General features: G+C 66.9%; 54 protein-coding genes and 2 pseudogenes. 36 read left to right on the top strand and 20 right to left on the bottom strand.

From position 1 onward, the window contains the following. Positions 1-278 (top strand): SgcJ/EcaC family oxidoreductase (locus A9W96_RS07790; protein WP_156765148.1); only part of this gene is annotated, 278 nt, incomplete at its 5' end. Between the two features lie 43 nt (positions 279-321). Further along, a complete protein-coding gene (locus tag A9W96_RS07785; RefSeq protein ID WP_067138771.1) occupies positions 322-912 on the top strand; it encodes an arsinothricin resistance N-acetyltransferase ArsN1 family B in 591 nt (196 codons plus the stop codon). 88 nt (positions 913-1000) lie between these two features. Here the strand turns inward: A9W96_RS07785 and A9W96_RS07780 are convergent, their stop codons facing one another. Both A9W96_RS07780 and A9W96_RS07775 read right to left on the bottom strand, forming a co-directional pair. Continuing rightward, a complete protein-coding gene (locus A9W96_RS07780; RefSeq protein WP_067138769.1) occupies positions 1001-1753 on the bottom strand; it encodes an Mce protein in 753 nt (250 codons plus the stop codon). Next, complete coding sequence (locus A9W96_RS07775) at positions 1744-2352, bottom strand: hypothetical protein (protein ID WP_067022461.1); 609 nt, start codon at positions 2350-2352, stop codon at positions 1744-1746. The genes A9W96_RS07780 and A9W96_RS07775 overlap by 10 nt, the downstream gene beginning before the upstream one ends. Before the next feature lie 262 nt (positions 2353-2614). Here A9W96_RS07775 and A9W96_RS07770 point away from each other — a divergent pair, with 262 nt between their 5' ends. From A9W96_RS07770 to A9W96_RS07710, 13 genes are all read left to right on the top strand, one after another. After that, on the top strand, positions 2615-3478 hold the full coding sequence (locus tag A9W96_RS07770; protein ID WP_066861140.1) for an ABC transporter permease: 864 nt from the start codon (positions 2615-2617) through the stop codon (positions 3476-3478). Between the two features lies 1 nt (position 3479). Next, a complete protein-coding gene (locus tag A9W96_RS07765) occupies positions 3480-4337 on the top strand; it encodes an ABC transporter permease (RefSeq protein ID WP_066861142.1) in 858 nt (285 codons plus the stop codon). After that, a complete protein-coding gene (locus tag A9W96_RS07760) occupies positions 4338-5891 on the top strand; it encodes an MlaD family protein (RefSeq protein WP_067138767.1) in 1554 nt (517 codons plus the stop codon). Beyond that, positions 5888-6967 (top strand): MlaD family protein, encoded by a 1080-nt coding sequence (locus tag A9W96_RS07755; protein ID WP_066861148.1) that lies wholly within the window; start codon positions 5888-5890, stop codon positions 6965-6967. Before A9W96_RS07760 ends, A9W96_RS07755 begins: the two co-directional genes overlap by 4 nt. Beyond that, complete coding sequence (locus tag A9W96_RS07750; RefSeq protein WP_067138765.1) at positions 6960-8006, top strand: MCE family protein; 1047 nt, start codon at positions 6960-6962, stop codon at positions 8004-8006. The genes A9W96_RS07755 and A9W96_RS07750 overlap by 8 nt, the downstream gene beginning before the upstream one ends. Further along, entirely contained in the window at positions 8003-9118 is a 1116-nt protein-coding gene (locus A9W96_RS07745) for an MCE family protein (protein ID WP_066861154.1), read from the top strand. Before A9W96_RS07750 ends, A9W96_RS07745 begins: the two co-directional genes overlap by 4 nt. 2 nt (positions 9119-9120) lie before the next feature. Then, the gene (locus A9W96_RS07740; RefSeq protein WP_067138763.1) at positions 9121-10350 is read left to right on the top strand and encodes an MlaD family protein; all 1230 of its coding nucleotides are present in this window, start codon (positions 9121-9123) and stop codon (positions 10348-10350) included. After that, positions 10347-11597 carry an MlaD family protein gene (locus tag A9W96_RS07735; protein WP_067138775.1) on the top strand — a complete coding sequence of 417 codons (1251 nt, stop codon included), beginning with the start codon at positions 10347-10349 and terminating at the stop codon, positions 11595-11597. Before A9W96_RS07740 ends, A9W96_RS07735 begins: the two co-directional genes overlap by 4 nt. Positions 11598-11634: 37 nt before the next feature. Continuing rightward, positions 11635-12231: an Mce protein gene (locus A9W96_RS07730; RefSeq protein ID WP_067138761.1), complete on the top strand. Its 597-nt coding sequence runs from the start codon at positions 11635-11637 to the stop codon at positions 12229-12231. Between the two features lie 12 nt (positions 12232-12243). Further along, positions 12244-13029: a mannan-binding family protein gene (locus tag A9W96_RS07725; protein ID WP_066861164.1), complete on the top strand. Its 786-nt coding sequence runs from the start codon at positions 12244-12246 to the stop codon at positions 13027-13029. 129 nt (positions 13030-13158) lie between these two features. Beyond that, positions 13159-14421, top strand: a complete 1263-nt coding sequence (locus A9W96_RS07720) for a TetR/AcrR family transcriptional regulator (protein WP_066876490.1) — start codon at positions 13159-13161, stop codon at positions 14419-14421. A 283-nt stretch (positions 14422-14704) separates the two neighbouring features. Further along, entirely contained in the window at positions 14705-14929 is a 225-nt protein-coding gene (locus A9W96_RS07715; protein ID WP_066861264.1) for a hypothetical protein, read from the top strand. A gap of 9 nt (positions 14930-14938) precedes the next feature. Further along, positions 14939-15286: a hypothetical protein gene (locus tag A9W96_RS07710; protein ID WP_067138759.1), complete on the top strand. Its 348-nt coding sequence runs from the start codon at positions 14939-14941 to the stop codon at positions 15284-15286. Between the two features lie 30 nt (positions 15287-15316). On the opposite strand, the gene A9W96_RS32100 is transcribed toward A9W96_RS07710, so the two are convergent. The 3 genes from A9W96_RS32100 to A9W96_RS07700 all read right to left on the bottom strand — a co-directional run bounded on the left by A9W96_RS32100 (position 15317) and on the right by A9W96_RS07700 (position 16785). Then, the gene (locus tag A9W96_RS32100; protein ID WP_197499442.1) at positions 15317-15484 is read right to left on the bottom strand and encodes a hypothetical protein; all 168 of its coding nucleotides are present in this window, start codon (positions 15482-15484) and stop codon (positions 15317-15319) included. 123 nt (positions 15485-15607) lie between these two features. Beyond that, on the bottom strand, positions 15608-16396 hold the full coding sequence (locus tag A9W96_RS07705; RefSeq protein ID WP_067138757.1) for a hypothetical protein: 789 nt from the start codon (positions 16394-16396) through the stop codon (positions 15608-15610). After that, positions 16393-16785 (bottom strand): hypothetical protein, encoded by a 393-nt coding sequence (locus A9W96_RS07700; protein ID WP_197499441.1) that lies wholly within the window; start codon positions 16783-16785, stop codon positions 16393-16395. Before A9W96_RS07700 ends, A9W96_RS07705 begins: the two co-directional genes overlap by 4 nt. A 98-nt stretch (positions 16786-16883) precedes the next feature. On the opposite strand from A9W96_RS07700, the gene A9W96_RS07695 reads away from it, so the two are divergent. From A9W96_RS07695 to A9W96_RS07685, 3 genes are read left to right on the top strand one after another with little or no spacing between them, the layout of a single operon-like run. Continuing rightward, positions 16884-17459, top strand: a complete 576-nt coding sequence (locus tag A9W96_RS07695; protein WP_067138753.1) for a hypothetical protein — start codon at positions 16884-16886, stop codon at positions 17457-17459. Continuing rightward, a complete protein-coding gene (locus A9W96_RS07690; protein WP_067138751.1) occupies positions 17456-17761 on the top strand; it encodes a PE family protein in 306 nt (101 codons plus the stop codon). The genes A9W96_RS07695 and A9W96_RS07690 overlap by 4 nt, the downstream gene beginning before the upstream one ends. 2 nt (positions 17762-17763) lie before the next feature. Then, positions 17764-19386, top strand: a complete 1623-nt coding sequence (locus tag A9W96_RS07685; protein WP_231999627.1) for a PPE family protein — start codon at positions 17764-17766, stop codon at positions 19384-19386. Positions 19387-19406: 20 nt separating this feature from the next. Here the strand turns inward: A9W96_RS07685 and A9W96_RS07680 are convergent, their stop codons facing one another. After that, positions 19407-20093 (bottom strand): class I SAM-dependent methyltransferase, encoded by a 687-nt coding sequence (locus tag A9W96_RS07680; protein WP_067022440.1) that lies wholly within the window; start codon positions 20091-20093, stop codon positions 19407-19409. A 146-nt stretch (positions 20094-20239) separates the two neighbouring features. Continuing rightward, positions 20240-21139 (bottom strand): class I SAM-dependent methyltransferase, encoded by a 900-nt coding sequence (locus A9W96_RS07675; protein WP_066861270.1) that lies wholly within the window; start codon positions 21137-21139, stop codon positions 20240-20242. A gap of 120 nt (positions 21140-21259) precedes the next feature. On the opposite strand from A9W96_RS07675, the gene A9W96_RS07670 reads away from it, so the two are divergent. Then, positions 21260-21682 (top strand): nitroreductase family deazaflavin-dependent oxidoreductase, encoded by a 423-nt coding sequence (locus A9W96_RS07670; RefSeq protein ID WP_067138749.1) that lies wholly within the window; start codon positions 21260-21262, stop codon positions 21680-21682. Between the two features lie 323 nt (positions 21683-22005). Beyond that, positions 22006-23514: a SulP family inorganic anion transporter gene (locus A9W96_RS07665; protein ID WP_067138747.1), complete on the top strand. Its 1509-nt coding sequence runs from the start codon at positions 22006-22008 to the stop codon at positions 23512-23514. Between the two features lie 10 nt (positions 23515-23524). Here A9W96_RS07665 and A9W96_RS07660 read toward each other — a convergent pair whose 3' ends face one another. Then, positions 23525-24382, bottom strand: a complete 858-nt coding sequence (locus A9W96_RS07660) for an LLM class F420-dependent oxidoreductase (protein ID WP_067138745.1) — start codon at positions 24380-24382, stop codon at positions 23525-23527. A gap of 285 nt (positions 24383-24667) precedes the next feature. Here A9W96_RS07660 and A9W96_RS07655 point away from each other — a divergent pair, with 285 nt between their 5' ends. Further along, positions 24668-25591 (top strand): 2-hydroxyacid dehydrogenase, encoded by a 924-nt coding sequence (locus A9W96_RS07655; RefSeq protein WP_369806948.1) that lies wholly within the window; start codon positions 24668-24670, stop codon positions 25589-25591. Between the two features lie 142 nt (positions 25592-25733). After that, positions 25734-26156, top strand: a complete 423-nt coding sequence (locus tag A9W96_RS07650) for an ATP-binding protein (protein ID WP_197499440.1) — start codon at positions 25734-25736, stop codon at positions 26154-26156. Positions 26157-26177: 21 nt separating this feature from the next. On the opposite strand, the pseudogene A9W96_RS07645 reads toward A9W96_RS07650, so the two are convergent. Then, positions 26178-27411, bottom strand: a pseudogene (locus tag A9W96_RS07645) (cytochrome P450). A gap of 214 nt (positions 27412-27625) precedes the next feature. On the opposite strand from A9W96_RS07645, the gene A9W96_RS07640 reads away from it, so the two are divergent. Further along, positions 27626-28453, top strand: coding sequence for a formate/nitrite transporter family protein (locus A9W96_RS07640; protein WP_067138741.1), 828 nt, complete (start codon positions 27626-27628; stop codon positions 28451-28453). A gap of 35 nt (positions 28454-28488) precedes the next feature. On the opposite strand, the gene A9W96_RS07635 is transcribed toward A9W96_RS07640, so the two are convergent. Beyond that, positions 28489-29847, bottom strand: coding sequence for a wax ester/triacylglycerol synthase family O-acyltransferase (locus A9W96_RS07635; protein WP_066861203.1), 1359 nt, complete (start codon positions 29845-29847; stop codon positions 28489-28491). A gap of 162 nt (positions 29848-30009) precedes the next feature. On the opposite strand from A9W96_RS07635, the gene A9W96_RS07630 reads away from it, so the two are divergent. Continuing rightward, positions 30010-30996 (top strand): methylenetetrahydrofolate reductase, encoded by a 987-nt coding sequence (locus tag A9W96_RS07630; protein WP_066861281.1) that lies wholly within the window; start codon positions 30010-30012, stop codon positions 30994-30996. Then, entirely contained in the window at positions 30993-31748 is a 756-nt protein-coding gene (locus tag A9W96_RS07625) for a class I SAM-dependent methyltransferase (protein WP_066861206.1), read from the top strand. The genes A9W96_RS07630 and A9W96_RS07625 overlap by 4 nt, the downstream gene beginning before the upstream one ends. A gap of 52 nt (positions 31749-31800) precedes the next feature. Here A9W96_RS07625 and phoU read toward each other — a convergent pair whose 3' ends face one another. The 3 genes from phoU to A9W96_RS07610 all read right to left on the bottom strand — a co-directional run bounded on the left by phoU (position 31801) and on the right by A9W96_RS07610 (position 34700). Further along, positions 31801-32436 carry a phosphate signaling complex protein PhoU gene (phoU, locus tag A9W96_RS07620; protein ID WP_067022517.1) on the bottom strand — a complete coding sequence of 212 codons (636 nt, stop codon included), beginning with the start codon at positions 32434-32436 and terminating at the stop codon, positions 31801-31803. Positions 32437-32509: 73 nt separating this feature from the next. Further along, a complete protein-coding gene (locus A9W96_RS07615; RefSeq protein ID WP_067138739.1) occupies positions 32510-33841 on the bottom strand; it encodes an MFS transporter in 1332 nt (443 codons plus the stop codon). 283 nt (positions 33842-34124) lie between these two features. Further along, positions 34125-34700, bottom strand: coding sequence for a hemerythrin domain-containing protein (locus A9W96_RS07610; RefSeq protein ID WP_066861212.1), 576 nt, complete (start codon positions 34698-34700; stop codon positions 34125-34127). A gap of 347 nt (positions 34701-35047) precedes the next feature. Between A9W96_RS07610 and A9W96_RS07605 the strand changes: the two genes are divergently transcribed. Further along, positions 35048-35932 carry a cyclopropane mycolic acid synthase family methyltransferase gene (locus A9W96_RS07605; RefSeq protein WP_066861215.1) on the top strand — a complete coding sequence of 295 codons (885 nt, stop codon included), beginning with the start codon at positions 35048-35050 and terminating at the stop codon, positions 35930-35932. A 15-nt stretch (positions 35933-35947) separates the two neighbouring features. Here the strand turns inward: A9W96_RS07605 and A9W96_RS07600 are convergent, their stop codons facing one another. Then, positions 35948-37402, bottom strand: a complete 1455-nt coding sequence (locus A9W96_RS07600) for an MFS transporter (RefSeq protein ID WP_067138737.1) — start codon at positions 37400-37402, stop codon at positions 35948-35950. A gap of 140 nt (positions 37403-37542) precedes the next feature. Here A9W96_RS07600 and A9W96_RS07595 point away from each other — a divergent pair, with 140 nt between their 5' ends. From A9W96_RS07595 to A9W96_RS07575, 5 genes are all read left to right on the top strand, one after another. Then, positions 37543-38307, top strand: coding sequence for a GntR family transcriptional regulator (locus tag A9W96_RS07595; protein ID WP_067022427.1), 765 nt, complete (start codon positions 37543-37545; stop codon positions 38305-38307). Then, complete coding sequence (locus tag A9W96_RS07590) at positions 38304-39011, top strand: phosphonatase-like hydrolase (protein WP_066861224.1); 708 nt, start codon at positions 38304-38306, stop codon at positions 39009-39011. Before A9W96_RS07595 ends, A9W96_RS07590 begins: the two co-directional genes overlap by 4 nt. A gap of 8 nt (positions 39012-39019) precedes the next feature. After that, entirely contained in the window at positions 39020-40066 is a 1047-nt protein-coding gene (locus tag A9W96_RS07585) for a zinc-binding dehydrogenase (RefSeq protein ID WP_067022515.1), read from the top strand. 120 nt (positions 40067-40186) lie between these two features. Beyond that, a complete protein-coding gene (locus A9W96_RS07580; protein ID WP_231999626.1) occupies positions 40187-40702 on the top strand; it encodes a hypothetical protein in 516 nt (171 codons plus the stop codon). A gap of 47 nt (positions 40703-40749) precedes the next feature. Further along, positions 40750-41103: a VOC family protein gene (locus tag A9W96_RS07575; RefSeq protein ID WP_066861230.1), complete on the top strand. Its 354-nt coding sequence runs from the start codon at positions 40750-40752 to the stop codon at positions 41101-41103. A 31-nt stretch (positions 41104-41134) separates the two neighbouring features. On the opposite strand, the gene A9W96_RS07570 is transcribed toward A9W96_RS07575, so the two are convergent. Next, the gene (locus A9W96_RS07570; RefSeq protein ID WP_066861233.1) at positions 41135-41401 is read right to left on the bottom strand and encodes a YdeI/OmpD-associated family protein; all 267 of its coding nucleotides are present in this window, start codon (positions 41399-41401) and stop codon (positions 41135-41137) included. Next, complete coding sequence (locus A9W96_RS07565) at positions 41398-42291, bottom strand: hypothetical protein (protein WP_067138735.1); 894 nt, start codon at positions 42289-42291, stop codon at positions 41398-41400. Before A9W96_RS07565 ends, A9W96_RS07570 begins: the two co-directional genes overlap by 4 nt. An 81-nt stretch (positions 42292-42372) precedes the next feature. Between A9W96_RS07565 and A9W96_RS07560 the strand changes: the two genes are divergently transcribed. Next, positions 42373-43092 (top strand): CoA pyrophosphatase, encoded by a 720-nt coding sequence (locus A9W96_RS07560; protein WP_067138734.1) that lies wholly within the window; start codon positions 42373-42375, stop codon positions 43090-43092. Here A9W96_RS07560 and A9W96_RS07555 read toward each other — a convergent pair whose 3' ends face one another. Beyond that, positions 43093-44163, bottom strand: coding sequence for an LLM class flavin-dependent oxidoreductase (locus A9W96_RS07555; RefSeq protein WP_066876512.1), 1071 nt, complete (start codon positions 44161-44163; stop codon positions 43093-43095). 234 nt (positions 44164-44397) lie between these two features. Continuing rightward, positions 44398-45153 (bottom strand): haloacid dehalogenase type II, encoded by a 756-nt coding sequence (locus A9W96_RS07550; protein ID WP_067138733.1) that lies wholly within the window; start codon positions 45151-45153, stop codon positions 44398-44400. 91 nt (positions 45154-45244) lie between these two features. Here A9W96_RS07550 and A9W96_RS07545 point away from each other — a divergent pair, with 91 nt between their 5' ends. Both A9W96_RS07545 and A9W96_RS07540 read left to right on the top strand, forming a co-directional pair. After that, positions 45245-46291 carry a ketopantoate reductase family protein gene (locus A9W96_RS07545; protein WP_067138732.1) on the top strand — a complete coding sequence of 349 codons (1047 nt, stop codon included), beginning with the start codon at positions 45245-45247 and terminating at the stop codon, positions 46289-46291. A gap of 95 nt (positions 46292-46386) precedes the next feature. Further along, complete coding sequence (locus A9W96_RS07540; protein ID WP_066876455.1) at positions 46387-47277, top strand: SAM-dependent methyltransferase; 891 nt, start codon at positions 46387-46389, stop codon at positions 47275-47277. A 6-nt stretch (positions 47278-47283) separates the two neighbouring features. Here the strand turns inward: A9W96_RS07540 and A9W96_RS07535 are convergent, their stop codons facing one another. Beyond that, complete coding sequence (locus A9W96_RS07535; protein WP_067022415.1) at positions 47284-47850, bottom strand: PadR family transcriptional regulator; 567 nt, start codon at positions 47848-47850, stop codon at positions 47284-47286. Between the two features lie 123 nt (positions 47851-47973). On the opposite strand from A9W96_RS07535, the gene A9W96_RS07530 reads away from it, so the two are divergent. Continuing rightward, a complete protein-coding gene (locus A9W96_RS07530; RefSeq protein WP_067138731.1) occupies positions 47974-48396 on the top strand; it encodes a nuclear transport factor 2 family protein in 423 nt (140 codons plus the stop codon). A gap of 10 nt (positions 48397-48406) precedes the next feature. After that, complete coding sequence (locus A9W96_RS07525; protein WP_066861294.1) at positions 48407-49444, top strand: LLM class F420-dependent oxidoreductase; 1038 nt, start codon at positions 48407-48409, stop codon at positions 49442-49444. A 23-nt stretch (positions 49445-49467) separates the two neighbouring features. Here the strand turns inward: A9W96_RS07525 and A9W96_RS07520 are convergent. Further along, a pseudogene (locus A9W96_RS07520) lies at positions 49468-50147 on the bottom strand (MFS transporter); the annotation flags it as partial.

Below are 50147 nucleotides of genomic sequence, written 5' to 3'. Positions count from 1 at the left end.
ACGCCATCGCGGCATCGTATGTTCCGCTCTTCAGGAAGCTGCTCAACCGAACACAGCTGCGAGTAGACATCGTCGGGGTCCGATTTCTCACACCCGACGTTGCGCTGATCCACGCGAACGCGTCGGTGGTCAGAGCGGGACGACGGCGCAGTCGCCGCAACGCCCGCGTGAACACCAGCGTGGCCGTGCGGGCGGACGGTCGCTGGCAACTCGTCGCCTCGCAGAACACCGCACACCGGTGGATCGCCGAAAAGCTCATGGCTAAATTCTTTTCCTGAAGCATCGCCGCCCGACTAGCGTTGTGTGGTCATGAGGGTGCGAATGGCCACGGCGCAGGACGCAAATGCGGTCGCGCAGATCTATCTGCCCTACGTGCGCGACACGGCGATCTCCTTCGAGGCGACGCCCCCAGGCGCCGACGAGATGCGCTCCCGGATGACGAGGACGCTCGCGCGGCTGCCCTGGCTGGTCGTGGCCGACGGTGATCGAGTCAAGGGGTACGCCTACGCGAGTCCGCACCGCGCGCGTGAGGCCTACCGCTGGTCGGTCGACGTCTCGTTGTACCTGGACGAATCGATTCACCGCCGAGGCCACGGCCGCCGGCTTTACGTAGCGCTATTCAATGTGCTTGTCGCGCAAGGCTATGTCAACGCGTATGCGGGCATTGCGTTACCCAACTCCGCCAGCGTCGGCTTGCACGAAGCGCTGGGTTTCACCCCGGTTGGCACCTTCCGCAGCGTCGGTTTCAAACACGAAACGTGGTGGGACGTCGGCTGGTGGCATCGCCGGCTGGCCGAACCGCCCCCCGCACCGCCGGAGCCGATGGCCTGGTTCCAACTGCCCGATCACGCCCTCGACACCGCCCTCGCCGCACCCACGGACAGCGGTTTCACCGGAGGATGCGCTCGATGACCCCGCTGCTGTGGGACCAGCACACGTGTCCACCGCTCAAGGCGTCGCCCGACCACCACGGCCTCGAGTCGACTCTAGGGCAACAGCTTCAAGGCAGATCAACCTTGCTGGCCAGCCAGCGGCCGTCCACCTTCTCCATGGTCACCTTGACGCGGCTGCGATCCAGCTGAGGGGCCGGGGCGGCCCCATTGCTCACCGACTGGTCGACGAACAGCACCACGTCCACCTTGTCTTCGGTGGCGGACTGGACCGCGGCCTCGATCACACTCCCATGCGCCGCCGCCTTGTTGTCGATGAGCGTCTGGCGCAGCTGGGCGCTGGATTTGGTGTACATGTCCTTGAATTCACCGGTCGACCCGTCGAGGACGTCGGTGAAGTTCTTGTCGATTGCATTGGTGTCCACACTGGTGAGCGTGAGAACGTACTTCTTGGCCGCAGCCAATGCCTGGGCGGCCGCGACCTCCCGCTGGTGGTGCTGAAACAACAGCCAGCCCTCATAACCCGAACCCGCGATCAAGACGGCCAGCACGGCCGCGGCGGTCCAGCGAACGGCGTTGAACCGGCGAGGCTTTCGGGCATCCGGGCGCACCTCGTCCGCGAGCTCCTCGTTGTCGCCCGCCGTGTCGGGCTCGGCGGTCTCCTCGGCGTCGTCGCTCGTGTCGGGTGATACGTCGGCCGGCGTCACATCGCCGCCGGACTCGTCGGCATCGGCGCCCGTGGGCGCCGGTGGATGCGTCGCGTCATTGCCGATATCCGCTACGGCGAGGCGAAAGCGGCTTACCAACCACGTTCCCGGGTTGCCGACTGGTCGTAGTGCTGGGCGGTGATTCATCAGTTGCATGCGCCGGAGTCGCGAAGCGCGTTCGCCCAGCCGGTGGCCGAGACGATGTTCGCGTGGGTGACTCCTGACGGATCCTTTCTCTTGATGCTGTCGCTGATGCGCGACAGTTGAAATGCCAAGTGCGTCATCGATTCACCGCCGTAAACCGGCGAGTACGGTCCGAAGTTGTCGGGCTGGTTGGTAATGATCAGTGGCTTGACTCGAGGCGCCAGGAACGCCGTCGACTGGTCGATGTTGGCGACCACGGCGCGGGCGTATCCCTGCACGCGGCCGACCGAGTAATCGTCATGCCGGTCGCCGAGGTAGCGGTTGAAGTCGTTGATCTGGTCCATCAGCGGTTCGAACTGCGCCTTGAACCACTGGCACGAGTCCGACATTCCGCCGATCATCTCCGGTGTCACCCGTGCGGTGAACGTGTTGTACGGCCAGATGTCGAAGTTCGGCGACCATTCACTGGGCGCGGGCGTGAAAACCGGCAATGGCGGCGGGGGCTGGCCGGCATCGGCGGCGGCATATCCGGACAGCGAGATGGCAACGGCCAGTGCTGGACCGGCGCACGATAGGCCGCCACCTGCTCGTCGCAACCTCGTCAGATTCATCCGCTCTTCCCCAGGAATACGATATCCCGCGCTCACCGAATACCGAACCACTATCTCATTGCCAAACGATCATTAACATCAGCGCCATGGTAGGGGATCTTCTCGCGAAGCCCGCGATGCGTCAAGGGGCCATTACCAGGCGAAGCAGCGGGATGACCACGGGTCACCGTGGGAGAACGCGTCCCGACGTGGCGGCGAAGGCGACGCAGTCGACGGAGTCGGATCTTTCGCAGAAGCCGAGCAGTGGTTAACATAGCCGCCCGTGGGGGCACAGCGACCGTTCACCGATGACCGAGCGTCCGAGGGCGTGGCCACTATCCAGGAGTGGTCCGCGGGGTACGTTGTGCGGCACCCCCTGGCCTCACTCAACACCCTCGGCGAGCAGTACATCCTCGCGCTGCGCACCATCGAGTACTGCATGGTCGACCTGTTCACCGGGCGCTTCCAATGGGCCGAGTTCATCCGCCAAGGCGCGTTCATGGCCGCCACGGCGGTGCTGCCGACGGTGCTGGTGGCGCTGCCGATCGGGGTGACTCTCTCCATCCAGTTCGCCCTGCTGGCCAACCAGGTCGGGGCGACGTCACTCGCCGGAGCGGCCAGTGGGCTCGCGGTGATTCGCCAGGCCGCCTCGCTGGTGGCCGCGGTCCTCATGGCGTCCGCCGTCGGGTCCGCGATCACCGCCGATCTCGGTTCCCGCACCATGCGCGAGGAGACCGACGCCATGGAGGTGATGGGTGTTTCGGTTATTCGCCGCCTGGTGGTGCCGCGCTTCGCCGCGGCCATCATGGTCGGCGTTGCCCTGACCGGAATCACTTGCTTCGTCGGGTTTTTGGCCAGCTACCTGTTCAACGTCTACTTCCAGCGCGGCGCGCCCGGGAGCTTCGTGGCGACCTTCTCGTCGTTCGCCACCACCGAAGACATGGTCGTAGCGTTGCTCAAAGCCGTCATCTACGGCGCCATCGTGGCGGTAATCGCCTGTCAGAAAGGGCTTTTCACCAAGGGCGGTCCGGCGGGCGTCGCGAATTCGGTCAACGCCGCCGTGGTGGAATCGATTCTGGTGCTGATGATCGTCAACGTCGGGATCAGCGAGCTGTACAACGCGTTGTATCCCAGGACCGGGTTGTGACATGACGGCGTCCGCCTACGTCCCCACCTTGGCCCGCCCCTTTGTCGGCGCCTATCGGGCCGCGGCCGCCCCGACAATGCGGCTGGGGCACATGCTGGTGTTCTTCGTGCGGGCCGTGCTCGCCGTGCCGTCCGTGCTGCGGCAGTACCGCACGGAATTCCTGCAACTGCTGTCCAACATCGCCTGGGGCAACGGCTCGATCGTGGTCGGCGGCGGCACGGCCGGCGTCGCGGTGGTGCTCGGCTTCACCGCTGGCGCTCTGGTCGCCGTGGAGGGATACAACTTCCTCAATCTGCTCGGCTTAGGCCCCGCGACCGGCATCATCTCATCGCTGGTCAACACCCGCGAGCTGGCGCCGATCATGGCTTCGCTGGCCTTCGCGATGCAGGCCGGCTGTCGCTTCACCGCGCAGCTGGGTGCCATGCGCATCGCCGAAGAGATCGACGCCCTGGAATCGTTGGCCATCCGCCCCATCCCGTTCCTGGTCACGACGCGGCTGATGGCCTCTGTCATCGCGGTCATCCCGCTTTACATCGCGTGCCTGGCGGTGACGTACCTGACGTGTCAGGTGGTCGCCGAGGTGATCAGCGGTGGCTCCATCGGTCCGTACCTGCACTACTTCACGATGATGCTGAATGCCAAGGACATTGCCTATTCCGTGCTCAAATGCGTTGTCTTCGTGTGGCTGTCCTCCACCGTGCAGTGCTACTACGGCTTCTATGCCGCGGGCGGGCCCGAGGGCGTGGGAGTGGCCGCCGGGCACGCCATGCGGGCCAGCATCACCGTCGTGATCATGGTCAACATGTTGCTCACCATGGCGCTGTGGAGCATCGACGCCGGCGCGAGATTCGGTGGCTGAATGCCGAATTCGCTAGATTTCGACGGCCGGGGACCCTCCGATCACCAGCTGCTGGCCATGGGCGCCACGGTGCTGCTGATCGCGGGACTCATCACGGGCGCCCTCTTGTTGAAATCCACCGGAAAACTCAATGACTACGTCCGCGTGGTCGCCGAGCTGACGAACGTGGGCGACGGCCTGCCCGCCCGCTCGGACGTGAAGTATCACGGGCTGCTCGTCGGCGCCGTCGACAACGTCGTCCCGGCGGCATACGGCAAACCCAACTATGTGCAGATCAACCTCAAACCCGAATACGCCAAGGACATTCCGGGCGCGGTGACCGCGCGCGTGGTGCCCAGCAATGTGTTCGCGGTGTCGTCGGTGCAACTCGTCGACGGCGGACCAGGTTCGAGCATCCGCAGCGGGGCGCGAATCCCCGAAGACCAGCAGCTTTCGACGGTGATCTTCCAGACGACGATCAGCAAGCTGCGTGACATCCTCGCCGCAACCGGCCGGGGCCGCGAGGACCACAGCGTGGGGCTTCTGGCCGCCGTGGCGGCCGCCACCAACAACCGCCGGAGTGCGCTACTCACCGCCGGCGCGCAATTGACTCGCGTGCTCGACGAGCTCAACTCCATCGTCGCCACCGATCCCGGGCCGACCACGGTCTCCGCGCTGTTGGATGCCACCCGGGGTCTGCAGTCCACGGCACCCGAGCTTGTCGATGTGCTGCATGATGCGGTCAAACCGATGCAGACGCTGGCCGAAAAGCGGGAGCAATTTCGCTCGCTGGTCACCGGTTCACATCACACCATCGGGGTCAACCGCCAAGCGTTCGACAACCACACCGATCAGCTGATCGAGATGACACAGAACCTCACACCGGTCCTGGGCGTATTCGCCTTGCACAGCGACAAGTTCGTGCCCATCTTCACTCGATTGAACCGGTTGTCCGACAAGTTCTTCGAAGAGGTATGGGATCCCGAACTCGACACCGGAAACATGCGGGTCAATCTGGCGCTGACACCGAGCTACACCTACACCCGCGCCGACTGCCCGCGGTACGGCCAGTTGCTGGGGCCCAGCTGTTATACCGCCCCGACCATCGCGGTCCGGCCCGACCTGCCCGAGGTTCTGCTACCGCAGAACTATCACCCGCCAGCGGATCTGGCGCCGCCCCCGGGCACCCAGGTTGGGCCCGACGGCAACCTCGTTCCGGTCGGACCGCCCCTGTACAACCCGAACCCCAGCCTGCAAGACCCCAACCCGCCCTTACCGTGGTGGCCGTGGCCCATCGGTCCGGCGCCCAGGGTCCCGGGAACCGCCGATCCCGATGACGCGCCGCCGCCTCCGCCGGGGCCGAACCCCGGCCCACCCGGCGCGGTCGCGCCGTCGGGATTCGGCGGCAACGTCGGACCCGTTGGCAGCCAACACGAACGCGACCAGCTGGGCTTGATCACCGGGCAGGGACGCTCGGCGTCGGTGGCGACCCAACTGCTGCTCGGCCCGGTGGCGCGCGGTACGTCCGTCTCGTTGAAACCCGCGCAACCACAACCGGTAGGCGGGCCGAAGTGAAGGTACGGGGGCCGTTGATCGGGCTGTCGATCTTCATGGCGATCGCCATCGCCGTGACGTGGATGGTGTACGCCACCCTCCGGCGTGACGTGGCCGGTCCGACCACGCCGTACGCGGCGATGTTCACCGACGTCTACGGATTGCGCATCGGTGACGACGTCCGAATGGCCGGCGTGCGTGTCGGGCGCGTCGAAAACATCGAGCTCACCGGCAAACTGGCGAAGGTCTCGTTCATCGTCGAAAACGATCAGCATCTCTACGAGAACACCGTGGCATCGGTGACCTACCAGAACATCATCGGCCAGCGGTACCTGGGCCTGTCGCTGGGCGAGATCGGCAACAGGGCAACACTTTCCGCAGGAAGCGTGATACCGGTGCAGCAGACGGACCCCTCGTTTGACGTCGGCAAGCTGCTCAACGGTTTCGAGCCGCTGTTCACCCTGCTCAACGCCAAGGACGCCGACGACCTCACCAAGGGCGTCCTGCAGTCGCTGCAAGGCGATCAGGCATCGATCCCGCTACTGGTGCAGCAGACCTCGACGATCACCCGAACGCTGTCCGCCCGCGATCAATCCCTGGGCGATCTGATCAGCAACCTCACGAAGGTCACCGACACCGTCGCCCGCGAGAACGACGACCTCGACCGTGCACTCGACCAAACCCGCGATGCGGTGGCCAATTTTGACAACCGCCGCGCGGGGCTACAGGACTCGGTGGGTTCGATCGCTCGGGTGACCCGTCGGCTCTCGGCGATCGCCGACGACGTTGACCCGTCGTTGAACGAACTGATCACCCGAGAGCCCGGGTTCAGCAAGCACATGGTCGGCATCGAACCCCAGCTGGCCTTCACCGGAGACAACCTGCCGCTGCTGCTCAAGGGTTTCGCGCGCGCCGTCAGCGAGGGCTCCTACGGCAACGCCTACGCGTGCGACCTGAACGCGACCGGCTTCTTCCCGGGGCTCAACGACATCACGACATTCATCGTCAACGCGGCCACCCCCGGCAACGCCTACCCGATCACCACAAAGAACATGGGGTGGCATACCCCGCGATGCAGGAACATGGCCAATGGCTGACTCGCTCAGGGCCCCGTGGTCGCGGCGTCGTCCGCTCGAGTCATACAACAGGACCTGGCTGGGGCTGGCGGGATTGGCGCTGGTCGCCGTCCTCGTCGCGGTGTCGCTGGGAATCAAGCTGCTCGGCATCGGCTACACCCACTACACCGCCGAATTCCTGCAGGCCGCCACGCTTCGACCCGGCAACCCGATCACCGTGGCCGGCATCGAGGTCGGACACGTCACCAGCATGAAGCTCGACGGCGATCACGTCGAAGCCGGACTGAGCGTGCGCGACAACATCACCCTCGGCAAGAACACCCGCGCGGTGATCAAGGTGATGACCATCCTGGGTTCGCGCTACCTCGAGCTGGTTCCCGACGGCCCGGGCTCGCTGCCGGCCAGGACGATCAGCCTGAGCCACACCGAGGTGCCCTACGACCTGCAGTCACTACTCGAGGACGCCACCACCACGTTCGAGCAGGTCGATTCCGACCAGTTCGCGCAGTCGCTCGCGGTGCTGGGCAAGCAGCTTGGCGGCGTACCGCCACTGATACCGCAGGCCGTCGCGAATCTGCAGACCCTGTCGACCATCACCGCGGACCGTCGGGGCCAACTCGGCACGCTACTGAAAAGCACTCAGCGAGTGGTCAATACCCTGCGGCGCCAGCAGACCAACATCGGCCATCTGATGGATCAGGGCCAGGATCTGCTTGGGCACCTGGTGGCCCGGGAGGCCACCTTTCACGCCATGTTCGCCGGACTGACGGACCTCGTCGACCAGCTCGACAAGATCGTCGTCAACAACCGGCCGCTGCTCGACGAGCTGTTCGCAAACCTGCACCAGCTGACGAACATGGTCGGCCAGCACGACGACTTGCTGCGAAACCTGTTGCAAGTCGCCCCCGTGGCCCTGCGCGGTCTGACCAACGCGACCGGCTATGGGCCGGTCGTCGAGTTCAACCTTCCCAATGGTCTCGCCATCGATTCATGGATGTGTGCCATCAGCGGTCGCGCCAAAGAGTTCAAGATGATCCAGTACTTCAAGGACTGCAAATGACCACCGGCAGGCGCAAACTCATCGCCGTAAGTGTCGCGGTCGCGGCGCTGGCCGCCATCGCCGTAGGGCTGGTCGGCCACTACGTGAAGTCGCGCCTGGACACCATGACGGTGATCGCGCAATTCGACAGCGCCGCTGGGCTTTACGAGGGGAACGTGGTGGCGGTGCTGGGCATGCCGGTGGGTAAGGTCAGCAAGGTCACGTCCAAGGGCAGCTACGTCGAGGCCGAGTTGACGGTGGACAAGAAGGTCAAGATCCCGGCGGCCGCCCGCGCCGTCACCATCACGACCTCCATCCTCACCGACCGGCAGGTGGAACTCACTCCGCCCTACCGAGGCGGCCCGGTGCTGAAGAACCACGACACGATCGGACTCACCCGAACCAAGACGCCGGTGGCTTTCGACCGCGTGCTGGACATGCTCGACAAGGTGTCCAAATCGCTGAAGGGCGACGGAAGGGGTGGGGGCCCCGTCGCCGACCTCAGTGACTCCGCGGTCGCCATCACCGACGGCAACGGCAAGAAGATCCTGTCCGCTCTCGACCAACTCTCCAATGCCCTGCGGCTCAGCTCCGAGCGGGGCGGGACCACCCGCGAGCAGTTGACCACGATTATCACCGACCTCAGCTCGATCACCGAGGCCGCCGCCCGCAACGACACCAAAGTGCGTCAATTCGGCTCGACCACACGCCAACTCAGCCAGATGCTCGCCGACGAGAAGTTCGGCACCGGCGCCACCGGACGGACCATCAACCGCATCCTCGAGGAAGTCACCACGCTGATCGAGCAGAACCGGGACAACCTCAAGCAGGCGGTCCGCAACGGCGACACCGTCGCCAAGACGATCGTCGAGGACCAGCGCGGAGTGTCCGAGATGCTCGACGTGCTCCCGATGACACTGGAAAACCTCTACAACACCGTCGATCGGAACAACGGCGCGATCCGCGTGCACGGGCTGCTGGACAAAGCCCTCACCGACAGCCAGTCCGCCAAGGAGCTCTGCAATCTCATGCACTTGCGTCAACTCGGTTGCAGCACAGGCACACTGCAAGACTACGGACCCGATTTCGGCCTGACCTACATTCTCGACGGCCTCTCGGCGATGGGGCAGTAGCGATGAACGTCGTCAAGCACAAATTGGTAGTGGCGCTCAGCGCAGCCATGGTCAGTTCCGGGTGCGCCACCAACGGGCTATCCAGCCTGCCGCTGCCCGCGCCGGGGATCGGCAATGGCGGATACCTGCTCAACGCGGTCTTCTCCAACGCGCTGAACCTTCCAGCCCATGCGAAAGTCAAACTCGCCGGCGCCGACGTCGGGCAACTCGAATCGATGGTCGCGCGCAACTACACCGCGGTCACCACCATGCGCATCATGGACGGCGTGCGGGTGCCGGCCGGCAGCACCGCAGAACTGCGATCGGCGACACCGCTCGGCGACGTGTTCGTCGCGATCAAGCCACCGACCCCGATGGATCCCCGCGCGCCGCTGCTGAAAAGCGGCGACACCATCGGGCTGCCTGCGACCCGTGCCGCCGCCACCGTGGAAAGCGTGCTGAGCTCGGCCGCGCTGCTGGTCAACGGCGGCGCGGTCCGCAACTTCACCAACATCGTCAACGGCGCGGGCAAGGCGACCGGTGATCAGGGACGCGCGTTCGGCGACTTGATCAACCGGACCAATCTGCTGTTGAGCAAGCTCAATTCGCGCTCCGAGCAGATCGATGCGGCGGTGACCGAAACGGCCGAACTCGCCGACCGGCTGGATCAGAAGAACCAGGCGCTCTCCGAAATCCTGCAAGCCGTCGGCCCGGCAACCAACGTGTTGTCCAGCAACGCCGACGAAATCGCCGACGTGGTAGACGAACTCGGCGCCACGACCCATCAGCTGTCCAAATTCCCGTCGATCGCGGGCACCGACAAGACGGGCCGCAGCGTAATAAAGGACGCCAACACGATCGCCGCCGCATGGAACGACGTCGTGTTGAGCCCCGATACCAGCCTCGCCGGCCTCAACAGGCTGATCCCGCCGTTCGTGAAAGCCACGCCCAGCGACGCGATTTCGGTGCGCGGCAGCTTCGACCGGCTGGTGATGGGCTCGCGGCCGGGCACCGGGGCGGAGACGGGGGGATTCAAGGGTGATCCCGTGTTCCACGGACCGATGCGCCGCGACTGGAACTACATGATCGGGTCCATCAAATACGTCCTGTGGCGCCTACAGGAACGGGTCGTCGGCCGCGGCCCGCAGACACCGATGGGCCAAAGCCCTTGGACGCCGGTCGGTCCGCCGCTTCCACCGGCACCCGCCGGTCAAGCGCCGCCGGATCCCATGATTCCGGAACCACCGCGGTGATCGACACCCTCGGCCGGTTCATCGTCGCCGCGGTCAAAGCGGGACACCGGCGGCGCGCGTGGCTGTCCGGCCTTGCCCTGGCTCTGACCCTCGTCGTCGGCGTGACCTACCTGGCGATCGGGGCGCTGCGGATCGACCCCTTCGAGTCGACCTACCGGGTCACCATCCGGCTGCCCGAATCCGGTGGGCTGCTGGCCAATCAAGACGTAGCGGTCCGGGGGATCCGGGTCGGGCGCATCCAATCGCTGCGGCCCGTACCCACCGGCGTCGAGGTGATCGCGAATATCAATGCGAATACCAGGATCCCCGCCGCCAGCCCGGTCCGGGTTTCCGGATTGTCCCCTGCGGGCGAGCAGTACATCGATTTCGAGCCCGCATCCAACGCCGGCCCGTTCCTGTCGAACGGCAGCGTGATCGGCCCACAGCACACGACCACGCCGATTCCGCTGTCGCAAGTGCTCGCCGACGCCGACGGCCTGCTGGCCCAAACCGACCCGAAGAAGCTCGAAATCGTCAAGCGCGAACTGAGTTTGAGCAAGGATGGGCCGCAGAAGCTCACCGACATCATCGACGGTGCCACCTTCCTGCTGTCGACGATGGACCCGGTGCTGCCGCAGACCGTGACCATGCTCAAGACCAGCCGGGTGGTCCTGACGACACTGTCGGACAAGAACGCCGGGTTGGGTGCGACGTCCCGCAATATCGGGGACCTCATGACCGGCGTGAACAAGATGGACGGCGGCTACCGCAGATTCGTCGATCGAACCCCGCACGCCCTGTCCTCGGTGGACAACCTGTTCGACGACAACTCCGACACCATGGTCGGGTTACTGGCCAATCTGGTCACCACCGCGCGGATCGTCTATCTCCGCGTGCCGGCGCTGAACGCGGTCTTCCCCGACTATCGCGGCTCGACACTCGAGGCCCTGATGACGACCATGCACGAGCATGGGCTGTGGGCGACCGCCGACATCTACCCGCGTTACACCTGCGATTACGGCACCCCGCGGCGGCCGTCGTCATCGGCGGACTACCCCGAGCCCTTCCTGTACACCTACTGCCGAGACGACGACCCCCAGGTATTGATCCGGGGCGCCAAGAATGCGCCCCGACCGGGCGGCGACGACACCGCGGGGCCGCCCCCCGGCGCCGACCTCGGCCAGACCGCCGATCCAACACCCAAGGGACGCTTCACCATTCCCACGCCCTACGGCGGACCGACCCTGCCGATCGAACCGCCCCACTAAGCCCACGAGCCCTTCACCACCGCAAGGAGACACCGCCGTGACACTAACCGCCGACCACGACTGCAGTACGAGCGAAGAGACCGAGACCCCGCCTGACGACCAGCCGGAAGCCTCCGCGAACGCCGACGGGCAGGACGCGAAAGGCCGCACCTGGCGATGGAAACGTCGGGGCCGCATCGCGGTTGTCGCCGCCGTCTACGCCGGGGCGTTCGTCCTCGCCGGTGGGTTGGGCTGGAAGCTGTGGGACGAGCACGCGGCGGACCAGGCCGGGCAGGCGGCCCAGCGGACCGCGATCGACTACGCCCAGGTGCTCACCAGTATCGACTCCGGCCAGGTCGACCAGAACTTCTCGGCCGTACTCAACGGGGCCACAGGCGATTTCAAGGAGACGTACACCAAAGCCAGCGCCCAGCTTCGGCAACTGCTCATCGACAACAAGGCCGCAGCCCATGGCACCGTCGTGGATTCGGCGATTCAATCGGAGAGCAAAACCAAGGTGGTGGTGTTGTTGATGGTCGACCAAACCGTCAGCAACGCCGTGCGGCCCGACGGTCGGGTTGACCGAAGTCGGATGAAGATGACGATGGAAAACGTCGGCGGCCGCTGGCTGGCCAGCAAAGTCGAACTACCCTAGGGCGTTTCGGTCATGCGGTTGATTCGAGTCTCGGCCGGTGCGGCGCTGGTGGCCGCCGCGGTGTTGAGCGCACCGGCGGCATCGGCCTCGGCGCAGTCGTTTTGCGGCGAGCTCGGCGGCGATTGGGACGGGCAGTACTGCCACACGTCGGTGTTGTCCGAGCGAAAGGCGGTCCGCGACATCAAGATGGCGTTGCCCGGCGACCTGGTCGAGAACCCCACCAGTGGTCCACCCATCCGTGAATACCTGCGGAATTTGATGAACAACTGGCGCACCAAGGGCGCATCAATGGTCCAAGACAGCTGGGGCGAGGAGAACTATCAGGTGTTCACCCATGGACGCGCGCTCAGCGTGGCCTTCCACGAGGACTACCACGCCGACGGCCCGGCATTCAACAACGCCTATCGCACGTTCACCTTCGACATGGCCGGCGGTAGGCGGTTGCAGCTGGCCGACATCACCAAGCCGGGCCTCGACCCGCTGACCGCAATTCCACCGTTGGCCGAGCCGTCCATCCAGGACGCGCTCGACCATGCCGCATGGCAACACAATCCGGGAACGTATCCGTTCACCCTCGATCGGTGGACACCGGACAAGGTCTTCTCGGGCGGCTACAAAGCCTGGGCGCTCACGCCCGACGAGCTGGTGCTGTACATGCCGGACTACCCGGTGGGACACGACTCGCCTATCCAGTACGGCCAATCGGAGCAATGGTCCATGGACGGAGGGGCCGTCGAGCCACACATTCCGCTCAGCGCACTGAGCTCGGTCCTGCGCCCGGAATTCGGCGGGGCGTAGCGGGGATAGACGTCTGATGACCTCGGGTAGGACGCCGCGCCCAGCGGCGCGCGGGAGGCTTGCCGGCTCCGCGATACCGCTTGTCGACCGATCGCCCCGACGGCCGCTGCTGCGGCTACGGTGATCTATATGCCATCGGCTAGCCGCTCCTCCGCAGATCAAGTAAAGCGGCGCCCGAAGGACCGCAAGATCCAAATCGCCCGCGCCGCCACCGATGCATTCAGCGAGTTGGGCTATCACGCGGTCAGCATGGAAAACATCGCGGCGCGGGTCGGGATCTCCGCGGCCGCGCTGTACCGCCACTCGCAGGGCAAGTACGACCTGTTCCGCGAAGTCTTCTTGGCGCTGGGACAGCAACTGGTCGACGCCACTGCGTTCGCTGATGACCTGCCCGCCGATGGCGATCCCGAAGAGCAGCTCAGCGCGCTGGTCAGTGCGTTGATCGACTCCACGATCGTCAACCGCACCGCCGGCGGACTGTATCGCTGGGAGGGCCGCTACTTACGTGGTGACGATCAACACGCCCTGGCCGAACAGATCAAACTGATCAACCGGCGCCTGCAGCGTCCACTGATGAGGCTTCGCCCGAAACTCACGTCGCGGCAACGCTGGATCCTGTCGGCGGCCACCCTGAGCGTGATCGGCAGCATCACCGACCATCGGTCGCGGCTGGGCAATTCCGAGATCCGCGCGGCGCTGGCGGACATCTCGGCCGCGGTGTTGCGGGCCGACTTGCCAACCCAGCGCGGTCGCGGATCCGAGCAGCCGCGCACGGCGACGCTGACCAGCGCAGCCGGAACCTATGAACGTCTGTTGCACGAATCGATGCGCCTGTTCAACGAACGCGGCTATCGCGAGACCGGGATGGAAGACATCGCGGCGGCGGTGGGCATCCCGGTTGCCAGCATCTATCAGTACTTTCCGGGCAAGGCCAACATTCTGGCCGTCTATTACCGGCGTGCTGCCGACCAACTCTCCGGCGACCTGTCCAGCATCTTGGCCACCAGCGCCGACCCGGAACAGGCGCTCGCACAACTCATCGAGGCCTACGTCAGCCGCTCGTTCGCCAACCCCGAATTAGCCTGCGTCTACTACACCGAGCGGCACAACCTGCCCGACACCGACGCGGTACTGCTGTACAACATTCAGCGTTCCACCGTCGAATCCTGGGCCAGCCTCGCCGTCGCGGCCAGGCCGGAGCTCACGCTCGGCCGCGCGCGATACGCCGTCCACGCCGCGTTCGCCCTCGCGGTGGACACCGGCCGACTCGTCTACCCCGACGCCAGCGCGGCCGCCGGACTCACGGTGCGCCGCCTGATGGAGGTCACGCTGCTGGGACGACCGGTCGCAGCGCCTCGGAGCGCGCCACGCGGTGGCCGGCAGCGCCGCTGACATGCCGTTGCGGAAGCCCCGGCAAAGAATCTTCCCGCACTTGCTTCTTGGAAACAAACCGCTGCGATGCATCGAGCGCGAGCCGAACGCCCCTTTGCGCCACCATATCTGAGCGTTCGGCTGCTGCGTGACTGCGCCGCCGAATCGAGCGCAGCACTACCGAATCGCACGAATGGGCATTAACATGTATGGGTCTAGTCCGCACGCCGGGACGCGGTGGGTCCTTAGCACTTCGGTGTAGGTCGGCTTCGAACCCGGCAGCACCCGCGCGAAAGGCATGCCCATGCTCAGCAGGATCCGCTCAGTCCTGGAGTACCAACTGACCATCGCCGAGCTGCTGGGCCTGGGGATCCTGCTGGGGACGCCGTACCTGATCGTCGGCGTGATCTGGTCGAGCACCCACACCCAGCATCTGCACGACATGCACGGCGTCGACCTGGTGGTCTCATTCCTCGGCTCGATCGTCTCTTGGCCGGTGCTGCTTTTCGCCAACGTCTGCATGACCTAAGGGGGGCGCATGACCAACCGCGGGCCGCTGGTCGTCTCCGCTGCCGTGGTGTTGCTGGCCGGGGGGCTCTTCGCGCTGTACCTGCCGGTTTTCATCGACGCCTACGATCAGTTCGGCTGGCAAGTCAAGTGCGGCAGCGGCTTTGTCACCGATCTGGCCCAGGCGTCCAGCGCGGTCGGCGTGGGCGGCAAGTATGTCGACCAGTGCGATCACGCGCTCCTGATCCGGCGGTTATGGGCGATTCCCGCGGCGGCGCTGGGCGGATTGATGTTGACGTGGCAGGCGGGCGTAGCGCTTGCCCACGACTACCGGCGGTCCACACCGGCGGTCCGGCAATCTGAACTACCTTGCCTCTAACGGGCTTTCGCCGAGCCAAGGTTGAGGCGACTAGCGGGTGCTCTCGTCCGGTAGGTCGTGCCGGGATTGGTGCAATCCGGGGCCGTTCGGATCCTCGTCCTGGTGCTCGAGCTGCTCCTGCAGCTTGCGCTGTTCCTCGGTTGCCTTTCGGGCGTCCTCGGGCGCCGCGGGCGGGTCGAAGTTGACTTGCTGATCCACCGAGATCTCCTCTGAACGTCTGCAATGCCTTTCGTCAGGTTCGCCCGAATGACGGCCGTTGAAACCCCCGCCCGGCCGCCGACACCGATCGCGCAGCTCACGTACACGGGATCGAGCGGGGAATCAGTATTGCTTGACCACCGCGCGCGGTGCCGTTCGCCACGACCTGGTTCCGTCGCCCTGCGGTCGGGGCGGTTCGAGTAGCAACACGGCCAGCCCGTCGAGCAAGACCGGCCGCACCCAGTCGCCCAGGTCGATCATCTCGCCGGGCCGCGGCTGGCGGAAAGCGTCGTCGCGCGCGATGTCGATCGGGGTCAGGTCGAATACGGTCTCGATGGTGGCCCGGTCGGGCAGCTTACGGATTCCGGGCAACGCGATGAACAGTCCGTCGTTGCCCGACAGGTGCAGGCCGACCGCCGCTAGCGCGCCGGTCATCCCCTCCCGGGTGCCGCCGTGGCCGGACAGGTGGATGCCGAGTGTCGTGGCGAGTTCGCGAGCCTCGTTGGGGCACAGTACTTCCCGTTTGGCGCGGAGACCGAAGTCGATCAGCCGCGCCGCGCTGCCGGCGAGTTCGCCCGGAACGACGACGGCGAGCCCCGGATCCGCATCGGGCGGGCACACCGTTTCCAGGAAGTGTCCGGCGAACTCGATGATTGCGGTGCGAACCGCGTGCGGATCACCGGCGGGGCTGCGCCAGGCCAGACACGCGCTCGAGTTATGGGACGTGTACGGGATCCGATCATCGACGAGCAGCTGATGTCTCGTGGCGCCCGAGGGTGAGCCGAGTCCGGCCGCCTGTAGCTCACGCAGCAGCGCGCGGGCCCGCCGGCCGGTGCCGGGGGTGTACGGGTTGTCGGTGTCATCGATGCCGATCAGCAGGTCGACACCGGCCAGCGCGGTACCGCCGATCACGGGTTGACCACCAGGTCGGTGACGTCGCGAACCCACTGATCGCGGCTGAGCTTTGCGCCGGTGAGCTTGAGTGTGTGGCGTTTGGTGAAGCCGAGGATGGTCCGATCGTCGAGCTCGCCGGCCGTCAGGGTCTGGGCCGGGTCGCGCCCTTCCACCCGCACGCTGATGACCCCGGTAGCGCCCGCGGCGTCGAGGATCGAACGCACGCTGGGTCCCTGCTGCACGCGGTGTGATTGCGGCGTCGTGACCCGAACCTGGGGCAGCTGCTCGAGTCGCGACAGGGTGAATCGGTCGAGCACCCGGTGGTTGTTCTGCACGACGAGCTGGACCTCGGTCTCCGACGCGCCGCACGCCACGAGTCCCGCAGCCAGGGCGAAAACCGCAACCACCCGAGTCAGAAGCGTATCGCTGCGCATTTACGGGCCCTATCCTGTGAATTCGCCGTAAATGAGGAATAGTGTAGGGGCTCGCGACTTATGATCTGCGCATGACCGTGCTGATGCGCCCAACGGCCGGATTCACCGCCGTTCGCGAGGTGGCATTTCCGCTGGTTGCGGTCGCCGTCATCATCGCCTCGACCGATATCCGGATGCCCCTGGGGCTGCCCGGTCACCGTGGGCTGATCTGGCTGACCCTGCTGGTGGCGGTCGCGCTGGTGACGGCGCGACGCGAGACGGTGCTGGCGGTCGGCGCGGCGTCGTCGATTACGGCGCTGCCGATCCATGGGTTGAGCGATCCACTGTGGAGCAGTCGCTATGTGGCCGCGGCGGCGTTGCTGTTTACGGTGGGCTCGGTTCCGGTGGTGCGCTCGCATCGGTGGTTACTGGTGCTGGCCGCTGCGCCCATTCACCTTGTCGCGCTTGCCGGTTCGGTCTCCTCATGGCACGCCATGTCGGCGTGGGTATCGAACGGAATGCTCGAGCGGGCGGGGTGGCACCTGATCTTCGGATTCGTAGCCGGTGTGCTCGCCTGGGTGGTGGCCCTAGGTATGGGTTGGCCGCCTGCGGCCAGGGCGGCCGGCGCCGGTTCGGTGACAAAACGATACAAGGAGCGGCCGCTGTGACGCTGCGAGTTATCCCCGAGGGCTTGGCCGCGACGAGCGCGGCGGTCGACGCGATCACCGCTGCGCTGGCGGCCGCGCATGCGGCGGCGGCGCCGGTGGTCTCGCTGGTGGTCCCACCGGCGGCCGATCCCGTGTCGCTGGCGGCCGCCGCCGTGTTCAGCGAGCGGGGAAGCCAGCACTCGGCCGCGGCGGCCAAGGGCGTCGAGGTGTTGGGTCGAGCCGGGTTGGGCGTGAGTCTGGCCGGCGTCGGTTACGCCGCCGGCGACGCGGCGGGTGCGTCAACATATCTGGGCGCAGTCTGACGATGACCGCGCCGGTGTGGATGGCCCTTCCGCCGGAGGTGCATTCGGCGCTGTTGAGCAGCGGACCGGGGCCGGGCCCCTTGCTGGCGGCCGCAGCGACGTGGACGGCGTTGAGCGCCCAATATGATTCGGCGGCAACGGAGTTGACTTCCGTATTGACCGGTTCGGTTCCGGTGTGGGAGGGCCCGACGGCCGACAGCTATGTCGCCGCGCACATGCCGTATTTGGCATGGCTGCAGCTGGCCGGCGCGCTGAGCGCCGAGGCGGCCGCTCAACACCAGGGGGTGGCCACCGCATACACCGCCGCGTTGGCCGCGATGCCCACGCTGCCGGAGTTGGCCGCCAACCATGCGACGCACACGGCCTTGGTGGCGACGAATTTCTTTGGGGTCAACACCATTCCGATTGCGCTCAACGAGGCCGACTACGCGCGGATGTGGACCCAGGCGGCCACCACCATGACCACCTACCAGGCGACGACCGCGGCGGTGCAGATGAGCAGCGCCGCCGGAGCGGGCACCGGGGGTAAGGCGGGCAGCGGCTCGGGATCCGGCACGGGCACCGGAACCGGAACGGGAAGCGGCACCGGCACTGGGACCGGCGGCGGTGGAGGCGGCGGCACGGGTTCCTTCCAATTGCCCACGCCCGAAGAGATCTGGGAAATGCTGTTCGGGCCCGACGGTGAGCAGATACCCGGGCAGGGCCAACCCAACTGGAGTCCATCGGAGTACCTGCAGAACCTGGGCAACTTCTTCAACGGCAACGCCCAGGCGGTGGCCTGGTTACAGCAAAACCTTTCCGGCCTGCTCAATCCGTCCCAATTCCCGGCGCTGGTCAACTATTTCATCGCGTGGCAGACCTACCGGATCATCAACTGGACGATCCGGACACTGCGCTTCATTCTCCAGGAACTGCCGCTGCTGCTGCAGGTCGGTTTGAGCCTGTCGATTACCAGCCTGGGAGGCGTGGCCGGCCTGGCGGGTTTGGCGGGCCTGGCCGGGTTGGCCGCGCCGGCCGGCGTGCCCGTTCCTGCCGCCGTGCCGCATCCCGCGGTGGTGGGCGTGCAACCGCCGGCGGTGTCGGCCGCTGCGGTGACGGCGCCCATGGCCCCGGCCGGCCCGGTAGCAACGGCGACGTCGATGGCGTCGACCCCGGCGCCCACGACTTCGGCGGCTGCGCCGCCCGCGGCTCCACCCACACCACCCGCCCCGGTGACCGGAACCGAGGGCTTCGGTTACCTGGTGGGCAACGTTGGGCTCGGTATGGAATCGACGGCGCAGACCCGGGCCCACAACGCGGCGCCCGCCACGCAGAACGCGGCGTCGGCCGCCGGGGTGGCCGCGGCGGAGCAGCACCATGGACGCTCACGCCGGCGCCCGCGCTCGGTCGTCGACCCCGGATACCGCTACGAATTCATCGAGGCCGATGACGAGACGGCCGCCGCGGCTGCACCGGCGTCGTCCGCTCGGCACCTGCCCTCGGAATCCGGCGCCTCGGCACGGGGCTTCGCCGGGACGCTACCTCGGCCTGACCTGCGGGCAGCCGGCCTGATTACGTTGGGCGACAACGACTCCGGCGACGGCGCGCGCACGCCGATGCTGCCGGAGGGGTGGGACGGCCCGTAGGCCGCGCGGCCCGGTCCGCGTCAGCCGAGGTGCGCGGACAGTAACCAGGCGCCCACGGACTTGCGACCGTTGTCCTCATCGCGAATGTCGGCGGCGAAGTCCTGGAAGCCGGACAGGAAGCTTTCGGGCACGTTGGCGTGGATGCGGGCCGGCCGGATCTCGTCGATCACCCAGTACTTCGAGACCACCTCGCGCAGCTCATCTTCGGTCACCGCATTGACCGGCCCGTTGGCAGGCATCGCGGCGCGGTCGAAGACGAGCACAAAGTACGAGGCGCCCGGCGCTGCGGCCCGCGCGATCGACTGCTGATAGCCCTCACGCAGTTCGACCGGCATCGAGTGGAAGAGCGTGCTGTCGACGATGGTTCCGAAGCGCCCGTCGTAGCCGGTGAAGGCGCTGATGTCCGCGACCTCGAAGGTCGCGCTGGTGAGGCCCCGGCGGGCGGCCTTCTCGGTTGCCAACGCAATGGCGGTGGGGGATTGGTCCAGGCCCACGGTGGTGAAGCCTCGCTCGGCGAGGTACAGCGACACGGCCGCCTCGCCGCAACCGGCGTCGAGCACGTCGCCGTGGAATTTGCCATCGTTGATGAGGGCCGCGATCTCCGGCTGCGGCTCGCCGATGCTCCACGGCGGCCGGTTGCCCTCGCCCATTTCGGGAGCCTCGCCCCGGTAGGCGGATTCGAACATCTCTTGCGTCGGTTGGGTCATGCCACCGTTTATATCAACGGCACTGATATATGTCAATGACGCTGATATAGGGGGCGTGCGGTGGCACGGCGACGGAGGGATTGATTGGGGAACTGGCGCGCCGACCGACCCCAGCTGCGCAGCAACCGAGGCCGTCGGGGGCTCAACTACTTGAGCGTCGCCGTCAGGTAGCCGGAAGCGTCGCCGAATGAGGCCAATTCGTCGTCGGGCACCGCGAACCCGTGTGCGGCAAAAGCCTGCTCGGTTGTCCGTATATCGACGTCCCAGCCACGGGCGCCCAGGTATTCGGCGGCGGTGTTGCGCTCGCCGGTGTAGAACAGCTCGGCCAGATTGATGCTGGAGCCGATGCGCCGGGACCGCTCGGTCAGTTTCTGCGCCCAGTCCGAGGGGATGCTGCGCAGGTCCAGGTGTTCGGTGGCGATCCGGCTGCCCGGCGCCGAAACGGCCGCGATGTTGTCGAACAAGCGGTCCTGCGCCTCGGGCGGCAGGTAGACCAGCAGTCCCTCGGCGCTCCACGCGGTCGGCTGTGCAGGATCGAATCCGGCGGCGGTGAGGGCGGACGGCCAGTCTTCGCGCAGGTCGATCGACACCGTGCGGCGCTCCGCGCTGGGGGTGGCGCCCAGTTCACCCAGCGTCCGCGTTTTGAACTCGATCACCTCAGGTTGGTCGATCTCGTACACGACGGTGCCCGCCGGCCAGGGCAGCCGATACGCCCGGGTGTCCAGCCCGGAAGCCAAGATCACCGCTTGCTTGATGCCCGATTCGGTCGCTTGAACGAAGAAGTCATCGAAGAACCGGGTCCGCACCGTGATCTGCTCTTTGACCGCCTGACGGTTCAGCAGCGGATCGTCGCTGCGGTCGAGCTGATTGTCGAGCAGCTTGATGAAGCTGTCGATGCCGACTGCGCGGACGAGGGGGTCGGCCCATGGGTCATTCAACGAAGCATCCGGTGGGCTGGAGGCGATCGCCCGCTGCGCGGCGACCGCGGTTGCCGTGGCTCCGACGCTGGACGCCAGGTCCCAGGTGTCGTTCTCGGTGCGGGCCACACCCATCTCCTCTCCGCGACTGCGACGCGATTAGTTAGCTCATATAAGTTGACGACTCGACTGTACGCCTTAGTTGGACCCGGGGAATGGAGTCGCGGATCCGGGGTGTTCGGTGTAGGTATGGCTGACGAAATCGAGTTGAGCCCCAGGGGCTGGGTGCGCGACCAGACCGAACAGATCCTGAGTCAGGGCACGACCGACGGAGTCGAGGTTTTCGACCGGCCGATCGTGCTGCTGACCGTCACCGGGGCGAAGTCCGGCAAGCAGCGCTACGTGCCGTTGATGCGGGTCGAGAAGGATGGCCGCTATGTCATTGTCGCGTCGCACGGCGGCGCCCCCGAGCATCCGCTGTGGTACTTCAACCTGAAGGCGAATCCGGCCGTGACATTGCAGGATGGCGACAAGGTGTTCAGGTTGACAGCGCGCGAGCTCGACGGCGCCGAGCGCGAGGAGTGGTGGCAGCGGGCCGTTGAGGCCTTCCCGCCCTACGCGGATTACAAGACGAAAACGGCGCGGCAAATCCCGGTTTTCGTTCTGGAGTAACCATTTTCCCTCGGCTGGCTGCGCTGCTTGCAATGGCCACCGAAAAATTTGCATTCGATATGCGCCCGGCCCGTCCGGTTGACCCCTTTATCTCCGCCCACTTACCTTCGAACGCATAGGCCAGGCATCTCCAGCCGAACAACGACGTTCGTGGTATCTGTAACCGCCTGCGCCGCACGGCTTTACGAGTGATCATCCTGCCGTGACCGGGCGGATAGCTGAAAGCCCACCGCTAAAGACCAATTCGGGGAGGGCCGGTGCACAAGCTGGAACAGCCAGGTCGACATGACCTGGAGGCGGTGGCTCCGTCCCGGCTCGATCGGATGCGAGAGACGCTACGGTACGATCTGCCGGCCTCGTTGGTGGTTTTTCTGGTGGCGCTTCCGCTGTCACTAGGTATCGCGATCGCTTCGGACGCACCGGTTCTCGCGGGCTTGACCGCGGCGATCGTCGGAGGAGTGATCGCCGGGTGGCTCGGCGGCTCACCACTGCAGGTGAGCGGTCCGGCCGCAGGGCTTACCGTGGTTGTCGCCGATCTGGTCGCCCAGTTCGGCTGGGCGATCACATGTTTCATCACCGTGATCGCAGGGATTCTGCAGGTCCTGTTGGGGTTCAGCAAGATTGCCCGGGCCGCACTGGCGATCTCGCCGGTCGTAGTGCACGCCATGCTGGCCGGCATCGGAATTACGATCGCCCTGCAGCAAGTTCATGTGCTACTGGGCGGCGCTTCGAAAAGCTCGGCGTGGAGCAACGTCACCGGATTGCCGGCCCAGATTGTGAGCGCACACCGCCCGGGAGTCGTGCTGGGCTTGCTGGTGATCGCCATTCTGGTGGCCTGGCGCTGGGTTCCGGCCCGGGTGGCCAGTGTTCCGGGTCCACTGGTGGCGATCGTGACGGTCACCGCCATCTCGATGATCTTCCCGTTCCATGTGTCCCGGATCGTCTTGGAGGGCTCCGTCCTCGAGGCACTGCGGTTGCCGTCGCTGCCGCACGGCAATTGGGCAGCCGTCGTTATCGCCGTCATCACGGTCACATTGATCACCAGCGTGCAGAGTCTGCTGACCGCGGTGTCGATCGACCGAATGCACACCGGGGCGCGAACCGACTTCAACCGTGAGCTGATCGGGCAGGGCGCGGCCAACATCGCATCGGGCGCCATCGGCGGGCTTCCCATCGCCGGTGTCATCGTGCGCAGCGCGGCCAACGTGAATGCCGGTGCGAAGACGCGTGCATCGACCATCCTGCATGGCATTTGGATATTGCTCTTCGCGGTGCCGTTCGCGGGGCTCGTCGAAAAGATTCCCACGGCGGCACTTGCCGGCCTGCTCATCGTCATCGGCATCGAGCTGCTGAAGCCGGCGCATATCGAAACCGCCTTGCGCAACGGCGATCTCGCCGTCTACCTGGTGACCGTGGGCAGCGTCGTCTTCCTCAATCTGCTGCACGGCGTGATGATCGGTCTCGCGCTGGCCGTCGCCGTCACCGGATGGCGGGTGGTGCGCGCCAGGATCGAGGCCAAGCCCGTTGGTGACGGATGGCACGTCGTCGTCGAAGGCGCTTGCACCTTCCTGGCGCTGCCCCGGTTGACCGGCGTCCTGGCGTCGGTCCCCGAACGCACGTCGGTCACCATCCACCTGCTGACCAGCTATCTCGATCACGCGGCGCACCAAGCGATCAGCGACTGGCAGCGCCGCCACTGCGCTACGGGCGGGCAGGTCCATGTCCGCGACACGGTCGAGGCGACTGAGCCCGCGCCAAAGCGATCGAAAGCCGGCCGCCGCAACGCGCACCTGAGTTTGGTCGAGGAGTTGTCCGCGGCGGGAAGCCGGTAAAGCCGCGGCGCTATGTGAGGTCGTCGGCAACCTGCTCGAGGGCGGCGAGGTGTTCGTCGACGTTCGCGAAGCCGGCCTTCATGGTGTTCACCGACAGGTGGCTGGCCCCGGCGGCCTTCCAGGCGGCGATGGTGGCGGCGAGCTTATCGCGGTCTTCGGTCCAGCTGACCCGGCCTTCCATGCCGAGGCTCTTCGGGTCGCGGCCCGCGGATTCGGCCGCGCGGCCCACCTGCTCGAGCGCGTGGTCGAGCCCGGGTCCGGGCTCGACCATGGGGAACCAACCGTCGCCGAGCCGACCGGCACGTTCGTATGCACGATCCGACGCGGCGCCGAACCACACCGGTATCGGCCGCTGGGTGGGCAGCGGGGCCAGGCCGGCCCCCGTCACGGTGTGGTACCGGCCGTTGAACGTGACCGACCGTTCGGTCCACAGCCTGCGCATGACCTCGACCTGTTCCTCGGAACGCTTGCCGCGGTTGATGAACGACTCGCCAAGCGCCTCGAATTCGACTGCGTTCCAACCCAATCCGATGCCGAGCCGGAAACGGCCACCGCTGAGCACATCCACCTCGGCGGCCTGTTTGGCCACCAGCACCGATTGGCGTTGCGGCAAGATGATGACACCGGTGACGAGTTCCAACGAGGTGACAGCAGCCAGGTAGCCGAACATGACGAACGGCTCGTGAAACGTCGAGTCGATGTCGTAGGGGCCCTGAAAGCCGTGATGCACCGTCGGGTCCGCGCCGACGACGTGGTCGTAGGCCAGGATGTGGGTGAACCCCAGTTCCTCGACGCGCTGACCGTACAAGCGCACGACGGCGGGGTCCGAGCCGAGCTCGGTTTGCGGAAAGACGACTCCGATACGCATTCGCTGTGCAACCGCGCGATAGCGGGATTGCTTCCCAGACGAAACTCCCGCGAGCCCGCGGGCCAGGGGTTTGGGGGCGGTGCCGGCTTCTCGCCTCTGGCGCAAGTGGTCGCTCGCAGCGACGGTTCTGGTGTGGTCCCCGGGGGAATGGCCGACACCGCCGCGCTGATCAACCACAGTCGTCGTCGGGATATTCCACCGCCGGCCGGCCGGCCCCATGCCGCCGTCGAGGATGATGAAGTCGTGACGGCGAAGAAAGTCAGCGGGGTGCTCAGGGTCGGCGAGATGGAGCCGACGTTCGCAGCGGAGCTGTCCGCCCGGTATGAGATTCCGCAGCTGCCCGGCGGCCCCGACCGCACGCGGTTTTTGACCGTGCACGGAGCCGGTGTGCGCGTGCTGGTGACGTCGGGATCGCCCGGCGTCGATGCGGACACCATGGCGGCGTTGCCCAATCTGGAGGTCATCGTCAACAACGGGGCCGGCGTGGATCTCATCGATCTGGAGGCGGCCAAACGCCGCGGCATCGGCGTGAGCAATACGCCCGATGTGTTGTCGGACACAGTCGCCGACACCGCGGTGGGGCTGATCCTGATGACGCTGCGCCGTTTCGGCGCCGCCGACCGCTACGTGCGCGCTGGCCGATGGGCGCGCGAGGGCGCGTTTCCTTACGCCAGGGACGTCAGCGGCCTGCAGGTCGGCATCTTGGGACTGGGCCGGATCGGTTCGGCGATCGCGACCAGGTTGCTCGGATTCGACTGTGCCATTGCCTATCACAACCGCCACCGCATCGAGGGATCACCGTTCCGCTATGCCGATTCGCCCGTGGAGCTGGCCGAGTCGGTGGACGTCCTGGTCATCGCCACCACGGGTGACCGCAATGCGCACAAGTTGGTCGACCGCGCGGTGCTGCGGGCTCTGGGCCCCGAGGGTTACCTCATCAACATCGCCAGGGGCAGCGTGGTCGACGAGGACGCGCTGGTGGAATTGCTGGCCGCGGGCGAATTGGCGGGAGCGGGCCTGGACGTCTTCGCCGAAGAGCCACACGTACCGGCCGAATTGATCGGCCTGGACAACGTTGTGCTGCTGCCCCATATCGGCAGCGCCACCGCGCGGACCCGGCGGGCCATGGCCCTGCTGGCGATCCGCAATCTCGACAGCTACCTCAGCACGGGCGAACTGGTCACACCCGTCCTGTCGCCGCACCGCTAGCACCCGCCGCGACGCCGTGACCTGGTGATTCTGCGCGGCTATCGATCTGTGGCCGAAGCGATACTCGCAGAAGGTTATTGCTCCAACTGCAACTGGGTATGCGGCTTTCATGAGTCCACTACTGCCGGAGACAGCCACGCCGGTGCGGCTGACGCTCGCCGGCACAGCCCGCCCCGACACGGTGGCGGCGTGGCGCCGTGCGCTGCAACGGTGGCTGGCGCAAGAGGTGCGCGCGCCGGAGGCAATCCGCGAGGACGTCGTCCTCGGAGTCAACGAAGCGCTGGCGAATTGCGTTGAGCACGCTTATCGCTCGCATCAGCAGGTTGGCGTCATGAAACTCCAGGCCAGCTACGACCCGCAGGCCGAGTCGATCCGAGTCTGTGTCAGTGACCGAGGAAGCTGGCGCAAGCCCTCATCGAGGCAGTCGAACGATCCGCACGCCTCGCGCGGCATCATGCTGATGCACCGCCTGTCCGACCACTGCACCATCCGCGCCCGGCCCAACGGCACCAGCGTTTACCTGGATTACGCGACCGACGCGGAGCTCGCCGGCCAGCAGCGGTGAGGCCTCGGACCCAGTCCCTGATCAGGCGCCCGACCTTGCCGTGGGCGTGAATTCGACCGGCATGCGTTCCAGACCGCTGACGAAGTTGGCCGGCCGCAGCGGTAGCGGGTCCGCCGAGGCCAGCCGCATGTCCGGGAGGCGTTTCAGCAGCCGCTCGAGCATCATCGACAGTTCCAGGCGCGCCAGCTGATTGCCCAGGCAGAAGTGGGTGCCGAAGCCGAATGCCAGATGGTTGTTGGGGTACCGGTCTATCCGGAAGCTCTCCGGGTCGCCGAACACCGCCTCGTCGAAGTTCGCCGATTCGAACAGCAAGATGATCTTCTCGCCCTGATGGAGTTGCGTGCCGTGGAAGTCGACGTCCGCGGTCATGGTGCGGGCCATGTTCTTGACCGGGGCGGTCCAGCGCAGCATTTCCTCGATCGCGTTGGGTAGCAGGGCCGTTGGGTAGCAGGGCCACGTCGTCGACCAGTCGCCGGTGCTGTTGCGGGTGACGGAGTATCTGCGCGGTGCCGCCGGACAGCGTGTGCCGGGTGGTCTCGTCGCCGCCGATGAGCAGCAACAACACCTCGGTGACGATCTCATGGTCGGCCAGCTTCTGGCCGTCCACCTCCGCATGTACCAGCACGCTGACCAAGTCATCGGTGGGCTCGGCCTTGCGCGCCGCGATCATGCCCGTCATGTATTCGGTGTAGGCGGCGAATGCGTCCACCGAGACCTGAAAATCCTCTTGTGCGGTCGTGCTGCTGAGCAACGTCACCATGTCGTCGGACCAGCGAAGGAACATCTGGCGTTCCTCCGGAAGCACCCCGAGCATGTCGCCGATCACTGCCATGGGAAGGGGAGCCGCGAGGTCCCAGACGAAGTCGCACTCGCCCCGTTCACAGACGTTGTCGATCAGCGCGTCGCACAGCGCGCCGATCGAGTACTCCCTGTCCTTGACGCGTTTACGGGTGAAGCCGGCGTTGACCAGCTTGCGCCGCAGCAGGTGGGCGGGGTCGTCCATTGCGATCATCATGGGCGGTGCGTCCTGGTCCGGCCGGATACCGCCGGCGTTGGAGAACAACTCCGGTGCCCGCTCGGCGTCGATCACCGCCTGGTAGGTCGCCGCGGCCGCCAGGCCGTTGCGGTCCCGGAAGACCGGCTCGTTCTCGCGCATCCATCGGTAGACCGGTCGCGAGTCGCCCGCGTAGAAGGCGCCGTCGGTCAGATCGACGTCGGGCCGCAGCTGGCTGCGCGTATCAGTGGTGCTTGGCATGGTTCACCCTTCTCCCCGCCTGCGCTGACTTACCGTGGACCTTACAGTAGGCGCTGTGGTATTCCCCACAAAGGATTGTGGCCGCGGTTGCGCAAATCGGCGCCCGCCACGGCGCATGGCGCATGTGGGATAGCTAACGCGTCACGGCCGCAGGACGACCAGGGAAATGGGTATATGACCGTTTCTTCGGCCGTTCAACTGCGAGGACTTCATTATGGGCCAGAACATCCGACGACAGCTCGGCAAAACCGACAGTCCAATCGAGGACGAGCTCGAAGACGCCTTCAGCAGAATGCTGAGCGAGGGTACCCAGCGACTGCACCGGAGCTGGCGCGGTGTGCTGGTCACCGGGTTTTTCGGGGGCACCGAAGTGGCGCTCGGCGTGCTCGCCTATCTGTCGGTCCTGGACGCCACCCACCGCCCGCTGCTGGCCGGATTGGCGTTCTCCATCGGCTTTTTGGCGCTGCTGCTCGGTCGCAGCGAGCTGTTTACCGAGGGCTTCATCATCCCCGTCGTCACCGTGGCGGCCAAGCGCGCCGGCCTGACGCAACTGCTCAAACTATGGGCCGGGACGATGTTTGCCAACCTCGTCGGCGGTTGGGTGATCATGTGGCTGATCATGACCGGCTTTCCCGAGTTGCACTCTCAGACGGTCGAATCCGCGACCCACTTCGCCACCGCGCCGCTGTCGGCCCAGAGCTTCTGTCTGGCCGTGCTCGGCGGCATGGTGATCACGCTGATGACCCGGATGCAACACGGCACCGACTCGGTGCCCGCCAAGATCGCCGCGGCCGTGGTGGCGGCGTTCCTCCTCGCCGGGCTGCGGTTGTTCCACTCGATTCTGGATTCGCTGCTCATCTTCGGCGCGCTCATCACCGGCAAGGCGCCGTTCGGCTACCTCGATTGGCTGGGCTGGTTCGGCTACACCGTCGTCGGCAACCTGGTGGGCGGTCTCCTGTTCGTCACGCTGCTGCGATTGCTGCGCAGCAAGGACCGGCTGGAGGAAGAGCGCGCCGACGCCACCGACACCGTTGCCTCGTGAGCGGCGGCAGCGATTTGCCAGCGCCGCAACGTGTCTCAGACGCCCGCCACCAGCTCCAGATCCTTCAGGGACGCCTCGAGATGACCGAGCATTCGCTGCAGGTGCGGGACGCTGCGGCGGCATCCGACCAGACCGAAGTCGAGGTTGTCCGCGTTGTTGGTCACGGTGATGTTGACCGCCTGCCCGTCGAGCGGGATCGACAGCGGATAGTTTCCGTCCAATCGTGCTCCGCGCCAATACAATTGGTCTGAGTTGCCGGTCGACACGTTCGAGATGACGATGTTGAACGGCGGCGAGCCCGCGGAGAGATAACCGGGGATCAGCCCGAAGAACAAGCCGCCGATGTTGAAGGCGGACAGGGCCAATTGCTGAACCGGCGGCAGCTGCCAGAACACCTCCTTGGTGTCGCGGATGGAGGCGCTGATGATCTCCAGCCGCTTGGCCGGGTCGTCGAGATCCGTTGCGAGATTGCACAGGAACGTCCCGACGTTGTTGCCCCCGCGGTCGTCGTCGTCCTTGCGCAGATTCACCGGGACCATGGCGGTCAGCGGCGCGTCCGGCAGGGCGTTCTGATCGAGGAGGTAGGCGCGCAGGGCCCCGGCGCACATGGCGAGCACGACGTCGTTGACGGTGGTACCGGTGGCGGATTTGACGGCGTTGATGCGCTCGAACGAGTACGACTGTGCCGCTACCCGTCTGGCGCCGCCGATCCGGACGTTGAACATCGAGCGAGGCGCCCGGAACGGCAGGGTCAGTTGCTGTTCGAGTAGCGCGGCGCGCGCCAGCTTGAGTGTGGAGGGCGCCAGGGCGAGCGCCGACCCCGCGGTGCGGCCCACCCGGTCGAAGAGCGACGACTGTTCGCGTCGCCCGCTGCGCTTACGCGGACCCAGGCTCCACGGCACCCGCACCTCGTCGTCGTCGGGGTCGGGGGTGAAGGCGCGCTGCACCAGGCGTAGCGCCGAGACGCCGTCCATGAGGGAGTGGTGATACTTCGTGTAGACCGCATACCGCCCGTCCTGCAGGCCTTCCACCAGGTGCGCCTCCCACATCGGGCGATGCCGGTCGAGCAGGCTGCCGTGCAGCCGGGAAGCCAACTCGAGCAAGTCGCGGACTCGTCCCGGCTCGGGCAACGCGGACCGGCGAAGGTGGTAGTCGAGTTCGACGTCCTTGTCGAAGGACCACGCGACGTTGGTGATGCCGCCGAAGAAGGCCGGATGCTTACGGAACGACGGCTGCACGTCCGTGCACTGCAGCATCGCCTGATACGCCTCGCGCACGAAATGGGGATCGGCATCCTCCGGGGGCTCGAAGAGTTGCAGTGAGCCCACGTGCATCGGGTGTTCGCGTGACTCGCCGATGAGGAACAACGCGTCCATCGGTGATATCGGTTCCATAGGCGTTCCCATTCCGTCCGCTGTGCCGTCCATCCAGCACATGCCCCTTTCGTATTAGCCGCAGCGAACGATTGCTAATCGCGAATGACGTCCCGACATCGCGCGGTCGCCGGGACGCTTGTGGGCGCGATCGTTTGGGTATTGACGATCGAGGGGGTGCGGATGCCGGCGGATTCGGGTTGTCCGAAGCGGATGGAGTTCGGGCCGTGCGGCGGCGTGCGGCCGGACGGACAGTGCGAGATGCGCCCGGGTCCGTGCGTCTTCGACGACGTGGTGCCGTGGTCGGGTCATAGCCCGGCCCCCCGACCCGCGCGGACTCCGCGGGTGCTGACCGACTTCAGCGCCACCCCGTTCGATCCTGACGACATCGCGGCGACGGCGACGGTCCTGGCGCCCGGATGCGACGCCGTCCTCGTGGGCGAACACCAGAACAAACCCGACTTCCCGCCCACGTTGATGGCGTCGCTGTTGCTCGACGCCGGTGTGACGCCGTGGATCACGTTGTCCTGCCGGGACCGTAACCGCGTGGTGCTCGAGCAGGAGTTGAGAGGACTGCGCAGCATCGATGTCGAAACGGTGCTGTGCGTCACCGGCGATGGGCGCGGATATGACGTGCGCCCGGATGTTTCGCAGGCCTTCGACCTCGACGGGCCTCGCCTGGTTTCGCTGGCCGCTTCGGTCGGCATCGTCGCCGCGGTACCAGAAACGCCTACCGCCCCGCCCGTACAGCGCAGGCCCGCGCGGTTGGTCGAGAAGCAGCGAGCCGGAGCGAGTCTGGCGGTCCTCAACCACGTGCCCTTTCCCGACATGGTCGCCGATTTCATGAAGTCGGCACGGGCGGCCGGGTTGGCGATCCCGGTGATCGCGGCGGTAGCGGTATTCACCGACACCGTCTCGGCGGCGGTACTGGAAGGGCTGCCGGGACTCGAGCTCGATCCCACTGTGACGCAACGGGTTCTGGGCGCGTCGGATCCGGTGGAGGCCGGGATCGCGGCGGCGGTGGACGAGGCGCGAGCGCTGCTGTCGATCGAGGGCGTCGAGGGGGTGAACGTCTCGGGGCTGGCCTCGGCATCGGGACCTCGCATCGGTGCGGAGATCAAGGCAGAAGTGGGCCGGCGCATCCGGGAGCAGGGAGGAGGGGCGCCATGACGGACCCCATGGAGGCCGAGTTCGACGCCGTCGCCGAATGGACCGCGCAGGTGGCGGCCGAGCTCGGGCCGGACTACCACCTCCCTGCCGGCTGCCGGGGAAGCGGCAGCCCGGCGGCCCTCGACTGGCTCGTCGAACACATGAAACTGGCGCCCGAAGCCACACTGTTGGACGCCGGCGCCGGCGTCGGGGGCCCCGCGGCATACGCCGCTCGATCGACTGCGGTTCGGCCCGTTCTCGTGGAGCCGGAGACCGGCGCGTGCCGTGCGGCACAGAAACTCTTCGGCTTTCCGGTGGTGTGCGCGATGGGATCGGCCCTACCGATGAGGGACGCGAGTTTCACCGCCGCCTGGGCACTGGGCGTGCTGTGTACCACCCCCGATCAACTCGCGTTGCTCACCGAGCTGCGCCGCGTGGTACGGCCGGGTGGGCGCGTCGGGTTGCTCGTTTTCGTCGCGCATCGCGACATACCGCCAAATGCGCTGGAGGGCAACCACTTTCCGACACCCGATGCCTTGCGAGAGCTGCTGACCAGGGCCGCGCTCGACGTCGAGCGGCAACTCGGCACGCAGGACCTTCCGCCGATCGAGGACGCATGGAATGAGCGGGTCGACACCGTGGAGCGTGTCCTCGCCGACCGGCATGGGGATACGGAGACCTGGCAGTTGGCCGAACGTCAGAGTTCGACGATCGGTCGGTTGCTCGAGGATGGAACTTTGACCGGCGAGTTGTTGGTGCTGCGTCACGCTTGACCGCTGAGCCGCCTCGTTCGCGGCACGTTGTCACCGCGCCGAAGCGCATCGGCTAGCGCCCGGTGGCCTGAAAGATGACGCGCCGCGCGATCTGCACCGCATGGTCGGCGAAGCGTTCGTAGAAGCGGCCCAACAGGGTGGCGTCCACCGCGGCGGCGACGCCCTCCGTCCACGCGGGATCCTTCAGCACCGCCAGCAGGCGCCGGTGCAGGTCGTCCATCGTGTCGTCGTCGCGGCGAATCTGAGCTGCCCTGCGCGGATCCTGAGACACCAGCACCTCGCGCGCCCCCAGCGCCAGCGCTTCGGCCGCCTCGCCCATGGCGGCGATGTATGGCCGCACCTCGGCCGAGACGGCCGGATACGGGTGCCGGCGACGGGCGATCTCGGCGATGTGGACCGCGAGCTCGACCATCCGTCGCGCGTCCGCGGCGATCCGCAGGGCGCTGACCACCGCGCGCAGGTCGGTGGCCACCGGCGCCTGCAAGGCCAACAGCGCGAATGCGGTCTCCTCGACGTGCGCGTCCATCGCGAGGATGCTGCGATGGCGCGCGATGACGGATTCGGCCGTCGTCAGGTCGGCCTCCAGCAGCGCCTCGCTCGCCTGCTGGATCGCCTCAGCGGCCATCGCGCACATCTGGGCGAGCTGTTCGGTCAGCGTGCGCAGCCGCTGGTGGAAACCGGTCCTCATCTTCACCGGATAGCCCGCCACGGCCAAATAAACGCCCACGAGCAAAAACAGAAGAAACTGCGCGGGCCGTCCGCTACCTGACGTCCTCGGCGAGCTCGCGAGCCTCGCGCTCGGTTTCGACGGCAGGCCCGGAGCCGAGCAACGGCTTGCCGGCGACTTCCGGGGTGAACAGCAACGTGATGGCGCCCACCACGCCGCCGAAGATCAGCATGTAAGCCGGCACCATCACGTTGCCGGTGCCGGAGACCAGCGCTTGGGCGATCAGCGGCGTAACGCCGCCGACCAGTGAAATCGAGATGTTGTACGAGATGGCCAGTGCCCCGTAGCGCACGTTGGTGGGAAACAGTGCGGGCAACATGGCGGGGCCGGTGCTGTCGAAGCACAGCTCCATCAGGCCGATCAGCAGGACGCCGATGAAGATCACCGGGTACAGGCCGCCGAAGCGGATGAGCCAGAACGCCGGGATCGAGGCCACGATCAGCAGCCCGCAGCCGGTCCACATGATGGGTTTGACGCCGATGCGGTCAGACAAGCTGGCGACGAGCACCACGGTGACCATCAAGATCGCCAGCGTCGAGACGATCATCACCAGCCCGGCGGTGTGCCCGACGCGCACGAACAGCCGCAGATATGTCGGCAGATACCCGGTGAGCATGAAGTCGGCGACCTGGGAGGTCAGCACCAGCGCCGCGCAGATCAGCATCGGACGCCACTGGGCCGCGATCGTCCGCCGAATCTGCTGGCCGCCTTGGTCGTTCGCCGAGGGCGCATCGTCGTGCGCGCTCTGGTAGGCGGAGGACTCCTTGAGCCGGAGCCGCAAGAACAGGGCGACCAGGCCGAAGGGCAGGCCCAGCAGCAGCGGAATCCGCCAGCCGTACGCCAGCATGTCGTCGTCCGGCAGCCAGGTCTGCAGCCCCGTCACCAGCAACCCGGCGAGGACGAAGCCGACCAGGTTGCCCATCGGCAAGAACCCGACCATCATGCCGCGTTTGTGGTCGGGGGCCTGTTCGACCAGGTAGGTCATCGCGCCGACGTACTCACCGCCGGTGGACAGGCCCTGAAATATTCGGGCGATGACGAGCAGGATCGGCGCCCAGATCCCGATGGTGCTGTAGGTGGGCAGCAGCCCGGTCATGGTCGTGCTGATCGTCATCATCAGGATGGTCACCACCAGCACCCGGTGCCGGCCGATGCGGTCGCCCAGCGGACCGAAGATGAAGCCGCCGAGCGGCCGCACCACGAAGGCCGCCGCCAGCGTGCCGAAGGTGGCGATCAGGTGGACGCCGCTGACGCTCTTGCCGGGGTAGAACACCTGCGCGATCGTGGTCGCGATATAGCCGTAGACGCCGAAGTCGTACCACTCCATGAAGTTGCCGATCGCGGTGCCCATGATGGTCTGCCGCATCGCCGGATCGGCGACCCTGATGTCTTTACGTGCCCATTTCCTCCGGCGGCGTCGAGTACCCATCGACTGATGGCTTACCCGAAACATTCCCGGGACGAACCAGCGGGGTCGGGTAATCGCGCGTGTCGGCGGGCTGGCGCGACGGTCCGGCGAACGCATGCGCGGGCGCGGTCGCGTCCGGCAAATGCCAGCTAGACCCGCCTCGCGAGCGGCGACGACGGTGCGACGGCAACGCCGGCGCCGGATTGGTTATTCGCGTCACGTCCCGGCGGTCGCGGACGCCTCACTGGCCTTTGAGGCTCCCGATGCGCAGCGAGAAGTCGGTGGGTTTGGTCTGGGACGTCTCCTCGAACTGCTCGACGTAGCGACGCGGGTCGCGATCCTCGATCGGCAGCCCCTCGGTGGTGGGGTGCTCGGCCATGAACTCGCTGTACTGGCGCCCGAGCGCATCGCGAAGCCCGATGGGGGCGTTGCGGCGAAAATCCGACAGCCCTTCTCGTTCCTCTTCACCCATGTGATCGTCGTTGGCCACCCGGGTTCGCCCGACCGCCGCCCACCACTGGTCACTGCCGAGCGGGGCGGCGTTGGCCTCGCGCACGCCGTCGCGGATGTCGTTGTGATCACCGATCGCGTCGAGGGTCTCGCCTTCGGCGTCCTCGCCCCCGCGTTTGAGCAACTGCGGGTAGAAGATCTTTTCTTCGATGTAGGCGTGCACGTCCAGCTTGTCGGCGAGCGGACGCCATACCCGCTTGAGCGCCGCCCGGTCGTCGGGACTGTGCGCCTGCAGGTCGTCCAGCAGCGCGAACTGCTCGCGGAACCACTCATGGTCGGCAAGGATCAACATGGTGATGTCAGCCATCGGAGAGTTCCGCCTCTCTGAACACCGGTCAGCCCGGGGCTTACCCGGTTCATCAGCTGAGATAACAACCCGGCGCGGGATCCGTCAACCGCGTCCAGCCAGCCGGATCGTACGCCTTCGTCGAGTTCACCTGCCCCGCAGCTCGATACCAATTTGACGCCCGCGTCAGTCATCCGGTGACGTCGCGGTGCGGGCAACAGCGTCGGCCCCCGTCCGCAGGCTCGGCGCCTTGAACAGCAACTCGCCGGGCAGGCGCGGACATCCGGGCGGATACACTGGGGCGTCAGTCAGGCGATCTGCTTCGATCGCACCCGGTAAAACAATAAGAACCAGTCAGAGGTTGTGCCTTGTCCGAAAAACCCGGCGATGCCGTCAGCTTGGAACCGCACTTCGAGGACGTACAAGCGCACTACGACCTGTCCGACGAATTCTTCGCGCTCTTCCTGGACCCGACGCGGACCTATAGCTGCGCCTATTTCGAGCGCGAGGACATGTCGCTGGAAGAGGCGCAGTACGCGAAGGTCGACCTCTCGCTCGGCAAGCTCGGCCTGCAGCCCGGCATGACGCTGCTCGACATCGGGTGCGGGTGGGGCACCACGATCGTCCGGGCGCTCGAGCGTTACGACGTCAACGTGGTCGGCCTGACGCTGAGCCGCAACCAGCAGGCGCACGTGCAGCGCCGTCTGGACAGCCACCCCTCGACGCGGTCCAAGCGGGTGCTGCTGCAGGGCTGGGAGCAGTTCGACGAGAAGGTCGACCGCATCGTGTCGATCGGCGCATTCGAACACTTCGGCCGGGACCGGTACCCCGACTTCTTCAAGATGGCCTATGAGGCGCTGCCGGCCGATGGGGTGATGATGCTGCACACCATCATCAAGCCCAGCGACGAGGAATTCGCCGAGCGCGGGCTGCCCATCACCATGACCAAGATCCGGTTCATGAAATTCATCATGGACGAGATCTTCCCGGGCGGTGACCTGCCCCAGGCCAAGGGCGTCGTCGAGCACGCCGAGCGCGCCGGCTTCAGCCTCGACCGTTACCAGCCGCTGCGCCTGCACTACGCCCGCACGCTCGACACCTGGTCGGCCGCCCTGGAGGCGCGCAGGGACGAGGCCATCGCGATCCAGTCCGAAGAGGTCTACGACCGGTACATGAAGTACCTGACCGGATGCGCGGACCTGTTCCGCGAGGGCTACACCGACGTAGCGCAGTTCACCCTCACCAAGAGCTGACTTCGCACCTGACCATCAGGCCGAAAGCCGTTCCGGCGCAGGGGTTTCGGTTGTCACGCCGGTTCGTGCGCCGCGGCGGCGAAGGCCATCGCTGACGTCGTCGAGCGCCAGTCCCGCGGGTTCGCGTACCAAGACGGTGGTGGCGATACCCGCCGCGTAGCAGCAAAACCCCAACAGGGTCACCGCTCGTAACCCGGCTCCGCTGAGCAGGAGCGGCACGAACAGCGCACCCAGGAACGCCCCGACCTTCGCGATGGCGGAGGAAAGGCCGTGGAACGTGCTGCGCACCGCGGTGGGATAGGACTCCGCGGCGAGAAGCATGGTGGTGTAGTTGGGTCCGAAGGCGACCCCGAACAACGACATGCCGAACACGATCGCGAACGGCACTACCGAGGCGCTGATGATCGGGAAGGCCGTTATCAGCAGCATTGCCAGCGCGCAGATGCCAAACCCGAGCCCTTGCAACTTGCGTCGTGGCACCCGGTCGAGCACCAGCAGGCCCGCGATCGCGCCGCCGAGGCCGAAACAGATGACGAGCACCGCGTTCAGGGCGATGTTGGACAGCACACTGCCGTGGGGCGTGATGTGCTTGATGAGCAGTGGTTGGCTGACGTAGCTGCCATAGACGGCGACGTTGAAGAAGAACCAGCTACCCGCGGTGCCCAACAGGACCGTGAGGAGCTTGCGGTTGGACAGTCCGATCTTGGCGGCGGGCGTCGCGCCGACGGCAGGTGAGGCGAATGTCGCGCGCGATTGAGCAAACGCCGCAAAGTCTTTCAGCGCCTGCTGCTCGTCGCCACGCTCGGCCGTCCAGCGCGGTGACTCGGGCATGTGGCGACGCTGATACAGCACCAGCAGGGACGGGATGACGCCGATCCCCAGTATCAGTCGCCAGGCGATGTGGTCGGGCACGCCGATGGCCAGCACGAGCAGGCTGACAAGATATGCCGCGACTTGGCCGAACACGTAGAAGATGAAGGTCAGGCCGACCAGCTGACCGCGGTTTCGCCGATTGGCGTATTCGGCCATGATGACGCCGCTGGCGGGATAGTCGCCCCCGATGCCGATTCCGAGTATCAGCCGCGCGACGAGCAGGATGGTGAAGTTGGGAGCGAACGCGGAGAGCAGCGCCCCGATGATCATCAGGACCGCTTCCAAGCCGTAGACGCGGCGGCGGCCGAGCATGTCGCCGAGGCGACCGAAGGCTATGGCGCCCAACGCGACTGCGAGCAGTGTCGAACTCGTCAGCATCGAAATCTGCCCGCCGGTGAGGTGGAACTGCGGGGTGGCCAGCAGGGTGACCGTGCCGATCACGTTGAGATCGTATGAGTCCGTGAAGAATCCGGCTCCCGCGGTCGCCGCGGCCTTGAAGTGGAATATGTCGAGCTTCGCGTCGTCGATCGACTTGGCGACGCCGGCATGGGCCGATGCGGAGGGCATGGCGTCGCGCCGCGGTCCGGGACTTGTCATGATAAGTACCGTCCACCACACGCTAGACGCAAGTCAACGACGTACCGCCATTTATGTTGATGTTCAATGATTAGTAACCTCAAGGATATTCAGTGGCCAGCGGGTCGAGCGCCGTTCCGGCGACATGTATAGTCAAGTACATGGCAATGGCGCTGCACGAGATGATCGCCGACAGCCTGCGGGAGCAGATCCGGGTCGGAGACCTGCCCGTGGGTTCCGAGCTTCCGTCGGAATCCCAACTCTGTGACCGCTGGAAAGCGTCACGCGGACCTGTCCGCCAGGCGCTGGCCGCCTTGCGTGCCGAGGGCGTCATCGCCGGCGGCCGCGGGAAACGGCCCGTCGTCTGTACGGCGTCGGTCGGCCAGCCGTTCGACACGCTGCTGTCCTATTCCGCGTGGGCCCATTCGATTGGGCGCACGCCCGGACAGCGCACGCTCGAATTGGCTTGGCGCCGAGCCGACGAACACGCGGCCTCGGTACTGCATCTCGACGAGGGAGCCCCGGTCGTGCAGATGTTGCGGTTGCGCTACCTCGACGGCGAGCCCGCGATGCTGGAACGAGCGACCTTCGTCGAGCACGTCGGTCGCCGGTTGTTCGACTTCGATTGCGACTCGGGGTCGCTGTGGGCCTACCTGCTGTCGCAGGGAGTGCGGTTCTCGACCGCCTCGCACGTCATCGACGCGGTCGCGGCCGACCGGATCGATGCGACGTATCTCGCTGTGGCGCAGGGCGATCCGCTACTGCGGCAGCAACGGAGTACCCGGGGCGCCGATGGTGAGGTCATCGAGTACCACGACGACCGCTATCTGCCGGGCATGGTCAGTTTCACGCTGGAGAACACCTTGGACGCGCGCTGCGCCCTGAGCCGAAACGCCAGGCCGGGAACGGAGGTCGACGCCCGATGACCACCCGGGTCGAACTGGCCGTGTTGGACATGGCCGGCACCACCATCGACGAGGGCCAGCAGGTCTACCGGGTCCTCGCCGAAACGGCGAACGCCTACGGAGCGTCGCCGTCCGAGGCCGACATCGCACGCTGGCACGGGGCGGCAAAGCACGAGGCGCTGCGGGCGCTGCTCACCCCATCAGGTGGCGCCCCGCCGAACGCGGACCTGCTGGACGCCGTCGTCGCTGACTTCCGTGCCCGGCTGACGTCCGCCTACGCGGCCTCTCCGCCGCGCCCGCTGCCCGGCATCACCGACGCGATGGCCGCGCTGCGATCCGAAGGTATCCGGATCGCTCTCACCACCGGGTTCGACCGTGACATCGTCGATTCGTTGTTAGCCGCTCTGGGCTGGGAAGGCGAGTCGACCGTGGACGCGGTCGTGTGTGGCAGTGACGTCGCGGCCGGACGCCCAGCGCCCTTCATGATCTTTCGGGCCATGGAGAAGCTCGGTGTCACCGACGTGTCCCGGGTACTCGTCGCCGGCGACACCCCGCGCGACCTACAAGCCGGAACCAACTCGGGTGCGGCGCTTGTCGTCGGCGTCCTGTCGGGGGCCGACGACGCCGTCGAGCTCGGCAGGTATCGACACACCCATCTGCTCGCGTCCGTGGCCGACCTGCCCGCGCTCCTCGAGGCCAGCAACCTGGCGGCCGGCCCCTCGTGACGCAGCCGATGCCGGTCGCGCACACGCTGGCGGCCGTGTGGCGTGGCGGTCCCGACGTCTCGGTGGAATCGGTGCCCGTTCCGCCGTTGCGGCCGGGCGATGTGTTGGTGCGAGTCCGGCTCGCCACGGTGTGCGGCAGCGACAGGCACACCGTGGGTGGGCGGCGCCGCCAGCCGTGCCCGTCGATCCTGGGTCACGAGGCCGTCGGTGAGATCGTGGCGCTGGGCGGCGGCCGGCCCGCGGCCGTAGACGGCCGGGCTTTGCGCGTTGGTCAACGCGTCATCTGGTGCGTGACGCTGCCCTGCGGCACCTGCGACCGGTGTCGCGCGGGCGTCACGGCGAAGTGCCGCGTCGTGCGCAAGGCCGGCCATGAGGCACTGGACTCCGAATGGGGACTGTCCGGCGGCTACGCCCAACACGTTTTCCTTCCCCGCGGTTTGCCCATCGCGGTGGTCGACGACGACCTCATCGACGCGGTCGCCGCACCGGCGGCCTGTGCGACGGCCACGGTCATGTCCGTGATCGAACGCGCGGGAGACCTGAACGGGCGACGGGTGCTCGTGCTCGGCGCCGGCATGCTCGGTCTGACCGCGGTCGCCGCGGCCGGAATCGGTGGCGCCGCGGCGGTGACCGCCGTCGATCCGGACGTGGTCAGAAGGCAACTGGCGCGCAGATTCGGCGCCGGCGATGCGCGAGGTTCGGCATCCGGAGCCGGCACGTGCGACGTGTTGCTGGACTTGGCCGGCTTGCCGGCAGCGCTGGAAGGCGGGTTGGCCGCTCTCGACGTCCAAGGGATAGCCGTGCTGGCGGGTTCGGTCGCGCCGAACGCGCCCGTGGCGGTGGACGCCGAATCGGTGGTGCGCCGCCAACTGTCCATCCTGGGTGTGCACAACTACGAACCGCGGCACCTGACCGCGGCGCTGAGCTTCTTGCAGCGCACGCGCGAGCGTTTCCCGTGGCCCGAATTGGTCGCCGGCCCGGGGTCGCTTGCCGAGGTCGGCGCGTTGTTGACCGCACCCGCGGGACCTGCGCCGCGGTATGCGATAGCCCCGTAACAGCGCCGGTGGCAGCACAGCCGGGTTTACCGCACCACAGCCGCGGGTAATTTCCCCGGCAACAACCTGATTCGGTGGGCGCCGATGTCCTTTGGTGCAACGCCGCTGGAAGGACTGACCGTGAGCGCCAAACACCGCATGCCGGAGCCGCCGGAGCAAAACCCGACGCCGACCGATCGTGGTCGGCGACGCGGGCTTTCCGGCGCCGCGACGATGTGCGAAATCGTCTCCACTTCGCTGTTGGGCGCCGCGTGCCTGATGGCGCTGGTGCTCAACGCAGGCCACCCCGAGAAGCGCGCCGTTGCCGCGAATCTCGAGCCGCCGGCCGTCTCGCAGCCGGTGAGCCAGGAAGGAACCGTGGTGGCCGTGTCGGCGGACTCGGTGACCATGCGCGGCGCCGACGGGCACGTGCAGACGTATGGCTTCACCCCGAACACCACCGTCGTCAATCACGGTAACCGCCAACCCATCACGGCCGCACCGCGTTTCACGGTGAACGACAAAGTCGTTGTGGTCGGGACAATCGAGGGCGGCAAGGCCCTGGCCACCGCCGTGGCCTACCGCGGTGCAGGGCATGGCGAGGCCCCGCCGATGGATTACGGTGACGGCCAAGCGCTTCCGTCCGGCGCCGCCTGAGCACACCGCGGCGCTAGTCTGGTGGCGACCCGGACATAGGAGGCGCCGTGAGCGGGCACGAAGCGAAGATGATCATCTTGTCGACTGACGACCTCGACGAGTCGATCCGGTTCTACAGCGAAACCCTTGGCATGCCGCTGAAGTTTCGCGACGGCGCGCACTTCGCGGCCCTCGACGCGGGCCCGGTCACGCTGGCGCTGGCGACCGCGGTGGACCATCCCATCCCCGGGCAGGTCGTGGTCGGCATCAAGACCGCGGACGTCGACGCCGCGGCCAAGGCCGTCGAGGCCAGCGGTGGCGGCATCGTGCACGGCCCCTACGACGATGCCCACGAACGACGGGCCGTGGTCTATGACAACAAGGGCAACGGCCTGGTCTTCTACAAACCACTGACCAAGTAGCCGCGCTTTTGCCGAGAGTGCCTCTGCGGCACTACTTTCCGGTGCGTTCGCGGTGCTTGCAGCCCGGCCAGCAGCACGGCCGGCGCTTGCCCTCCTCCAGCTCCTCCTGGGTCCGGCGGATGCGGCGCTCCCGAGTTGCCTGCTGCTTGGCATCCTCGACCCAACAGATGAACTCGTTTCGGGCCAACGGCGTGATGTCGCGCCAGGCGCCAAGCGCGGTGGCGTTGCCGATCAACGCGTCGCGCAGATCCGCGGGCAATTTGTGCACCACCCCGCCGGGCACCCGCTGGCCGCTCATCGATCCGCCAAATGCGCGCTGTCATCGTGTAATTCGTCGCGGCGCAACGTCATCGGGGTGAGGGCGGGAACGTCGCCGCCCGCGACCACGGCGCGGGTGATCGGGGTGAGCGCTGAGAACAGCGTCTCCACCTCGTCGTCGCTGAGCGGGTCGAGCGCGGACAGGGCCAGCGTGTCGGTCATCAATTCGATGTGGTCCTTCAGTTGACGCCCGGCCGGGGTCAGCGCTCCGCCGTCGTCGAGCAGCCCCCGCTCGGCGAGTCGTTGCTCGTGGTGACGCCAGGATGCCTCGTCGTAGTCACGGGTGCGGGCAAGGTAGTCGCGAGACACGTTGCCGGCCGCGGCATGTAGGACGTTCGATTCGCGCCCGGAGATGCCGGCCGCGGCGAGCACGGCCACGTGGGCGTCGCCGCGGTGCTCGCGCAACAGCGTGGTGGCGTGCCACAGCGCGGACAACGGATCGTCCGGCCAGAGCAATGCCAGATTCGCCGCGAACAGGGGACGCCCATCCAGGGGCGCGTGGCGGGCCGCCTTGCCCGCCAGTTCGGCTGCGACGCGGACGTTTTCGTCGATGCTGAGTCCGTAGCGGCGTAACGCCGCCACCGCGGATTCCTGCCTGGCCTGCAACGCGGCCTGCGGGCCCGCGATCTCCCACGCCGCCGGCAGTGCCTTGGCGACCCGTTCGGGGGCGAAATTGTAGAAGATCGCCGTGACCAACTCCCGGGTCGCGGCGCCCAGCGGGGCAGAGCGGGCCGCGAAATAGCCCATCCAAAAACCCCGATAACCGAGCGCGTCCAACGCCGCCCGCGCTTCGGGCGCGAAATACGTCACCGCGTGCACCGGTTCGTAGCGATCGAAGAAGCGTCGGGCCAGCACCGGTTGTCTTCGCATGCTCGCAGTTAACCACTGGCGCCGGCCCCGACCAAGCACGGATCTGCGCGGCGTGAAAACGCCTCAGCCTAGGCTCGAGGCGTGACCATCCCCTACGACCGGCCCCTGCGCGAGCGGATCCGGAACAATCTGGCCGGCCATAGCCGCCGCGCGGTGACCGACCCGACGAAGCGGCACGCGGCCGTCGCGGTGGTGCTCGTCGACTCCGAGGTGGGGGAGGACCGGGTGGACCCGGTGGCGGTGGACGATTGGAATGCCGCTCGCCCGTTGCCCGCGGCCCACCTGGACGGCCGCATGGTCGATGTCTCCGGCGGCGCCGCTTTTCTGCTGTGCCGCAGGGCCTCTCGTCTCAGCACGCACGCGGCACAGTGGGCTCTGCCCGGCGGCCGCCTCGACCCTGGCGAGACCGTGGTCGACGCGGCGCTGCGCGAACTGCGCGAGGAGGTCGGCGTCGAGCTGTCCGATTCGACGGTCCTGGGCCTGCTCGACGACTACCCCACCCGATCCGGATACGTGATCACGCCGGTGGTGCTCTGGGGAGGCGGGCGGCTCGAGCTACATCCCGCGCCCGACGAGGTGGTGGCGGTCTACCGGGTGGGGTTGCACCAACTGCAGCGCGACGACTCGCCGCGGTTCATCACCATCCCGGAGAGCCCACGGCCGGTCGTGCAGATCCCGCTGGGCAACGACCTCATCCACGCACCGACGGGCGCCGTGCTGCTGCAGCTGCGGTGGCTGGGCCTGGAGGGGCGCGGTGATCCGGTCGACGGGTTGGAACAACCGGTGTTTGCGTGGAAGTAGTTACAGCGCAACCTCTTCGAGAGGCGCCTGGGCGATGAGCGGCCGGCTCGGGATGCTCTCGCGGAGAACGGGGGCCACTTCGGACTGGAACAGCTCGAGGCTGCGGCGCTGTTGGTCGCGCGTCACCCCGTCGGCATCTGCGGACAGATGCATCACCTCGTGCCCGAGTTCCCGGTGGTAGCGCCCGACCTTGTCAATCACCTGCGCGGGACTGCCCACCAACGCCGAGCTTCGCTCGACGAAGTCTTCGATCGACTCGAACACCACGGGAAGGCCGGTGCGGCGCGCGAACGCCAGACGCGCCTCGAACATCGGCCGGTAGGTCGCCACGGCGTCCTGTGAGTTCCGGGTGATGTAGAACCCGGCCGTTCCCGCGCCGACGAGGGCGTCCTCGGGCCGGTGGCCGTAGAACTCCCACCGCTGCCGGTAGTGACGAACCAGCTCGGCGTACGGCTCGATGGGATTGCTGACATTGGCGGAGAAGATCGGATCGCCGTGGCGCGCCGCGAGATCGACGGAATCCTTACTCGTCGCGCTGCCGTGCCAGATCCGGATGCGGCGCTGCAACGGGCGGGGAAGTGCCTTGGCGTTGACGAGTGGCGGACGGAACCGCCCCGACCACGTCACGTTCTCACTGTCCCACAGCAGGCGAAACAGCTCGTAGCCTTCGCGATTGCGGTCCCACTGATCCTCGGGGGTCACGTGGAACAGTTCGGCCTGCGCCGCTCCGTTGCCCTTTCCGATGATCAGTTCGAGCCGCCCACCGGACAGATTGTCCAGCGTCGAGTAATCCTCGAAGGCGCGCACCGGATCCAGCAGGCTCAGCGTGGTAACCCCGGTGAACAAGGCGATCTTCGAGGTGCGCGCCGCGATGTTGCTGAGCACCACCGGTGGGGAGGACGAGATGAACGGGTCTTCGTGACGCTCACCGACAGCGAAGCCGTCGAACCCGAGTTCCTCGGCGAGCACGGCTTTGTCGAGGACATCACGCAGCCGATCGGCCGGGCTCGACTTCGACCCGGAGACCAGGTCCGGCACATGGGTGATGAGTGTGATCAGCAGAAATCTCACGTCCAACCCTCTCGGCATCCTCGGCGCCCAACCGCGATCGACTCGGCCGACGACCGGCCGCACCGGCGCGTGGGCGTCGCCACCCCGAGGTAAACGCCGTCGCCGAGCCTCCCATTCCCTATCGCAGCGGCGGCCCGCTACGCCGCCCCGCGCCTGCGTCCGCTACGGCCTCGGGTGTGATGCGGTAGCGGCCGCATCGGCGCAGTCGGATCGAAACCATGCGGCGGCGCCGCATTATCGTGGATCCGGCGCACCGAACAGCGAGCCGGCCAATTCGCCCAGCGACGTGCCCGAGACGTCCCACGCGCCGGTGGACTCGACCGGTGATTCCCGCCCCGGGCCGTATTCGTCGGGCCGCGCGACGTAACCGGTCGCCAGGCCGGCGTTTTGGGCGGCGTCTAAGTCGGAGGGGTGCGCCGCGATGAGCATCACCTCACCCGGTTCCAGGCCAAGGAAACGTGCGGGAGTGTGGTAGGCGCGCGGGTCGGGCTTGTAGGCCTTTTCGACATCGGAACCCAGCACCATGTCCCACGGCAGGCCGGCGTACTTGGCCATCTCGACCAGCAGCCCGGTGTTGCCGTTGGACAGCGGCCCGACGATCACGTGTCGCTTCATGGCCGCGATGCCGTCGACGCTGTCCGGCCACGGCGGCAGCCAGCGCCACGAGCGGGCGAGTGCGTCGACCTCGTCGCCGGGCAGCGCGCCGACAGCGACGCCGAACTGCTCGAGCGATGCGAGGAGGTTCTCTCGATGCAGGATATCCAGTGACACGAATTCCCGGCGGCCCGAACGAATTTCGGCCATCGAGGGCAGGTATCGGCTCCGCCAGTCGATTGCGAACGCGTCCGGGTCGAGGCTGACGTCGTGGCGTCGGGCGAATTGTCGTACCGTGGCGGCGATTCCGGATCGCCAATCGACGACTGTTCCGAAGGTATCGAAGAAAACGGCGCGTACGGCCCGGCCGGTCGAGGGCGAGCGGTATTCGGTCATTCCTCAGGCTAGCGCCGCGGCCGGCGGCGCAGCCGGGCACCGGCACGTAATCTCGCCGTGGAGGATGGCGACTTCAGGAGGGGGCGGGGCGATGGCGGAGCGGGACGATCGCCGATACGTGATCATCGGTGCCGGAGCCATCGGCGGCACGCTGGGCGGATTGCTGGCGAGGGCAGAAACTTCCACCGTCTTGGTTGCCCGCGGCCGGCATGCCGAGGTGCTGGCGGCCGATGGCTTGACGCTGCGGACGCCGGACGGCGCGTGGCGCACACCGGTCACCGTCGCGTCGCGGCCCGACCAGGTGCAACTGACCAAGCGCGACGTGCTGGTCTTCACGACGAAAACCCAGCAACTCGACGCGGCCTTGCAGGAGTGGGTCGACCGCCCGGTGCGCGGAACGCGGGGCACCGCAGGCGAATTGCTGCCGGCGATGACCGCGCTCAACGGTGTTGCCGCCGAGGAGAAGGCGCTGCGCTACTTTGCTCGCGTGTTCGGCGTCTGCGTGTGGTTGCCTGCCGTGCACGTCGAACCCGGGGAAGTGATCGTGCGGTCGTGGCCGGTGGCCGGCCAGTTTCACATCGCACGGTGGCCCGCGGGAGCGGGCGAGGCGGCCGATGCCGACCTGCTGACGAGCCTCGCCGAGGCCTGGAGCGAGGCGGGCATCCGCACCCGAATCACACCCGACGTCGCCCCGTGGAAGTACAACAAGTTGCTGAGCAACCTCGGAAACGGGGTGGGGGCGCTGACCGCCGGCGCGACCGACGCCGGCGAGATACTCGACGCGCTGCGGGCCGAGGGTGAAAATGTCTTGCGCTCTGCGGGAATCGAATTCGTGCGGTTCGAAACGTCGCGGGCGGTACGAGCGGACGGTCCGGTCATCCGCCCCGTCCCCGGATGGGACGGTGGGCCGAGCAACTCGACCTGGCAGTCGTTCAGCCGTAACACCGGCAACGTCGAGACGGATTTCTTCAACGGCGAGATCGCCCGGATCGCGCACCGGCACGGCACCAGGGCCCCGCTGAATGCCGCCGTAGCCCGCGCGGTGCGCATGGCGGTGCGCGATGGCGCGGGTCCGGGGTGCTACTGCGTCTCGCAGTTGAGCGAACTGCTCGGGGCAGCGGCGGGCGCCTCGTCGTAGGACCGATCGGGGCACTCAACCGGTCGGCGTACGATATCGTTAGTTGTGCGAACGAATCGTGCCGCGCCTGGTTGATGAGTTGATGGGAGGCTGTTGTGGCCCGAAGTGCCGGCGATACCTGGGACATCGTGACGAGTGTCGGCTTCACCGCGTTGGCCGTGTGCGCGGCGCGTGCCCTCGACGCCGGGCTGCGGCCGCCGTTGGCGAACGACGACTTCGCCGCCGGCTTCGTGGCCGCCGCCGGTGAGCCGAACCTTATTGCGGCAGTGGACAAGACGGACATGACCAGCGCGGCGGCCTTCAATGCGCAGTGGGTGGGGGTGCGCACGCGATTCTTCGACGAGTTTGTCGCCGAGGCCAGTCGGTCCGGCACCCGCCAGGCCGTCATACTGGCCGCCGGGTTGGATTCTCGCGCCTACCGGCTGCAGTGGCCCGCCGGCCATACGGTGTACGAAGTCGATCAGCCGCGGGTGCTCGAATTCAAACAGCGGGTCCTCGACCAGCGGGGGGCCGTCCCGTCGACGCGGCGCGTCACCGTCGCCACCGATCTGCGTGACGATTGGGCGGGTGAGCTGATTGCGGCCGGCTTCGACCCCGGCCAACCGACGGCGTGGGCGCTCGAGGGGTTGCTGCCCTATCTGCCCGGGGCCGCGCAGGACGCGCTCTTCGACAAGCTGCACGAGTTGTCGGCCGCCGGTAGCCACCTAGCCGCCGAGCTCGGGCCGGCCCCCGGCGAAGTGCAGGAATTCGCCGACAACGTACCCACCATCAGCCAGGACACCGACCACCCGCCGGTCGCCGAGCTGTGGTACGACGATCCGCGCACCGACACCAAAGCGTTTCTTGCCCAACATCATTGGCGGGTCACCGGCGTGGACCTGGTCGACAAGGCCGCCACCGAATACGGACGGCCCTTCCAGGATCTGCCGGTAGTGTTCGATCGGTTGCTGCGCACCAAGTTCTTCACCGCGGTCCGCGAACGCTGAGCCGCATCACCGGCGAGTGGCCGGCACGCGGCGGTCGAGAATGCTCAGCGCGCGTTCGGCCCACCGAATGTTCTCCTGTTCGAACGAGATTCCCCGGCTCAGCGTCAAATAGGGGCCAATTCGTTCGGTTCGGGCCAGGTATTCCTCTTCGCTGTGGCCGTCCAGCATGCGCGCCCGCAAACGTTCGTAACGTTGCACTTTGGCGCTCGCCCAGTGCAGCCGGTCGCGGATGAACTCGCGGACGGCCTCGATGTCGCCGGCGTCGGCGGCTTGAACCTTGACCAGTAGCTCGTCACGGATCACCGAAGGTTTCGGCGCCTTGGTCGTGAACTGGCGGATCGCGTCCCGGCCGGCTTCGGTCAGGGAGAACATGCGCTTGTTGGGCCGGCGTTCTTGCTGCACGAGCCGGGCCTGGATGAGCCCTTGCTCAGCGAGCCGGTCAAGTTCGCGATACAGCTGCTGCGGGGTCGCCGGCCAGAAGTTTGCGACGGAAGCATCGAAGTCTTTGGCCAGGTCGTATCCGGACGATTCGCCCTCGAGAAGGGCGGCCAACACCGCGTCACGCAGCGACATCGGTCGATGCTACAACGACACGATTACTCAACAAAGTGACTAATCGCACTCTGGACATCGCGCGGCGGGCGCCCTAGCGTCGATCCCGCACGTACTCAACTAGTTGACTATGCGAGGTCGCTCATGCACCCGTTCCGCAAAGCCGTCGAAGAGCGCGACGAGGAGGCCATCCGGGCGATGCTCGCCGACACCGTGGTCTTCACCAGCCCGGTGGCGTTCAAGCCCTACGTCGGCAAGCCGATCACCGCCGCCATCCTGCGCGGGGTGTTGCGGATCTTCGAGGACTTCCGCTACGTCCGCGAGATTCACGACCCCGGCGGGCGCGACCACGCTTTCGTGTTCGAGACCGGCATAGCCGGGGCTCCCGGGGTGAAGATCACCGGATGCGACTTCCTGCACTTCGACGACGACGGACGCATCGACGACTTCATGGTGATGGTGCGCCCGCTGTCGGGCGCGACGGCCTTGTCCGAGGCGATGGGCGCCCAATTCGGTCACATCCAGCAGGAGGCGCTGGAATTGGCCAATCAATCCGGCACCGCGTAGAAGTATGACCATGCGGATTGGACTGAGCATCAACTATGCGGGCGGATTCAAGGACGTCGCCGCCGAGGTGGCCGACCTGGAACGCGCCGGGCTGGACATTGTCTTTGTGCCCGAGGCATATTCGTTCGATGCGGTGAGCGCGCTGGGTTACCTGGCCGCCAGCACCGAACGGGTCGGGCTGGCCTCGGGCATCCTGCAGCTCTACACCCGAACCCCGACCCTCACCGCGATGACCGCCGCCGGCCTGGACTACGTCTCCGACGGGCGTTTCACCCTGGGCCTGGGCGCTTCCGGTCCGCAGGTCATCGAGGGATTTCACGGTGTTCCCTACGACGCCCCGATCGGCCGGACTCGCGAAGTCATCGAGATCTGCCGGCAGGTGTGGCGACGCGAGACCGTGCAACACCAGGGCAAGCACTACACGATCCCGCTGCCCGCCGACCAGGGCACCGGCCTCGGCAAACCGCTCAAGCTGATCAATTCCCCTGTCCGGGAGCGTATTCCGATACTGGTGGCCGCGCTGGGACCCAAGAACGTCGAACTGGCCGCCGAGATCGCCGAGGGCTGGCAACCGATCTTCTATCTGCCCGAAAAGGCGCAGGACGTGTGGGGGGACTCCCTGGCCGCCGGCCGGGCCAAGCGCGACCCCGAGCTTGGTGACCTCGACATCTACGCCGGTCCCGTCCTGGCCATCGGCGAAAACGTCGAGCCGCTAAGGGAATTCGTCAAACCGCACCTGGCCCTCTACATCGGCGGGATGGGAGCCAAGGGCAAGAACTTCTATCACGCCCTGGCCACCAAATACGGCTACGGCGCGCAGGCCGACCGGATCCAGGAGCTTTACCTGGCCGGCGACAAGGACGGCGCCGCCAAGGTGGTGCCCGACGATCTGGTGCGCGACGTCAACCTGATCGGCACCCGCGAATTCGTCAAGGAGCGGCTGGCGGCGTTCCGTGAGGCGGGGGTCACCACCCTCAACGTGGCGCCCATCGCGTCGACCACGGCGGAGCGGATCAAGCTGATCGAGACGCTGCGCCAACTGGTTTGATCGCCGGCGCGGGCCGCGAGGAATCAGTCCTGGCGGTGGCTGTCTCGGCGTAACCGCACCGCCCGGGCGACCGCCGTTACGGTGGCCAGCACGGCCATCACGGACAGGATCACCACCGAAACCGCCGAGCCGACGGTGGCCAGGATCAGCGGCAGGGCAAAGCCGACGTACGTGACGACGTAGAACACTCCGGTCAGAGCCCCGCGCAGGCGTGGCGGCGCGGCGGCCTCGAGGTCGATCAGGCCTTCACGCAGGCACAGGCCCGAGGCGCAGCCGAGAACCACAAACAGCGGGAGACCCAACGCCGGGGTCAGCGCCGGGGGCGCCAGTGCGGCTACCGCGTAGCCGAGCGCCGCCAGCACCGCACCGACGGTGCCAGACTGCGGACCCCACCGAAGCGCGCGGACCAGAACCTGTACGACGCCGCTGACACCGTTGACGATCAGGGTGGCCGTGCCGGCCGCCAGGGGAGCCGCGAGCGCGGTGTGCAGCCGGGTGGGGATGGTGACGAAACCCAGTGTCGCCGAGGCGTACACCCATGGCGCCAGCGGTATGGCCCAGCTCAGGGCCCGGCTGACTCCCCGCGCGGCCGGGGCGGCCGGGGCCACCCGCCCCGAGTCGTACCCGGCGGCCGGGCGAGCCACCTCGGCGCGGCGGGCCGCACCGATGACGGCGCACGTTGCCAGCACCACGATGGCCGCGG

Origin of the sequence: Mycobacterium sp. 1245852.3 (genome assembly GCF_001669335.1) — a bacterium.
GTDB classification, from domain to species: Bacteria; Actinomycetota; Actinomycetes; order Mycobacteriales; family Mycobacteriaceae; genus Mycobacterium; species Mycobacterium europaeum_A.
The sequence above is the reverse complement of the archived record's forward strand: the minus strand, read 5'-3'. Positions and strand labels throughout refer to the sequence as shown.

Bases quoted from the DNA above. Each gene is read 5' to 3' on its own strand.
- A9W96_RS07660 (WP_067138745.1), bottom strand. From the start codon at position 24,382: ATGCGTATCGGAGTCGTCTTTCCGCAAACCGAGCTCGGCTCGGACCCC.
- A9W96_RS07745 (WP_066861154.1), top strand. From the start codon at position 8,003: ATGACCACCGGCAGGCGCAAACTCATCGCCGTAAGTGTCGCGGTCGCG.
- A9W96_RS07655 (WP_369806948.1), top strand. From the start codon at position 24,668: ATGGAGCCGACGTTCGCAGCGGAGCTGTCCGCCCGGTATGAGATTCCG.
- A9W96_RS07780 (WP_067138769.1), bottom strand. From the start codon at position 1,753: ATGCAACTGATGAATCACCGCCCAGCACTACGACCAGTCGGCAACCCG.
- A9W96_RS07710 (WP_067138759.1), top strand. From the start codon at position 14,939: ATGACCAACCGCGGGCCGCTGGTCGTCTCCGCTGCCGTGGTGTTGCTG.
- A9W96_RS07680 (WP_067022440.1), bottom strand. From the start codon at position 20,093: ATGACCCAACCGACGCAAGAGATGTTCGAATCCGCCTACCGGGGCGAG.
- A9W96_RS07750 (WP_067138765.1), top strand. From the start codon at position 6,960: ATGGCTGACTCGCTCAGGGCCCCGTGGTCGCGGCGTCGTCCGCTCGAG.
- A9W96_RS07740 (WP_067138763.1), top strand. From the start codon at position 9,121: ATGAACGTCGTCAAGCACAAATTGGTAGTGGCGCTCAGCGCAGCCATG.
- A9W96_RS07640 (WP_067138741.1), top strand. From the start codon at position 27,626: ATGGGCCAGAACATCCGACGACAGCTCGGCAAAACCGACAGTCCAATC.
- A9W96_RS07725 (WP_066861164.1), top strand. From the start codon at position 12,244: ATGCGGTTGATTCGAGTCTCGGCCGGTGCGGCGCTGGTGGCCGCCGCG.
- A9W96_RS07585 (WP_067022515.1), top strand. From the start codon at position 39,020: ATGCCGGTCGCGCACACGCTGGCGGCCGTGTGGCGTGGCGGTCCCGAC.
- A9W96_RS07610 (WP_066861212.1), bottom strand. From the start codon at position 34,700: ATGGCTGACATCACCATGTTGATCCTTGCCGACCATGAGTGGTTCCGC.
- A9W96_RS07760 (WP_067138767.1), top strand. From the start codon at position 4,338: ATGCCGAATTCGCTAGATTTCGACGGCCGGGGACCCTCCGATCACCAG.
- A9W96_RS07530 (WP_067138731.1), top strand. From the start codon at position 47,974: ATGCACCCGTTCCGCAAAGCCGTCGAAGAGCGCGACGAGGAGGCCATC.
- A9W96_RS07525 (WP_066861294.1), top strand. From the start codon at position 48,407: ATGCGGATTGGACTGAGCATCAACTATGCGGGCGGATTCAAGGACGTC.
- A9W96_RS07565 (WP_067138735.1), bottom strand. From the start codon at position 42,291: ATGCGAAGACAACCGGTGCTGGCCCGACGCTTCTTCGATCGCTACGAA.
- phoU (WP_067022517.1), bottom strand. From the start codon at position 32,436: ATGAGGACCGGTTTCCACCAGCGGCTGCGCACGCTGACCGAACAGCTC.
- A9W96_RS07695 (WP_067138753.1), top strand. From the start codon at position 16,884: ATGACCGTGCTGATGCGCCCAACGGCCGGATTCACCGCCGTTCGCGAG.
- A9W96_RS07715 (WP_066861264.1), top strand. From the start codon at position 14,705: ATGCTCAGCAGGATCCGCTCAGTCCTGGAGTACCAACTGACCATCGCC.
- A9W96_RS07775 (WP_067022461.1), bottom strand. From the start codon at position 2,352: ATGAATCTGACGAGGTTGCGACGAGCAGGTGGCGGCCTATCGTGCGCC.
- A9W96_RS07765 (WP_066861142.1), top strand. From the start codon at position 3,480: ATGACGGCGTCCGCCTACGTCCCCACCTTGGCCCGCCCCTTTGTCGGC.
- A9W96_RS07720 (WP_066876490.1), top strand. From the start codon at position 13,159: ATGCCATCGGCTAGCCGCTCCTCCGCAGATCAAGTAAAGCGGCGCCCG.
- A9W96_RS07550 (WP_067138733.1), bottom strand. From the start codon at position 45,153: ATGACCGAATACCGCTCGCCCTCGACCGGCCGGGCCGTACGCGCCGTT.
- A9W96_RS07600 (WP_067138737.1), bottom strand. From the start codon at position 37,402: ATGACAAGTCCCGGACCGCGGCGCGACGCCATGCCCTCCGCATCGGCC.
- A9W96_RS07595 (WP_067022427.1), top strand. From the start codon at position 37,543: ATGGCAATGGCGCTGCACGAGATGATCGCCGACAGCCTGCGGGAGCAG.
- A9W96_RS07670 (WP_067138749.1), top strand. From the start codon at position 21,260: ATGGCTGACGAAATCGAGTTGAGCCCCAGGGGCTGGGTGCGCGACCAG.
- A9W96_RS07615 (WP_067138739.1), bottom strand. From the start codon at position 33,841: ATGCGGCAGACCATCATGGGCACCGCGATCGGCAACTTCATGGAGTGG.
- A9W96_RS07535 (WP_067022415.1), bottom strand. From the start codon at position 47,850: ATGTCGCTGCGTGACGCGGTGTTGGCCGCCCTTCTCGAGGGCGAATCG.
- A9W96_RS07625 (WP_066861206.1), top strand. From the start codon at position 30,993: ATGACGGACCCCATGGAGGCCGAGTTCGACGCCGTCGCCGAATGGACC.
- A9W96_RS07665 (WP_067138747.1), top strand. From the start codon at position 22,006: ATGCGAGAGACGCTACGGTACGATCTGCCGGCCTCGTTGGTGGTTTTT.
- A9W96_RS07630 (WP_066861281.1), top strand. From the start codon at position 30,010: ATGCCGGCGGATTCGGGTTGTCCGAAGCGGATGGAGTTCGGGCCGTGC.
- A9W96_RS07570 (WP_066861233.1), bottom strand. From the start codon at position 41,401: ATGAGCGGCCAGCGGGTGCCCGGCGGGGTGGTGCACAAATTGCCCGCG.
- A9W96_RS07590 (WP_066861224.1), top strand. From the start codon at position 38,304: ATGACCACCCGGGTCGAACTGGCCGTGTTGGACATGGCCGGCACCACC.
- A9W96_RS07635 (WP_066861203.1), bottom strand. From the start codon at position 29,847: ATGGAACCGATATCACCGATGGACGCGTTGTTCCTCATCGGCGAGTCA.
- A9W96_RS07545 (WP_067138732.1), top strand. From the start codon at position 45,245: ATGGCGGAGCGGGACGATCGCCGATACGTGATCATCGGTGCCGGAGCC.
- A9W96_RS07685 (WP_231999627.1), top strand. From the start codon at position 17,764: ATGACCGCGCCGGTGTGGATGGCCCTTCCGCCGGAGGTGCATTCGGCG.
- A9W96_RS07785 (WP_067138771.1), top strand. From the start codon at position 322: ATGGCCACGGCGCAGGACGCAAATGCGGTCGCGCAGATCTATCTGCCC.